A 53,416-nucleotide genomic window follows, 5' to 3' on the forward strand; every position below is an offset into this window, starting at 1 on the left:
GCTGGATGGCGCGGATGACGCGGTCGCCCGGGTCCGCCGCGCCGGAAGCGGGGGCAGCCGGGGAGTCCGGAGAGCCCGGGGGGCCGGGGGAGCCGGGGGAGTCCGGGGAAGCCTCGGCGGTGCCGCGGGAACGACGTTCGACCATGGCTGAACCGTACCGGTCGATCGGCCATCTCCCCGCTCCCATGTGCTGCTTCGTCCCTTATACATGCCTAAGGCAACTCTTGCCTTGGGCATGTATCAGGGATACGTTGCGGCCGCGGCCCGGCAACGGCACGACCGGGCCGCGTCTGGAGGAGAGATGAGCGCGAACGACATCGCCGTACGCGGCGGCACGGTCGTCGACGGCACCGGCGGGCCCGCGCGCCGCGCCGACGTCGGCATCCGCGGCGGCCGCATCACCGAGATCGCCGAGCGCGTCGAAGGCGCCCGCGAGATCGACGCGACCGGGCAGCTGGTGGTCCCCGGATTCCTCGACATCCACACCCACTACGACCCGCAGGTCCTGTGGGACGGCCTGCTCACCCCGTCGTCCTGGCACGGCGTCACCGGCGTGGTGGCCGGCAACTGCGGCTACAGCCTGGCCCCGGCCCGCCCGCAGGACCGCCGCTCGCTGCTCGGCACCCTGGCCATGGTCGAGGACATGCGCGCCGAGACCCTCGCCGCGGGCGTGGCCTGGGACTTCGAGACCTACCCCGAGTACCTGGACGCGGTCGCCCGCCGCGGCACCGCGATCCACTTCGGCGGATTCGTCGGGCACACCGCGGTGCGCACCTACGTCATGGGGGAGGCGGCGTACGACCGGCCCGCCACCGGCGCCGAACTCGACCGCATGCGGGCCGTCGTCGCGGACTCGCTGCGCGGCGGCGCGCTCGGCTTCTCCAGCGACCGGGCCGGCTTCCACCTCGGCGACGGCGGCCGCCTCGTCCCCTCGATGGTCGCCGAGCAGGCCGAGGTCGAGGCGCTGGCGCAGGTCACCGCCGAGACCGGCCGGGGCATCGTGCACATCGCCACCGGCGAGAACTACGGCTGGGTCTACGACTTCCAGCGCCGCCTCGGCCGCCCGCTGACCTGGACGTCGATCCTCACCTACCCGGAAGGCACCGCGTCCCGGGCGCCGTACGCCGCCAAGCTCGCCGACCACCTCGCGGGCCGCCGGGCGGGCGCCGACGTGTGGGCGCAGGTCACCTGCCGGCCCATCACGCAGGAGTTCTCGGTCGCTGAACCGACCTCGTTCTACTCCCTGCCGGCCTTCGCCGAACTGGTCGCGGTGCCCGTCGCAGACCGCCACCGGGTGTACCGCGACACCGCCTGGCGGTCCCGGGCCTGGGCCGAATTCACCAGCGGGAAGTGGCTGAACCCGCGCTGGGAGACCATCACCGTCGCGCACTCGCCCGCCCGCCCCGACCTGGTCGGGCGCTCCGTCACCGCGATCGCCGCGGAGCGCGGCGGCGGCACCGCGTTCGACGTCGTGTGCGACCTGGCCCTGGAGGACCGGCTGGCCTGCCGGTTCACCGTCACCTTCGCGAACGACGACGTCGAAGGCGTGACCACCCTGCTGCGCGGCGAAGGCTGCCTGATGGGCCTGTCCGACGCGGGCGCGCATGTGAGCCAGATCTGCGACGCGGTCATGCCCACCGACTTCCTCTCCCGCTGGGTCCGGGACCGCGACGTGATGCCCGTCGAAGAAGGCGTGCACAAGCTCACCGGCCAGATCGCCGGCGTCCTCGGCCTGGACCGCGGACGCCTGCACCCCGGCGCGCACGCCGACCTGGCCGTCCTCGACTATGCGGCGCTGTCGCCCGGCCCGGTCCGCCGGGTGCGCGACCTCCCCGCGGACGGCGAGCGCCTGATCGCCGACGAGCCCGCCGGCCTGGACCACGTCCTGGTGGCCGGCGTCCCCATCCGCACGCACGGCCGCCCCGCCACCGCCGGGCTCGACCGCCTGCCCGGCACCATCCTGCGCAGCACCCCCACCCCGGAGGCACACCATGGCTGACCTGCTCGAACGCATTCTGGCCTATGCCGGACCGAAGGGCGAGCTGGTACGCCGAGGCGACGTCCCGCAGCGCGGCGGCCGCTACCGCATCATCTCCGTCGACGACCACCTCATCGAGACGCCCGACCTGTTCCGCGACCGCATGCCGGCCAGGCTGCGCGACCGCGCCCCGCACCTCGAACGCGACGGGCACGGCAACGACTGGTGGGTCTTCGAGGACGAACGCGTCCCGCTCCTCGGCTCCGACGCGCTCCGCGGCTGGGAGCAGGGCAAGGGCTACCTCGGGCCTGTCCACTTCGACGAACTGCACCCCGCGGTGTACGACGCCGACGAGCGCGTCCGGCACATGGACGCCGCCGGCATCGCCGCCCAGCTCAATTTCCCCTCCGCGCCGTTCGGCTTCGCGGGCCGCCGCTTCGCGGCCATGAAGGACCGCGACCTGGGCCTGGCGTCCGTACGCGCGTACAACGACTGGCTGCTGGACGCCTGGGTGCGGCCGTACCCCGAGCGGTTCATCGCCTGCCAGCTGCCCTGGCTAGGCGACCCGGACCTGGCCGCCGACGAGATCCGCCGCAACGCAGCGCGCGGCTTCACCGCGGTGTCGTTCACCGAGAATCCCGAGCGGCTCGGCCTCCCGTCCCTCTACAGCCAGGACTGGGACCCCTTCTTCCGGGCCTGCGAGGAGACCGGGACGGTCGTCAACCTGCACGTGGGGTCGTCCTCCGAGACCCTCGTGCCGTCCCGCGACTCCACCGCGGCCGTGCTCGGCGTGCTGTTCCCGGTCAATGCGATGGCGGCGGCCGCCGACTGGCTCTTCGCGCGCATCCCGGTGCGCTTCCCGGAGATCCGCATCGCGCTGTCGGAAGGCGGCATCGGCTGGGTGCCGATGTTCATCGACCGCATCGAGTTCATGGGCCGCGACCTGGACTACAGCGCCGACTTCGGCCCGCTCTCCCCGATCGACTGCCTGCGCCGCAACTTCTGGTTCACCGTCCTGTCCGACCCCGCGACCATGCAGCTCCGGCACCTCGTCGGCGTCGACCGCATCATGGTCGAGACCGACTACCCGCACCCCGACTCGACCTGGCCGGACAGCCAGGAGATCCTGGCCCGCCAATTCGCCGGCGTCCCGGACGACGAAGTCGAGTCCATGACCTTCCGCAACGCCGCCGCCCTGTACCGCCACCCGCTCCCCGAGGCCTGACCCGCCCGCCCGCGGGCCCGCGCCCGGCTTGCGTCCGGCCTGCGCCCGGGCCCGCGAGCGGTTACGGGGATGATCCGTCCGTGTGGTTCCCGGTACCCTCGGGGGGACATCCCCCAGGAAGCGAAGGGTCATCGACCGTGGAAACACGCACGCCGCTCGCGACGATCGTGGTCGCGGTCGACGGTCCGTCCGGCTCCGGCAAGTCCAGCGTCTCACGCGCCGTCGCGCAGCGGCTCGGGCTGCGCTACCTCGACACCGGCGCCATGTACCGCGCCGTGACGTGGTGGATGCTGCACAACCAGGTCGACGTGCACGACGCGGCAGCCGTCGCGGCCGCCGCCGACAAGCCGGAGCTGGTCTCCGGCACCGACCCGGCCGGGCCGACCATCACGGTCGACGGCATCGACGTCGCCGGGCCGATCCGCGGCGCCGAGGTCACCGGCGCGGTCAGCGCGGTCAGCGCGGTCCCCGAGATCCGCACCCGCCTGGTCGCGCTGCAGCGCGCGGCCATCGGGGCCGGCGGGATCGTCGTCGAGGGCCGCGACATCGGCACCGTCGTCGCGCCGGACGCCGCGCTCAAGGTCTACCTGACCGCCTCCGAGGCGGCCCGCGCCGCGCGCCGCAACGCGGAGAGCGACGACCCGGCGGCCAGCGTCACCGCGACCCAGGCCGACCTGGCCCGCCGCGACGCGCTCGACTCGGGCCGGGCCACCGCGCCGCTGAGCATGCCCGCCGACGGCGTGCTCGTGGACACCACCGAGATGGACCGCGACCAGGTCGTCGAGCACCTGCTCGCCCTGGTCGGGACCCGCGCCGAGGACGCGGTGCGGTGAGCCTGATCCCCGGACCGCGGCGCACCGGCGAGGGCGGCCGTACGCGCTGGCCCGTCCCCACCGACATCACCAAGCCGCCGCTGTCCGCCGCCGCGCACCGCATCGGCATCCCGCTGCTGCGCTCGTTCTGGCGGATCCGCTCGCTGGGCACCCACCACGTGCCGCTCGGCGGCCCGGTCATCCTGGCCGGCAACCACACCAACTTCGCGGACGGCCCGCTGCTGTACGCGTTCTGCCCGCGCCCGGTGCACTTCTGGGTCAAGCAGGAGATGTTCACCGGCATCATGGACCCGGTGCTGCGCGGCATCGGGCACATCCCGGTGCACCGCGGCAGCGCGGACCGCGGCATGATCATGGACTCGCTCACCGTGCTCCGGGCCGGCAACTGCCTGGGCGTCTTCCCCGAGGGGACGCGCGGCGCGGGCGACTTCGGCGAGGTGCACAACGGGCTGGCCTACCTGGCCATGCGCTCCGGGGCGCCGATCGTGCCGGTCGCGTGCCTGGGCACCGGGGAACGCGGCGCGTCCATCGCCGCGCTGCCGTCGTGGCGGGCGAAAATCGACGTCGTGTACGGCAAGCCGTTCCTGCCCGCGCCGGACACCGGAAAGCGCTCGCGGCGCGCGGTGACCGACGCGTCGGAACGCATCGTCGAGCGATTGACCGCACACTTGCACGAGGCCGAGCGTCTGACCGGCCGGAGCGCGGCACCCGCCGCCGTCCCGGCCTGAGCGACGCCCGGCCTGCAGAACACCACCGATCACGAGGACGCCACCCATGCAGCACGACGCCGGTTCCGGCGCATCCGCCGACGAGTACTCCGGGGTCATGGACCCCGAGGCGTGGGAGGCCGACTACGACCCCGACGAGTGGGTGGACGCCGGCGGCGACCTGCTCGGCGGCGGCGAGGAAGAGGCCGAGGCGCACACCGCCATGCCGGTCCTCGCCGTCGTGGGCCGCCCCAACGTCGGCAAGTCGACGCTCGTCAACCGCATCATCGGCCGCCGCCAGGCGGTCGTCGAGGACACCCCGGGCGTCACCCGCGACCGGGTGAAGTACGACGCCGACTGGAACGGGCGCCGCTTCACCGTGGTCGACACCGGCGGCTGGGAGAAGGACGTCGCGGGCATCGACCTGTCGGTCGCCCTGCAGGCCGAGTACGCCATCGACAACGCCGACGCGATCCTCTTCGTGGTCGACGCCACGGTCGGTTCGACCGACACCGACGAGGCCGTCGTCAAGCTGCTGCGCCGGGCCGGCAAGCCCGTCGTGCTGGCCGCCAACAAGGTCGACAACATGGCGCAGGAGGCCGACGCCGCCTCGCTGTGGTCGCTCGGCCTGGGCCAGCCGTACCCGGTCTCCGCGGTGCACGGCCGCGGCTCCGGCGACCTGCTCGACGCGGTCTTGGAGGCGCTGCCCGAGGCCCCCGCGCAGCGGTACGGCATCGGCATCGGCGGTCCCCGCCGCGTCGCGCTGCTCGGCCGGCCGAACGTCGGCAAGTCCTCGATGCTCAACAAGCTCGCGGGCGAGAACCGCGTGGTCGTCGACCCGCTGGCCGGCACCACCCGCGACCCGGTCGACGAGATGATCGAACTGGGCGGCAAGACCTGGAAGTTCGTGGACACCGCGGGTATCCGCCGGCGCGTCCACCTCACCCAGGGCGCGGACTTCTACGCCTCGCTGCGCACCACCGCGGCGCTGGAGAAGGCCGAGGTCGCGGTCATCCTGATCGACGCGAGCGAGCGGCTCGCCGAGCAGGACACCCGCATCATCTCGCTGGCCGTGGAGTCCGGCCGCGCGATCGTCATCGCGTACAACAAGTGGGACCTGCTGGACGAGGAGCGCCGCTACTACCTGGAGCGCGAGATCGAGCAGGACCTCGTGCAGGTGCAGTGGGCGCCGCGGGTGAACGTCTCGGCGAAGACCGGGCGGCACATGGAGAAGCTGGTGCCCGCCATCGAGACCGCGCTGGACAGCTGGGAGCAGCGCGTCCCGACCGGCCGGCTCAACGCGTTCCTCGGCCAGATCGTCGCGGCCCACCCGCACCCGGTCCGCGGCGGCAAGCAGCCGCGCATCCTGTTCGGCACCCAGGCCGGCACCAAGCCGCCGCGCTTCGTGCTGTTCACCTCGGGCTTCCTGGAGGCGGGCTACCGCCGGTTCGTCGAGCGCCGGCTGCGCGAGGAGTTCGGCTTCCCGGGCACCCCGATCGAGATCCGCATGAAGGTCCGCGAGAAGCGGTCCCGCAAGCCCGGCAAGAAGTAAGGCCGGCAGGCGAAGCCTGTACCCGCGGTCCTCGGTCCGCGGACGCGTGAGGCCCGGCACCCCGTCCAGGGGTCCCGGGCCTCACCCGTGTCCGCGCGGCAGCGCGGCGCCCGGCGCACGTGCCGGTCCGTCACAGCGGCATCTGCTGCGGCGCCTGGAAGCCGGCCACCGGCATGAGCGCCAACTCGGAGCGCACCGCTGCGGACTGCGCGTGCGCCTGCGGCTGCGCGTGGCGCGCGGTACGGGCGTACGGGTCGTAGCCGCCGAGCTGCTGCGGGTGGCTCTGCACGTTCCCGGGCGGCGGGGTGTCCATCTGGTAGTGCACGGGCGGCGGCGTGTGCGGCTGCGGCGCGGCCTGCGGGCCGGCGTGCGCGTAGCCGCCGGTGCCGCCCTGCGGCATTGCCTCGTAGCCGCCCGTGCCGCCGGGCGCACCCGGGGCCGGGTAACCGCTCGGACCTGCGTACGCCTGCGGGTATCCCGGATCGGGCCGGAAGGCCGGGACCGGCATCGGTGCGGACATCCCGTAGCCCCCCGGGGCGTACCCGGTCAGGCCGTTCGCCGCCGCGCCGAAGCCTTCCCCGTAGCGGTCCCCGGGCACCGCCCGGAACATCCGCTGCCACTCTTCCATCAGTTTGTCGAAGATCGGTGTGCCCGTTTGCGCCGCTGCCGCGGCGGCGAAGGGGCCGGAGGTGTTGGGGGAGACGGAATCGTCGAAGCTGTACACGAATGGTCCAACGACGGACGTCCCCTGGCGATGCGCTCGATTACCCGCGATTACCCGTCCAAGCCGGAAATTTGACCCGAATACCCCGGGCGGTGCCGCCCGGGGTATTCGCGGACTCAGGCCGTGTCCGCCGGTGCGCGGGGCGGGCGTCAGGCCGGGTGCTCGGCGGCGACGACGTCGACCATGGCGGCGGTGACCACGGCGAGGTCCTCGGCGGTCATGACGTACGGCGGCATGGCGTACACCAGTTTGCCGAACGGGCGGATCCAGACGCCGCGTTCGACGAATGCGGGCTGGACCGCGGACATGTCGACCGGGCGGTGCAGCTCGATGACGCCGATGCCGCCGAGTACGCGCACGTCGGCGACCTGCGGCAGGTCCGCGGCGGGCGCCAGGCCTTCGCGCAGGCCCGCCTCCAGTGCGGCGACGCGGTCCCGCCACGGCGAGGCGAGCAGCAGGTCGATGCTCGCGACCGCGACCGCGGCGGCCAGCGGGTTGCCCATGAAGGTCGGGCCGTGCATGAACGCGCCGTGCGCACGGCTGATCGCCTCGGCGATCTCGTCCGTGCACAGCGTCGCGGCGAGCGTGAGGTAGCCGCCGGTCAGCGCCTTGCCCAGGCACATGATGTCGGGCGAGATCCCGGCGTGGTCGCACGCGAACAGCTCGCCGGTGCGGCCGAATCCGGTGGCGATCTCGTCGGCGATCAGCAGCACGTCGAACTCGTCGCACAGTTCGCGCACCCGGCGCAGGTACGCGGGGGAGTGGAACCGCATGCCGCCCGCGCCCTGCACGACCGGCTCCAGGACCACCGCGGCGACCTCGTCGCGGTGCTTGGCGAGGAGGTCGGCGAGGTCCGCGGTGTCGGCGGCGGCGAGCGGCCGCGCGAAGCCGGCCGGCGGGATCGGCGCGAAGATCTGCTCGGGCAGCACGCCCGCCCAGAGGCTGTGCATGCCGCCTTCCGGGTCGCACACCGCCATGGGCGCGAACGTGTCGCCGTGGTAGCCGCCGCGCACTGTGATCATGCGCGTCCGGCCGGTGAGGCCGCGGGCGCGCTGGTACTGCAGGGCCATCTTGAGCGCGACCTCGACCGCGACCGAGCCGGAGTCGGCGAAGAAGACGCGCTGCAGCGGTGCGGGGGTGAGGTCGACGAGGCGGCGGGCCAGCTCGACGGCCGGCGGGTGGGTGAGGCCGCCGAACATCACGTGCGCCATCGAGTCGAGCTGGGTGCGCACCGCGGAGTTGAGCGCGGGGTGGTTGTAGCCGTGGATCGCGGCCCACCAGGAGGCCATGCCGTCGATCAGCTCGCGGCCGTCCGCAAGGCGCAGGCGCACCCCTTCGGCGGACACCACGGGGAAGAGCGGGGCGTCGCCCAGGGCACTCGCGTACGGGTGCCACATGTGCCGCCGGTCGTAGGCGACCAGTTCGTCGCCGTCGATGCGCCGGGCCGCTGCCGCCGGGTCGGGAACGGTGTCCTCGGCGGTCGCGGATGCCGCCGTCGCAGCGGGCGCCGCGGTCGCAGGGGGCAGGACGTCCGGGGCGTACAGGTGTTCCGGGTTCATCGCATCGACGCTAGCAGCCGGGTTCCGGACGCCGGTGCGCACGCCCCGGCCGGGGCCGGGACGTGCGCGAATCGGCCGATGTCCGGCGCATTGCGCGCCGGTCGGCTCAGGCGCCGGTCAGCGGGACCGAGCCGGCCACCAGCAGGCCGCGCCGGCCCGCCTCGCGCAGCGCCGCGCCCAGTTCGTCGTTGCCGGTGTGGATGCCGATGGTGCCGACCGGGGCCGCGTACAGCAGCACGACGCCGTTGCCGCGCGCCGCGCTCAGCCACGCCTCGGGCACCTCGGCCGGGATCTGCGCCTGCCACCAGGCCTCGGTGCGGCCGGACGCGCCCGGGAAGAGCACCGAGGTGAGGAAGCCGCCGTCGAGCACCACGGACCAGCCGCTCAGCAGCGGCGGCAGCGTCATGTCCGGAGTGGGGATGGCGCTGAAGCCGCGCTCGCTGAGCAGCGACAGGAACTCGTCGCGGGCACCCTGCGTGCCGGGCCGCGCGACCGCCGCGCCGGGCTCGACGACCAGGGCCGCGTAGGTGATGCCGTCGCAGACCATCATGCTGCCGGTGATCGAGATCGGCACCGGTCCGCCGGGCACCACGGTCGGGGTGGGGACGTTGGACGGGTCGCCCTGCTGGGCCGCGATGAGCGGCTCCACCGCGGCATCCGAGACCGGGATGACCTGCGACGGGATGCAGCGTGCGTGGGCGAAGGCGAGGACCGCGGTCTCCTGCGCGAGGTAGAGGAGCGCGCTGGTCTCCTCGACGGCGGTGTCGCCGCCGCCCCGGCACGATGCGCACGCGTACATCTGCGGTCCGGTCTCCCCGGACACGAGGCGGACCGCCTCGTCGTCGCCGATCTCGGCGCGTACTTCGGGGCTGACGTCCAGCAGTCGGGACACGGTTTGCTCCTCGTTGTGGCGGGTATCGCCGCCGGACGTTACCGTCCCGTCACGTTGGGTGACCTGCTGAAGGCGGGAACGTCACTCGTACGAGCGGACCGGTTTGGTTGGGGCCGTGCTCCGAACGGGGGAAACCGGTGCGGTCGGTCATGGTCTGCCGGCGCGCGGGTGCACCGCCGGCCGACTGGTTCCCGGCGGCGAAGGACGGCCCGCTGCGCACGGACTAGCGGGTGTTGCGGGTCTTGACCATCCAGCCGGTGAACGCGCCGGCCGCGAAGGTGCCGATGAGGACGATCCACATGGGCGCCTCGACCGTGGGGATCCAGAACCTGATGGACGCCGAGGCGGTGTTGGCGAGTACGAACCACACGCTCAGTACGGCGACCCCGAGCATCAGCCAGGTCTGGCTGCCGACCTGGGAGAAAAAGTTGCCGTCGCCCTTACCGCCTGCGCCGCTTTTGCTTACTTTTGCCATGTTTTCAGGCTAGGTGCGAAACCCCGATCACGCCGGAAGGCGCAACGCCCGCGCGGCACACGTCCCCCGAATGCCAAGGGATGGCAAAAGTTGCGGACTGCAACTAATGTGCCGTACAGTTCCGTGTATCGGGCAACGACCTCGTCGGCGCCCCGCAGGACTTTGAGGGGACCCCCGGCCCGGCGCGACCCGCCGGGCCGGGGGCCGAAGGGATGTCGTACGCATGGCGAGCTCCGCCGCAACCGCCGTACCCGGTGCCGCAGGCCCGGGCGAACCGATGAGCCACCGCCGCATCATGGAGGCCCTGTCCGGGCTGCTGCTCGGCATGTTCGTGGCCATCCTGTCCTCGACCATCGTCAGCACCGCGCTGCCGCGCATCATCGGGGACCTGGGCGGCGGGCAGTCCGCCTACACCTGGGTGGTCACCGCGACGCTGCTCGCGATGACCTGCACGACGCCGATCTGGGGCAAGCTCGCCGACCTGTTCAGCAAGAAGCTGCTGGTGCAGCTCTCGCTGGTGATCTACGTGTCCGGCTCGATGCTGGCCGGCCTCGCGCAGAGCTCCGGCATGCTGATCACCTTCCGGGTGGTCCAGGGCCTGGGCGTCGGCGGCCTGACCGCGCTGGCCCAGATCATCATGGCCGCGATGATCCCGCCCCGGGAGCGCGGCCGCTACAGCGGCTACCTGGGCGCCACCTTCGCCATCGCCACGGTCGGCGGCCCGCTCATCGGCGGCGTCATCGTCGACTCGGCGCTCGGCTGGCGCGGCTGCTTCTACGTCGGCGTGCCGTTCGCGGTTGCCGCGTTGGTCATCCTGCAGAAGACCCTCGACCTTCCGGTGGTCAAGCGCGAGGGTGTGCGCATCGACTACCTCGGCGCGACCCTCATCAGCGGCGGCGTCGCGCTCCTGCTGATCTGGGTGACGCTGGCCGGCGAGCAGTACGACTGGCTCTCCTGGCAGACCGCCGCGATGACCGGCGGCGCCCTCGCCCTGCTCTTCCTCGCCGTCCTGGTCGAGAACCGCGCGGCCGAACCGGTGATCCCCATGTGGCTGTTCAAGGACCGCACCATTGTGCTCGCGGTCCTCGGCTCGCTGTTCGTGGGTCTGGCCATGATGGGCGCCACGGTCTTCCTCAGCCAGTACTTCCAGATCGCCCGCGGCAAGTCGCCGACCGTCTCCGGCCTGATGACCATGCCGATGGTGCTCGGCCTCGCCGCCACCTCCACGGTGGTCGGCCGCCGCATCACCGCCACCGGCCGCTGGAAGCGCTACCTGGTGGGCGGCGGCGTCGCGCTCACCGCGGGCCTGGTCCTCATGGGCACCACCCGGTACGACACGAACCTGGTGCTCCTCGGCGCCTCCATGTTCCTGCTCGGCGCGGGCGTCGGAGCCCTGCAGCAGAACCTGGTCCTGGCCGTCCAGAACGCCGTGCCGGCCCGCGAACTGGGCGCGGCCAGCTCGACGGTGGCCTTCTTCCGCAGCCTCGGCGGCGCGATCGGCGTCTCGATCCTCGGCGCGGTCATGGCGCACCGGGTGGCCGGCTACCTTGCGGACGGCGGCCTCGGCACGGGCAGCGGCGGAGGCGGCATCCCGGACGTGCGGCACCTGCCGCCCGGCGTCCGCGAGACCGTGGAGAGCGCGTACGGCCACGCCATCGGCGACATCTTCCTGGTGGCCGCCCCGTTCGGCCTGATGACCCTGCTCGCGGTGATGCTCATCCGGGAGCAGCCCCTGCAGACCGCCAAGCAGGTCGCCCCGGCGCCCGCCGAGCAGACCGACGCGGTGGCCGCCCCGACGCGGGCGTGACTCCGGGACTCCGTGTCCGGGCCTGATCCCCGGCCCCCTTGTCCGGGCTTGAACCCCGGACCCCGAACCCGGGCGTGCACCCACCCCCCGTAGCACGCCCGCGGCGTGCCTCCGCCGAGCCTTCTCAGCTCCCGGGCGGGGGCACCGAGGCCCCGGCCGCCACCCCCTGGCGCTGGGGCCTCACCCCTATGCCGACCTCGGTCCGGACTTGATGCCGTCTTTCCCGACGTGTCCGACTCTGGAAACTCTTGACACTCTGGTGTCGACTCTCGGATTCTCACGAGGAGTTGGTCGGCGTTCGGACGAGGAGGTCGCATGGCCGGGACGATTGTGATCCGTCCGCCGGGCAGGGCGTACGCGACCGGCGGCAGCAGTACGCCGCAGGGCTGACCGCGGATGCGGCCTGCGGCGCTCCCGCTTCGGCAGGGTGACGGGTACGTCCTGGACGACTATCTGTGTGTCGATGAACTCCTCAAGCATGCAAGGGACTTGGCGGAAGACCGGCCGTCGCGGTGCCGGTGGCGCCGGATCGGGGCGTCGCGGGCCGGCGAGCCGATGGGGATGCTGTCGGTGGGGCGCGGCAGCCGCGCCGTCCTGGTCGTGGCAGGCGCGCATGCGAACGAGACGGCCGCGGGCGTAGCGGCCTTGGCGCTGGCGCGGTACGTCGCCGATGCCCCGGAGTGGACCGAAGGGCTCGATCTCACCTGGCACTTCGTCATGTGCCTGGATCCGGACAGCGCCCGTCTGCACACCGTTGCGCCGCACGCCGACGGGCAGTTCTTCGCGTACCACCGGGGGTTCTTCCGGCCGGTGGGGCACGAGCAGCCCGAACTGGCCCCGTCGATCCGCGCGCCCGGCGACGTGCTGCCGGAGTCGCAGGCGCTGATCTCGGTGATCGAGGAGCTGCGGCCGGTCGTGCAGATCTCGCTGCACGGGATCGACGTGGGCGGTACGTGGGTCCAGGTCACCCGGGAGATCCCGGGGCTGGCCGGGCCCTTGGCGGAATCGGCGGACGCGTGCGGGATACCCGTCGAGCGGGCGTCGTTCGACACCTTCTTCTGGCCGGAGGCCGAGCCGGGCGTCTTCGTCATGCCGCCGCCCGGCGAGAAGGAGCGCTTCGACTCGCATGCCGAGGATGCGGCGGCCTCGACCTGGTACCTCCCGAACCGGCTGGGCGGGGCGACCGCGCTGATCGAGGTCCCCATGTGGACGAGCGCGCTGGTCGCGGACCTCGGCGTCCACCCGGGTGCGGTCGATGCGGTGCGTACGTGCGTCGCACGCCTGCGGGAGAGGGGCGGCGCCACGGCGCGCCTGCTGGCCGGCGTCTCGCCGCGGGTGCCGCGGGGCCGTGTGCTGGAAGCCGCGCAGGTGATGTCGGACCTGTGCCCGGTGCTCGCGGACGACTGGTGCGCGCTTGCCGCGGACTGCGCGGCGGGGGCGCTGCCGCCGCTCACCCGGGCCCACATCACCGCGATCGAGGCGCACTCGCGGCGCTTGCCGCTGCGGGCGGCGGCGATGCTGCTGCACCACGTCGAGCGGGAAGGCACGGGTCGCGAGGGCGCGGGCCGTGGGGACGCGGGCGGGGGCGTCGGCGCGGGCGTGGCGCGTGGTGATGCGCGCGGTGCTGCGCTGCGGGAGCTCCATGCGGAGACGCTCGGGCTGGTGGCGCGCTGGTGCGACGAGCACCGGTCGGCGCTGCGCGGCCGGTGGCTCCCGGTCGCGCAGCAGGTGCAGCACCAGGCCAATACGGCGCTGGCGGTGGCGTCCCTGGTGGCCGGGGCGGCGTAGCCGGGGCCGGCGGTCGACGGGCAGCGGGACTTGTGATCCACGGGCGACGGGACTTGTCGAGTGCCGGGGGCTCGGTGCACGCTGTGGCATTGTTTGACTGAGACAATCACCTTGCATCGAGGGGTCGGTATGGGCGAGCACATGGGGCACGGCGTCAAGCAGCGCGACAAGGTCAAGATGACGCCGGAGGAGGTCGAGGCGTTCCTGAACGAGCGCCACTCGATGACCATGTCGACGGTCAACGCCGACGGCAGCATCCACTCCGTCGGCATGTGGTACGGCTTCCTCGAGGGCGAGATCGGCCTGGAGAGCAAGGCGAAGGCGCAGAAGGTGATGAACCTGCGCCGCAACCCGAACATCACGCTGCTGGTCGAGGCCGGCGACTACTACGAGGAACTGCGCGGCGTCTCGGTGGTCGGCAAGGCCGAGATCGTCGAGGACCCGGACCGCATCTGGGAACTGGGCGTCAGCGTGTTCAGCCGCTACTCGATGCCGTACACCGAGGCGCTGCGGCCCGCCGTGGAGATGATGCTGAACAAGCGCATCGTCATCAAGGTGACGCCGATCAAGGTCGTGACGTGGGACCACCGCAAGCTGGGGCTGCCGTCGACGCGTCCGCCGCAGTAGCGGGTCGCGGGAAGTGGAAGACGGGGTCTGCTGGAGGTAAAGCGGGTGGGCCCCCTGTGTGGCCTCAACGAATGGCGTGGGGGCCGGGTTCCGTGGCGGGCGGGTTCGCGGGCAGGCGGGCTGCGGGTCCGGTGGGCGGCCAGCCGGCAGGTGGGCTGCGCGGCCGGGGGTCGGGCGGTCGGCAGGCGGGCTGCGCGGCCGGGGGTCGGGCTGGGGTGGAAAAGCTAAGGTCCCCTGTCTTTTCCTTTGACCTTGACAAGGATATTGTCGGGTCATCAGGATCGGCGGGCCCGGCCCCTCACGCCCGGCGCCCGCACAGATAGGGGATACACGTGCCCATCGGATACACGCCCGAGCACCGGACCTTCGCCGAATCGGTGGCCGGATTCGCCCAGCGCCACGCCCCGGCCGAGGCCACGCGGCGCGATCTCGACGCGTTGTCCGCCGGGACCGTGCCGGAGTTCTGGGGCAAGCTCCTGGAGACCGGCGTCCCCGCCATCCACCTCCCCGAGGAGTACGACGGCATAGGCGCCGGGATCCTCGACCTCGCGGTCGCGCTCGAGGAGACCGGCCGCGCCCTCCTGCCCGGTCCGCTGCTGCCGACCGTGCTGGCCAGCGCGCTGCTCACCCGCTACGCCGGCCCCGACGCGGCCAAGGCGCTGCTGCCCAGGTTCGCCGAGGGCGCCACCGGTGCGGTCGCCGTCACCGCGGGGCTGACCGCCCGTCAGACCGAGGTCGGCTGGGAGGTCGACGGCAGCGTCGGCCCCGTGCCCGGTGCCGCGAACGCGCGCTACCTGCTCCTCGGCGCCCGCACCGACCAGGCCGACCAGGCCGAGATCTGGTTCGTGGTCGCCCCCGGCGGCCGCGACACCATCTCCGTCGAGCCGCTCACCGGCGTCGACCTGGCCCGCGGCGTCGCCCGCGTGGTCGCCCGCGGCCTGGAGGTCACCTCGTCGCAGGTGCTGGCCGGCGTCACCACCGAGCGCGTGCGCCGCGTCGCCGCCGTGCTCGCCTCCGCCGAGGCCGTCGGCGTGGCCCGCTGGTGCTTCGAGACCGCGGTCGACTACGTCAAGATCCGCGAGCAGTTCGGCCGCGCGGTCGGCTCGTTCCAGGCCGTCAAGCACAAGGCCGCCAACCTCTACACGCGCCTCCAGGTCGCCACCGCGGCCGCCTGGGACGCCGCCCGCGCCGCCGACGAGACCGGCCCGGACGCCGAGGAGCAGCTCGAACTCGCCGCCGCCGAAGCAGCCATCACGTGTCTGCCGGCCGCCCGCGAGATGGCCCTCGACTGCATCACCATGCTCGGCGGCATCGGCTTCACCTGGGAACACGACATCCACTTCTACTGGCGGCGCGGCGTGTTCCTCGCGCAGCTGCTCGGCCCCACCGGCGACTGGGCCGAACTCCTCGGCCGCCGCGCCCTCGCCACCCTCGAAGGCGGCCCCGCGCGCCGCTTCGAGCTCGAACTCGACGGCGGCGTCGACGAGTTCCGCGCCGAGGTGGCCGCCAACCTGGCACGCGCCAAGGAGCTGGACGAGCCCGCCCGCCGGCACTTCCTCGCCGACGAGTGCGGCTACGTCTCGCCGCACTACCCCAAGCCGTACGGCGTCGGCGCCAACCCGGCCCAGCAGATCGTCATCCAGCAGGAGTTCGCGGCCGCCGGCCTGGTCCAGCCGTCCACCATCATCGGCGAGTTCGCACTCCCGACGATCATGGCGCACGGCACCGAGCAGCAGAAGGACCGCTTCGTCCCCGCCACGCTGCGCGGCGACATCGTGTGGTGCCAGCTCTTCAGCGAGCCCGGCGCCGGCTCCGACCTCGCCTCGCTGGCCACCCGCGCCGAGAAGGTCGACGGCGGCTGGCGCATCAGCGGCCAGAAGGTCTGGAACTCCAAGGCCCACGAAGCCCACTGGGGCATCTGCCTGGCCCGCACCAACCACGACGTGCCCAAGCACAAGGGCATCACGTACTTCATCGTCGACATGAGCGAGCCGGGCATCGACGTGCGCCCGCTCAAGCAGTCCAACGGCCAGTCCGAATTCAACGAGGTCTTCCTCGAGAACGTCTTCGTACCGGACGCCATGGTGGTCGGCGAGGTCGACCAGGGCTGGCCCATCACCCGCACCACGCTCGCCAACGAGCGCGTCATGATCGCGGGCGGCCCCGGCATGGCGGCCTTCGGCAAGCTGCTCGACGACCTCGGCCCGGCCGGCGCCGCCGCCGCATCCCCGGCCACCGCTGCCAAGATCGGCGCGTTCGCCGCGGAGAACTGGGCGCTGCGCGCCCTCACCCTGCGCTCCACGCTGCAGCAGCTGTCCGGCCTCAACCCGGGCGCCGCGTCCAGCGTGCTCAAGCTCGCCGTCACCGAGCACCAGCGCGCGGTCATGACCGCCCGCCTGGAACGCGTCGCCGAGCAGGGCCTGGCCGCCGAAGGCGCCGGAGGCCTCGCCGAGGAACTGGTCACCGCCTACCTGTCGATCCCCGCCGTGCTGCTCGGCGGCGGCACCCGGGAGATCCAGCTCAACGTCGTCGCCGAGCGCATGCTCGGCCTGCCGCGCGGCTGACACCGTCCGTCTCCGCCCCGAAAACCGGTCACCGGAAAGGACGCTCCCTTGCCCGCTCCGCTCGACGAATTCCCGGTCCACCAGAGCCCGCTGTCCATCGCGCGCGTGGCCAGCAGCGACCGCAACTTCTACGACCGCTACTACTTCAACGCGCACGACCGCAGCGGCGAGATATTCCTCGTCACCGGCTACGGCGTCTACCCCAACCTCGGGGTCAAGGACGCCTTCGTCACCGTCGCGCGCGGCGGCCGGCACACCACCGTGCGGCTCTCCGACGCCTTCGAGGCCGAGACCGACGACCGGCTCAACCCGGCCGTCGGCGCGTACCGCATCGAGGTCAAGAAGCCGCTCGACGAACTGCGCGTGGTCTGCGACGCCGGCGCGCACGGCATCGCCATGGACCTCACCTGGCGCGGCAGCTTCCCGGCCGTCGACGAAGAACCGCACGTGCTGCGCCGCGACGGCCGCGTCATCCTCGACGCGCAGCGCTTCGCCCAACTCGGCACCTGGGAAGGCACCCTCAACGTCGAGGGCACCGACTACACCGTCACCCCCGACACCTGGGTCGGCTCGCGCGACCGCTCCTGGGGCATCCGCCCCAGCGGCGAGGCCGAGCCCGGCGGCCGCGCGGCCGCGGAACGCGACCCCAGCGGCGGCATGTGGTGGACGTACGTCCCGCTGCGCTTCGACGACTACGCGATCATCGTCATCGTGCAGGAGGAGCCGGACGGCACCCGCACCCTCAACCAGGCCACCCGGGTGTGGCCCGCGTCGACCGGCCGCCGCCCCGAGCAGCTCGGCTGGCCCGAGTTCGACATCGAGTACGCCCCGGGCACCCGCATGCCGGTCCGCGCCACGCTGCGCATGAAGGACCTCGCCGGAAAGCCCGTCGTCGTCGAGGTCGAGCCCAAGCACCACGTCGTCCTCAACTGCGGCCCCGGCTACGGCCTGGACCCCACCTGGACGCACGGCCAGTGGCGCGGCCGGGACTGGAGCGAGGGCGTCGTCGTGGACACCGCGACCGACGAAGCGGCCCAGGGCCGCGCCAAGTTCAGCATCCTCGACCACGTCGCCCGGGCCACCTGCGACGGCGCCGAAGGCTGGGGCCTGTTCGAGCACGGCGTGATGGGCCGTCACGACCCCTCCGGCTTCGCCGACTTCATGGCCGTGGCCCCCTAGCCGAACCCGGGGCCGGCCCCGGCCGGCCCCGGACCCGGCACCCGCGGACACCGCACCGCCCCTGGACACCGCACCGCCAGTTCTTCGCGTACAACCGTCCACTTCGTACGACGAACGTATCCACAAGGGACCCCGGGTCCCGGGAGGTAACCGTGCACATCGCCTACACGCCCGAGCAGGAAGAACTGCGTCGGGAACTCCGCGAGTACTTCGCCGGGATCATGACGCCCGAGGTCCGCGAGCAGCAGGCCTCCGGCGAGACCACCCTCCAGGGCCGCGACGGCGCCTACTGGAAGATCGCCAACCGGATGGGCAAGGACGGCTGGCTCGGCATCGGCTGGCCCAAGGAGTACGGCGGCCAGGACCGCTCCATGATGGAGCAGCTCATCTTCACCGACGAGGCCACCCTCGCCGGCGCGGCCGTGCCGTTCCTGACCATCAACACCGTCGGCCCCACGCTCATGGAGTACGGCACCCAGGAGCAGCGCGACTTCTTCCTGCCCAAGATCCTCTCGGGCGACATGCACTTCTCCATCGGCTACTCCGAGCCCGGCGCCGGCACCGACCTCGCCAACCTGCGCACCCGCGCGGTCCGCGACGGCGACGACTTCGTCATCAACGGCAGCAAGATGTGGATCTCGCTCATCCACGTCGCCGACTACGTCTGGCTCGCCGCCCGCACCGACCCGGACGTCAAGGCGCACAAGGGCCTGACGATCTTCCTGGTGCCCACCGACACCCCCGGGCTGTCCTGGAGCGAGGTCAAGACCCTCGGCGGGCAGACCGTCAGCGCGCTGACCTTCGAGGACATGCGCGTCCCGGCCTCCGCGGTGGTCGGCGAGGTCAACGGCGGCTGGGCGCTGATGACCGGCCAGCTCAACCGCGAGCGCGTCGCGCTGTGCTCGGCGGCCGGCGTCCAGCTCGCCCTGCACGAGACCCGCCGCTGGGCCGAGGAGACCCTGCTGCCGGACGGCAGCCGCGTCATCGACCAGGAGCAGGTCCAGCTCAACCTGGGCCGCGTGCACGCCAAGGTCGAGTACCTCAAGCTCATCAACTGGAAGATCGCCTGGGCGGTCGACCACGGCAAGAAGGTCGGCCCCTCGGACGCCTCGGCCACCAAGATCTTCGGCACCGAGTTCTCCACCGAGGCCTACCGCCTGCTCATGGAGTGCTTCGGCGAGGACGCGTACCTCACCGCCGACGCGCCCGGCGTGGTGCTGCGCGGCCGCATCGAGAAGATGTACCGCTCCGCACTCATCCTGACCTTCGGCGGCGGCACCAACGAGATCCAGCGCGACATGATCGCGATGTTCGGCCTCGGTATGCCGCGCCCGCCGCGCTGAGCCCGACCCACCACCGACGTCAACCACTGCGATAAGCAAGGGACTTGCGCCATGGATTTCGCATACACCGACGAACAGCAGGAACTGGTGGGTCTGGCCAAGCAGATCCTCACCGAGCGCGTCACCCACGAGTCGCTCACCGCACTCGAGGCCAAGGTCACCGGCGAAGGCGCCCCGCGCTTCGACCGCGACCTGTGGGCCGAACTGGCCAAGGCCAACCTCCTGGGCATCTCGCTGCCCGAGGAGTTCGGCGGCAGCGGCTTCGGCGTGCTGGAGCAGGTCCTGCTCCTGGAGCAGGTCGGCCGCACCCTCGCGCCCGTGCCGCTGTACGCGTCCATCGCGGTCGGCGCGGCCGCGATCGCCGAGCTCGGCACCGCCGCGCAGAAGGCCGCCTGGCTGCCCGGCGCCGCGTCCGGCGAGAAGATCCTCACCGCCGCGCTCGCCGAGCGCCTGGGCCGCGACGCCGCCGCCCCGGCCGCCAAGGCCGAGAAGGTGGACGGCGGCTGGCGCCTGTCCGGCGTCAAGACCGCCGTGCCGGCCGCCACCATCGCGGACGTCATCCTCGTCCCGGCCGCCACCGAGGACGGCGTCGGCATCTTCCTCGTCGACCCGGCCGGCGCGGGCGTCAGCATCGCCCCGCAGCTGACCACCGCCAAGGAGATCGCCGGCGAACTCACCCTCGACGGCGCCGTGGTGGCCGACGACGCGCTGCTCGGCGGCACCGTCGACACCGCCGCCGCGGTGTGGCTGCGCGACCGCGCCACGCTCGGCCTGTGCGCGCTGCAGCTCGGCGTCACCGAGCGCGCGATGCGCGAGGGCGCCGCGTACACCACCACGCGCGAGCAGTTCAAGCGCCCCATCGGCTCGTTCCAGGCGGTCGGCCACCGCCTCGCGGACTGCTACATCGACGTCGAGGCGATCCGCCTCACCACGTGGCAGGCGGCCTGGCAGGTCGGCGAGGGTCTGGATGCGTCCGAGGCGGTCGCCACCGCGAAGTTCTGGGCCGCCGAGGCGGGCCACCGCGTCGCGCACGCCGTCGTCCACGTGCACGGTGGCATGGGCATCGCCGAAGAGCACTTCGTGCACCGCTACTTCGTGCACGCCAAGCAGAACGAGTTCTCCCTCGGCGGCGCGAACGAGCAGGCCCTGCGCATCGGCGCCGGCTTCGCGGCCACCCCGGCCGGCGAATACGTCTGACCGGACGCCTGACGCCTGACGCCTTTTGCCCGAAGGCGGACGGCGGACGGCGACGCACGGCAGCAAGGCACGACGGCGCCCCCGGACCGCGGTACGAGCGGTCCGGGGGCGCCCGCTGTCGTCCACAGGGCCTCGTGAAGATCCGCACGTGCTCTCCACGCACCCTGCTATAGCCGCTGGCGTGGGAGTTCAATTCGCAGTCCGACAACCGCACTTGCCCACATCGGGAAGCGCGGCCCCGCGGGCGGCCCGGGACGCGGCCGCAGAGGAGGCACCAATCATGGGCGGTCCCACGGAGCCCGGCAGCGTCGCCGACGTCATCGTCGTCGGCGGCGGCACCAGCGGTGCGGTCCTCGCCGCGCGGCTCTCCGAGGACCCGGACCGCCGCGTCCTGCTCCTCGAACAAGGCCCGGACGACCGCCACTACGACGCGAGCGTGCTGCGCCCGGCCGCCGCCGGAGACGTGTGGGCAGGCACGCCGTTCGCCCGCCCGTACCCCATGAGCGCCGGCGCCGACCGCACCGTGCAGATGGTGCGCGGCCGCGTCCTCGGCGGCACGTCCGCGGTCAACTACCTGGCCACCATGCGCGGCCAGCCCGCCGACTACGACGCCTGGGCCGCCCGCGGCCTGGATGGCTGGGGCTGGCCCGACATCCTGGCCACCTTCCGCGCCATGGAACGCGACCTCGACTTCGGCGCCGGCGAACTCCACGGCAGCGACGGCCCCTTGGTCGTCCGCCGCTCGCCCGAGACCGAGCAGACCGAGTCCCACCGCGCCTTCCAGGCCGGCCTGCGCGCCCTCGACGTGCCGTGGACGGACGACGTCAACGACCCGCGCACCCTCCCCGGCGTCGGCATCTTCCCGCTCACCACGAGCGAGGACGGCACCGAACGCCTCACCGTGAGCCGGGCGTACCTCACCGACGAAGCCCGCGCCCGCCCCAACCTCACCATCACCACCGGCGTCACCGCGGCCCGCATCGACGTCGAAGACGGCCGCGCGACACGTGTCATCACCACGTCCGGCGCGTCCTACACCGCCGCTGAGATCATCGTCAGCTGCGGCGCCACCGGCTCACCCGCACTCCTGCAGCGCTCCGGCATCGGCCCCAAGGCCCTCCTCGACGGCCTCGGCATCCCCGTCGCCCTCGACCTGCCCGGCGTCGGCGAGAACCTCCAGGACCACCTCGGCATCGCCCTGCTGTACGTCCACCCCGACGGCACCCCGCTCCGCGGCGGCCCCGTGCAGCCCGTCTGGGTCGGCCGCACCCCGCAGTCCGACACCATCGACTTCCACGTCCTGAACCTCCCGATCGGCGAACCCGGCGAGCACGGAACGCACTTCTCGGTCGTCCCGTTCCTCCTCGACGTCACCGGCCGCGGCCGCGTCGCCATCGCCGGCCCGGATCCCGACGCCGAGCCGTCCGTGACCATGCCCGCCCTCACCGACCACGACCTGGCCCGCATGGACTGGCTCCTGAACCGCATCGCCGAACTGGAGACCACCGCTCCCTTCACCACCCTCGGCGCGCAACGCATCCACCCCACCGCGGACTTGGCGGCCCCAAACCCCGCCGCCGACCTCGTCGGCACGGGCTTGATCAGCTACGGCCACCTCGGCGGCACCTGCGCCATGGGTCCGGACGGCGACCCCCGGGCCGTCCTGGACGCCCGCTGCCGAGTCCGAGGAATCCCCAACCTCCGCGTAGTCGACGCCTCCGCCATGCCGGTCCTGCCCGCGGGCAACACCTACTTGGGCTGCGTCATGATGGCCGAACGAGCCGCCGCCCTCATCGCCAAGTAGTCGTACGGAGAAAGTGGTTGCGCCGCTCCGAAGCCCGGGGCGGCGCAACAAGCAGTTCTCCTATGTCTCGGCGCGGGCAGCGACCACTGCGGCGAAGCCGGACGCGCGCACCGTCCATTCGATGCCCCCGCGCTCAGGCCGCAGCCACACGGTCGTCTCGCCGTCTGCGGCACCCGTGACGTCCATGATCTGCTGCCGCCCATAGATCGTGTCCACCATGCTCCCCACGTTGGGAACTTCCATGGTCTGCGGCGGGAGTTCGTCCTGCATCCGGCTGCCTCCTTGTGCAGTGGCTCCGAAGTGCCTGCGGGCGCAGGCGCTCGGTTTCGGCCATTCGGTGATAGGGCAACCAGCCAACGGCACAGCCGTTACCGTGGGCTACGGGTGCGTATTCCTCAGTGAGGAATCGGCAACTGGACGGTCGGCTTTGTAGCAATGCCACAGGGGAGCGCGATGGCAGCCCGGCGAGAGATCGAGCCACCACCACAGTCGTGGATCTTGGGATTCCTCGGCCGTGAGATTCAGATCCGTCGAGAGGCAGCCGGACTCACTCAACAGGAGCTGGGGCGCCAGACCTTGACGTCTCGGCAGTTGCTCGCCGCGATCGAGGCGGGAACGCGCATTCCCAAGCAATCGTTCATCGAACGCGCGGAGATCGTCCTCAGGGCGGGCGGAACGCTGCGGCGGCTGTACGACGACATGATGGATGGCTTGTACGGACCGTGGTTCGGCCACTTCGTCAAGCTCGAGAAGACGGCAAAGGAGATCCGCGTCTTCTCCGCGCAGCTTGTGCCTGGTCTGCTTCAGACCGAGGAGTACGCGCGTGCGCTGTACGAGACGCATGAACCGCCCAGGTCTGCAAAGGAGATCGAAGAGCAGGTCGCGGCGCGCATGGCGCGCCAGCAGATCCTCGTGCGTGCGGACCCTCCGCCGCCAAGGGCGTGGTTCATCCTCGATGAGGCCGTGCTCCGGCGATGGCCGAACGCTCCCGACGTCGCGCGCCCCCAGCTGCGGAAGCTGTTGGAGGTCGGGAAGCTGCCGCACGTGACCATCCTGGTCGTACCGTTTGCGCAGGGGACGCACGCCGGGCGCGATGGTTCGCAGATCGTCCTGTCGTTCGAGGACAGCGAGGACATTGGTTACGTCGAGCCGGTGGGTGGGGGCCTCGTCGTCACCGACTTTCTACGGGTTGCCGAAATGCGTGCTCGCCACGATGTGTTGCTCTCGGAAGCACTGTCAGCCGACCAGTCGGCGAAGCTGATCCGCGAGATCGAGGAGAGCCTGTGAACGATGGACGCGACGCGCTCAAGTGGCGTAAGTCCAGCTACAGCAGTAGCCAGGGAGGCGAGTGCGTGGAGGTGGCCGGCAGCAGTGGGCGCACGATTCCTGTGCGCGACAGCAAGGACGCCACACGCGGCACTGTGGACGTCGCGACGGCAGCCTGGGCGTCGTTTACGAACGCTCTGAAGCGTTGACGGTAGGCGGTCTCCGGCACCCCATGTGGTCCGCGTGAACGCGCGCCGACCGTATCGCCAAGCAGGCGTATACAACCCGCAGATGCGCCGCCCCGGTTCGGGACGGCGCATGCAGGGGTCTCCGATGCGCGGCTTGCGCCGTGCCGGTCAGCCCTGGCGCCAGTTGGGGCCGGAGGTCAGCGTCCACCCGTCCACGGTGACGGACTGGCCATCCGGGAGCAGCGGGGCGTTCAACTCCGGTATGTCGACGGTGTCCCACTCGACGCGTACGCCGACCTCGTCGTAGTGGTCCAGCATTGCCTCGACGCGCATGTCAGCGAGGAGGTCCGGGTCGTCGATGCCGTCCGCGTCGCTGTCCGGTTCGGGGGCGCCGCCGGTGTGCTCGTAGTCGTCGTCGAAGCCCATCTCGGCGAACCCGGGGATCCGCAGGCGCAGCGCCTGCATCAGGTCGTGCTCCGCCACGAGCACGCCCTGCTGGTAGACCCGCAGGGACAACTCCTGGCCCGCCGATGCGGTCAGCTCGAAACCACCGCCTGAGCGGACGTAGTCCCGGATGCCGGACTCCGCCGCTGCCGTACTCCGGTGGACCTCCGCGTACTCCGTCAGCACGCTGCCCGACATGTTCGAGCCTTGGACGAGAAGGAAACTGTGCATGGGGCACAGACTGCCAGGCGCTCATCTCCCCCAGACGCAGGGCTGTTGCGGCCCGCTTGCTCGCCTATTCCATGCCGGTCTTGCCGGGGGTCCAGAAGGGCTTGGTCAGCACCGAGCGGCGCGGCCAGCCGCGTTCGCGGACGAGGTGCTCGCGGACGAGCTGGATGGTGCGGGCCTCGCCGGCGACGTAGGCGATGCCGGGCTCGGCGGGCAGGTCGAGGGCGCGGACTGCGTCCACGAGTAGCGCCGAGGCCGCTGCGGACGCGTCGCCGCGCAGTACGAACGAGAGTTCGCCGGCGCGCGGCAGCGGCAGGCGGGCTTCCTCGGTCGCGGTCTCGATCGCGCCGTACACGGGAGTGCCGGCCGGGACTGCGGCGAGCATGGCACCCAGGGCCACCGAAGCCGTCTCTTCTCCGACGAACAGGTGGTACGCGGCGTCCGGCCGCAGCGTGAACGAGCCCTCGGGGCCGCGGAACCGCACGAGCTGACCCGGGCGCGCGGCCAGTGCCCAGCGTGCCCCGGGACCCGCGTTCTGATGGGCCATCACGCACAGGTCGAGCACGCCCGCGTCCGCATCGAAGTGCCAGACGGAGTACGTCCGCAGGTCGCCGAGGCGGCCACGCATCGACGACGCGTCGGGATCGCCGGTGAAGACGCGCAGCTGCTGGCCCGGCGTGCAGGTCAGCTTCCGCAGCCCGTCGCCGGACAGGCGGACCCGGGTCATGCCCGCGGCGATCTGCTCCGTCTCGGTGATCTCGGCCTCGACCGACAGCCGATCCAGGATCATCTTGCCGACGCCGCGGCTGCGGCCGGGCCGGGCAGGGGAGTCGTGCTCGGTGGTGCCCTCAGTGCTGTGCGCCTGTGCCATGGGTGCGTCCCTTTCGCGGTACGTCGCCAGGTGAACTCTGCGGGGCGGTACGGATGTCAGTCGTGCGGTCGGCCGCGGCGGTGATGGTGGCGACGGGCGCGGTGGAGCGTCCGGGTCTCCGCCTTGATCTCCTTCATCTCGCGGCGCGCGTTGTCGAGCACCTCGCGGACGCGCTCCACCACCACCGGGTCGCCGTGCGCCCGCACGATGCAGCTCACCGCGGCCTTGAACAGCCGCAGTGCCGGAGTCACGATCTCTGCGGCATGCGGGTCGCGCAGCATGCCCCACTCACCGCGCTGCGTGGCCCGGGCCCAGATCCGGTCCGCCTCACGGGCCCGCCCGCGGACCTCCGCGCGGCCCTCCGGCGTGATGTGGAAGACCTTGCGGCCGCCGTCCGGCTCGATGCGCACCAGGCCTTCGTCGTCGACTTGCTGGAGCGTCGGATAGATCGCCCCGGCACTTGCTTTGTAGGCACCGGCGAACCGGTCCTCCAGACGAGACATCAACTCGTATCCGTGGCCGGGCTGTTCGTCGATCAGGCAAAGCAGTGCGAGACGCAGCTCGCCCGGACCGAAGAAGCGCCCGGTAGGCCCGGCCCCACCACCGGGGCCGCCCGCGCGTCGTGGATTCATGATCGGAAGATATGTCGTACGACATATCTCAAGCAAGAAGCAAGCCACGGAACTCCGGCTCCGCATGGGGGATATCGCGTTCTATGACTGCTATGCCCCACCGCAAGATTCGCAGTCCCGCTCTGATTCCGGCGGCGCCGGGGAGCCGAAAGCCGGTTCCCATCGGCCGGAGCGGCTGCGACGATGCGGCCATGCAGCCCACCGCAGGAGAAACGAGCCACGAACTCCCGGTCCGCTGGACCAGGACCGACGCCACGCTCACCGTCCTCGGCGCCGTCATCGTGTGCGGTGCGATCGCGGCTGCGGTCGCCGGTGCGCTGAGCACCGGGGGAGGCGTGGCCGCAGTTGTCCTGGCCGCGCTCGTCGGGCTGCTGCTTGTGTTCTCCGGCACCACCGCGTTCCACGGTCCGCCCACCCGCCACCGCTTCGACGCTGCGGGCGTCACCCTTGTCCGGGGACGGTGGCGCGGCCGCACGCGCGACGACCTGATTCCCTGGGCCGACATCGAAGCCGTCGTGGTCTGGAAGCAGCGCGGCAGCAACTGGGTCGGCGTCGTCGCCACCGAGGACTACCGCCGCCGCACCGGCCGCGGACAGGGCCGCCTCGACCAGCACATCGACGGCCTGCTCGGCCACGCCGTCTCCGGTACCACCCTCCCGTGGGACGGCCCCGACCACGAACTCCGCTCCCTGTACGCCGCAGTGGCCGCCTTGGCACCGGACGTCCCCTGCCTCGATCCCACCGACGGCACCCACTGGTCGCCGCGGCCGCCCAAGCCCTGATCCCGCGCCGACCAGCCAAGGAGTGCCCTGCGCTTGTTCATGCCCGACCTTGCTCCGTACTGCTACCGCACCGACGGACGCGAACTGCTGCAATTTCAGCACCATCCGCACGGATATCTGACGTGGGCTCCGCCCCATCCGCTCGTGGCGGTGGGGTGGCTCGATGCGGACGTGCCGCAGCACGCCGACGCAGTCCCCGAGGACGTCGTCGAAAAGCTGCGACTTCTCGTCCTGACGCAGCGGATCAACGGCACCTGCGGGCTGCACTTCTGCGGCTTCTGCCCCCCGGACGTCGACGAGGTCGCTCGAGAGGACCTGGGCAGGGTGCCCTCCGGGAGCGCCGAGATCCGGGTGGCGTCACCCTGTGGGAGCTTCGCCTACGCGGCACCGAGCCTGATCGGGCACTACGTCGAGGACCACGGGTACGTGCCACCGGCAGAGTTCGTCGATGCCGTCCGCGCGCTCCAGCCGGGAGACATGGACCGGTTCTTGCGCGCGCGGATCCCCGACGACGCCGAGTATCTCGATGTGGACACCATGGAAACCGTCCCGTTCGCCCTCTGCACGCTGCCTCCCGACGCGTCTGCGAGCTGGTAGGCGCAACTCCGCAGGGGCCGCCGCACGTCATTCCTCGCGACGCGCGCCATCGGCGGCACGGGCCGCCGTCTTGGGGGGAACGCGCGGGCAGGGGATACCTATGCGTAGCGGGCGCTATGACGAGCCCGGGATGTTCGAGGACGGGCGCTGGTGGCTCATGGTCGCGGCGGGGGCCGTGACCGCGGGCGTCATCGCCGTCGGGTTCGTGCCGGGTACCGGGCTCACCAGTGACGCGCGGGCCACGGCCGTCCTCGGGGGGATCGTCTTCGGCGGGTGGGCGGTCCAGGACACCTGGGCGTGGTGGCGCCGACGGAGCGGCACCCTGGTGGAGTTCGTCCTCGACGGGTGGATCGCGTTCGCCCGGCCCGGCCATCGGAAGCCGCTCGATCGCGAGGCCGCGCACCGGGTTGTGGGCATGACCGCCGACCGGCTGGCCGCGCATGTGGCCTGGCTGTGCGAACGCGACGGGCTGGCCGATGTCCGCACCGAACTCTCGGCCGACAATCCGCGTCTGGCGGAGGTGTCCGCGACAGCGCCCGACGGGACGCGGCTGGTCGTTCGCGTCCACGGGCGGCGCGTGGACAAGGGCGGAACCGCCGTACGCTCCGCCCTGATGCGCGCCTTCATCGCGCGGGCAGGCCGGGACGAGCCCGGCAAAGCCGTCTATGCGTTCGCCTCGGCGGCGTGGCGGGAGCAAGGTGCCGCCTTCACCCACGAGGCGCGGGTGCAGGCGAGGCGCCACGGAATCGTCATGCTCCCCGCCGACGACCTCGGCCTCTGGGAGATCGGCCTCCCTCCGCGCGCGCTCGTCGTCGTGCCCCGGACGCGGGAGTGACCGCGGGCTTCGACGCGACCCACCCGAGTCCGCATCGAAGCCCGCGGCAGCTGCTCGGCCTCCTCGGCGGCGCAAGGGCCTCCGCGCCCTCCGCGCCCGCCAAGCCGAGCAGCTTCGCCGTGGGAGCCCGCCGTACCCAGTCGGCGGGCTCCCACGGTGGTCGGGAGTGGCTAGGTGAGCGTCAGGGTGAGGGTTCCCGTGTACGCGCCTGCCGCAGTGAATCCCGGTGTCCTAAGCGATAGTTGGGCATCCGCGGTGAACCGGCCGCCGGTGGTCGAGCCGTCCGGTGTCACCCCGCACAGCAGTGCGGCGGTCGGGCCCAGCGGACCCGCGGTGCCGCCGACCGCCTGGTCGAGGCTGCTCGGAGCCGCCGCGCACGAAGGCGTCCACGACAGGTTGCCCGCCGGGATCTTGTCCTGGCCATTGGCTGCCGTGAGGTCGGTCATCGTGCCGGTGAGCGACCAACCCAGGTCCGAGCCGCGCGAATCGGTCACGGTGACCTGGTTCAACGCCGCGGGCAGGGTGTGTTCCTCGCCGTCCAGGGTGGCCGTGCCGAAGTCGATTCCGGTGCCGTCCTGGGTCATCGACAGCGAACCGGGGACGAGCGTGACCGTGGCGTCCTGGGCGATCGGCGCGACCGTGAGCAGCGTGAACGGGATGAACACGCGCTTGACCGACGAGAGGCCCTCACGTACCCGGATCTGAGTGGTGAGCGGGCTGCTGACGGTGAACGGCGTGCTGAAGGCGCCGGTGTGGTCGGTGATCAGGGAGATCGTGCCCCCGCCGGCCGAGCCGCTCGCGTCCACTTGGGCGATGTTCACACCGGCGTTCGGGGTCCACCCCGTTCCGGTGAGGGTTGTCGTGGTCCCGACCGGGCCCGCCGCGGGCTCGGCCCGGACGGTCCGCGGACCCGGCGGCACGTAGGTAGTGACCGTGAGCGGGCGCTGCGCCTCGGCCACTCCGTCGACGACGCTGATCATGTAGTCGCCGTCCGGGAGTTGCCGGTCCGCCAGAGTTGCGGTGCCGGACAGCTTGCCGGCGCCGTCGATGACAAGAGCACTGGACTTGAAGCGTTCGGCGAGGCAGCCGGAGCCCGTCGCGTCGCACAACTTGAGCAGCGGCACGGCGTTCGGTGCGAAGCCGCTCCCGGTCAGACCCAGCGTCCAGCCCGGGTGCGCCTCACCGGTGGGCGCGTCCAGCACGGGCCGGACGGCCTGCCCCGGCTCCACGGTGATGGACGCGGATACGCCCGGCGTGGTGAGCGGTAGGCATTCGGTCTCCGCATCGATCCCGAAGACCAGCGAGAACGTCGAGTACTTGGCGGGGGAGAAGTCCACCGTCCCCGCGGCGGTCAGCGTCAGCGTCGCCTTCATGTCGGTGACGACCAGCTCTTCGCCCCGCGGTGTCAGCGGGTTCTTCCGCTCGCCCTCCACGACCACTTCACCGGTCTGGGCGCCGCCCACGGCGACCCGGCCGACCGGCTTCGTGGAGTCGGCGGGCAGCGCCTCGATCGGGCTGGAGATCGGGACCTTGCTGTACGAACCCCACAGCCAGTGCACCGTGATCAGGTCGCCGACCGCGTACTTCTCCTTCGCCGGGCTGACCTGGATGTCCACCTTCGTCTCCGAAGGCGGGATCTCCAGGCCCGGGGCGAGCTTGTTGGTGCACTGCGACGTGTAGGCGACCTGGTCCGCCTGGGCGGGCGGCGCGGTCAGCACCACCAGACCCGCCGCGGCGAGGGCGCCCGCCGCCAGCAGAGCCGTGCTCCGGTGTGGAACCAGTCTGCGCAAGAGAGTTCACCCCTATCGACGACGGAAACCCGGAGAGCACCCGGAAAGATGCCCTCCGGTTCCGTTCAAGTCAATAGCCGATGACTTGTCTTCGCGGGCGACACGTGTCGAATCTCCGTGTCGGCGAACTCCCTGTGCTCACAGGGGAGATACCGGTCAGTGCTCGGCGTCCTCGGTCGGGCGCAGGTCCTTGGGGATCTTTGTCCAGGCCAGCACCGCGGCGGCCAGCGGCAGCAGGGCGGCGATCAGGAACGTCGGGGTCATGCCCGCGGTGAACGCCTCCCCCGCGGTGGCCAGCAGCTTGGCGCCCGCGGCGCCGCCCAGTTCGCCTGCCACGTGGGCGGCTTCGCCGATCGAGTCGCGGACCGAGTCGGCCACCGGTCCGCTGCCCAGGTCCGGCAGCTCGGTGCGGTACAGCGCCGCGGCCAGGCTGCCCAGCATCGCCACGCCCATCGCGGCGCCCAGTTCGTAGCAGGTCTCCTCGATCGCGGCCGCACCGCCGACGTCCTTGGACGGCGTCGCGGCCATCAGCGTGACCGACGCGACCGTGGTCGCCACGCCCGCGCCCGCACCCAGGAAGCCGAGCGCGACGGCGATCTCCATGTAGCTGATCGAGCCGCTGTGGTCGATGAACCACGGCAGCGCGAGGCCGATCGCCATGAACAGCAGTCCGCTGCCCAGCACGTGCCGGATGGCGAACCTGTGCATGAGGTTCGGCGTCAGGATCGAGGTGAGGATCAGCGCGATCGGCGCGGGCAGCAGCCGTACGCCGGCCTCCAGCGGCGAGAAGCCCTCGGCGTACTGGAACCACTGGGTGATCAGGAACAGCACCGAGCCCATCGCGATCATCGCCAGGAAGATCGACGCGGCCGCGATGCTGAACGAGCGGTTCGCGAACAGCCTTACCTGCAGCAGCGGGTACGAGATGCGCAGCTGGCGCCGGATGAAGACGGTCAGCGAGACGACGGCGACGATGAGCAGCGTCCAGGCGACCGGGTCGGTCAGGCCGCCCTTGCCGAGCTGCTTGATGCCGCCGGCCAGCGCGAGCATGCCGACGATCGACTGCCCGACGCCCGGCCAGTCCCACTTCCCGGCCCGCGGCTTGCGCGACTCGGGGATCAGCCACGCACCGAAGCCGATGACGGCCAGTGCCACCGGGATGTTGACGAGGAACGCAGCTTCCCAGCCCTGGTTCTCGACGAGCACGCCGCCGATGATCGGGCCGACCGCCATGCCGCCACCGAAGACCGCGGCCCAGATCGCGTACGCGAGGGCCCGCTCCCGCGGGTCGGAGAAGACCGAGCGCAGGATCGACAGCGTGGACGGCATGATCGCCGCACCGCCGACGCCCAGCAGCGCGCGGGCCGCGATGACCTGCCACGCCTCGGTGGCGAAGGCCGCGCCGAGCGAGGCGAAGGCGAAGATGCCGAAGCCGACCAGCAGCAACTTCTTGCGCCCCCAGCGGTCGCCGAGCGCGCCCGCGGTGACCAGCAGGCCGGACAGCGCGAGGGCGTACGCGTCGATGATCCACAGCTGCTGCACGGAGCTCGGCTGCAGATCGGCGACCAGCGACGGGAACGCGACATTCAGGATCGTGGTGTCCATCGCGATGAGCAGCAGGCTGCCCGCGAGGATCGCCAGGACTACCCAGCGGCGCGGATCGAGCTGCTGGGTTCGGACATCGGAGGGGATACCTTGATTCTTCATATGAGACAACATCGTCTCATATGAACCAGAAATCGTCACGCGACGTGGCCCGACGCCTTGAGAGAGGGCCGAAAGCGGGGTGCCGCGAGGCCGAGGGCTGCGGGGCGGAGCGACGGCAAGGGCCCCGGGCAACTGCGAGACGGCAGGGCCACAGCGCGGTGGGGTGGCGCGGGAGCGCGGGGCGGGGACGGCGAGGTCCCCGGGCGGTGTGATGGGCGCACGGGGCCGGGCGGCCGCGGCGCAGTTTGGGCTGGTCGGGCCGCAGGGTGGCGCGCGGACGTGCGAGGTGGCAGGGCGCAGCGCGGTGGGGGGCGCGGGGCTGCTGCGCGCGGGGACGGCACGGGCCGCCGGGCGCGCGACGGCGCGGGACCGGCGAGCGGCGGTGCGGGCAGGCTGCAGGGGGGCGGGCCGCGAGGCAATGGTGCGGTCGCGCGGCAGTGCGGTGAGGGGTTAGGCCGTGTCTGCCGGATCTTGTACCGGGCCTAGCGGCCCTCCCAAGCACTCACGGCGCCCGGCACCGCATCCGGGCCTGCGCCGGGCCTGGCGGCCCTCCCCAGCCCTCCTCGGTTGCTGCGCTCCCTCCCGGCGTTGCAGGGCGACACGATCTGGGGGGTGGAGGGCGGTGCGTTGATGCCCCGGGGGGCAAGGGCGGCCTGGGGCGTGGTGGCGCGGGTGCGGCTACCCGGCGGTCTTCGAGGCGACCACCAAATCGAGGGGGAGTGCGCCCTCGGACAGCATTGCGGCCAGTTGCTTCGCGTCGGTTTTGGTGAACGCGCCGGTGATGACCGCGGATCCGCCGGGCAGGCTCTCGGAGACCGTCGGGGCCAGGATCACGCGGCCGTCGAGGGTGACGGCGAAGCGGTTCGTGGGGTACTTCCCGGACGCGAGGTCGCCGGTGACCGCGGCGAACTTGCCAGTGCCCTCGGTGTCGAACTTCAGCGCCACCTCCCACCCGCCGGCGTTCTCCGACATCTGAGCCTGAGCCTTGGTGAGGTCGCCGCCGTCCAGCAGGGCAGGGCCCAGGATGTAGCGCTCGAACACTCCGTCCTTGGCCTTCTGCGCGCAGGCGAGTGCGGGTCCGTCCAGCGTCGCGGCCGCATTCCCGGCGGTGCCGGTCGCAGCCGACGTGTCGGCGCAGTCCAGTGCGGCGAACGCAGCGGCCATGCCGGCGGGCAGGTCGGAGGGCGGTGCGCCGTTCGAGCTGGGTGTCATCGGCGCGGTGAGGTCGACGGGTGCCGGTGTCGAGCCGGTCGGCCCGGCGGGGAGCGTGCCGGCGCTGCCTGCCCCACCGGGTGCACCGGACGGGCTGGGTGCACCGGACGGGCCGGGGGTGCCGGACGGGCCCGGGCCGCCCGGGGCCGAGGTCTCCGCGGTCAGCACCGGCCGGAAGGCCAGGCGGCCGGGGCGCTCGATCCCGGCCAGCAGGTCGCCGGACGACGCGGGCACCGACAGCGTGATCCGGTCGCCGTCGACGGCCACCGACGCGTCGTCCTCGCCGGCCGCCTCCAGGCGCTTCTCCAAGAGGTCGCGCGTGCGGTCGAGTTGCTCGGCGGTCGCACCGGACCCGGCGGGCCGCAGCACCACGGTGGTACGCCCCGACCCGTCGTCGGAGTCGCTCTCGCCCTCGCCGCAGCCGACCGCCGCGAAGGCAACGGCCAGGACGGTGCCGGCGGTGGCAAGTGCGGTGCGGGGACGCCGAGGACGTATGCCGTGCCAACCAAGGAGATTCACGCGGCCATGATGGCAGGCGGTGCCTGCGCGGCTCTCGGGATTTCCGCGCAAAGCCCGAAATCCCTTGCCGCAGGGGGCGCCTGACGATCGGTCGGCACAGAGTCGCACCGCCACCGTCGTCGGCATCGCCCCTGCCGCATGCGCTGAACGCCAGCTGTCGCCGGGCTCGGGCTCGGGGGGCGAGCTGAGGCCGGGGTCGGGGCCGGGAGCGCTGCGCGTCCATCTCTGCGCGGTGCCGGCAACCAGCAGCAGTTACCGGCAGCGGCCAACCGGCCACCCGCAACCACCAAACGGCAACGGGCTACCAGCCACCCGCATCCACCAACCGGCAGTCAGCAAAGCCCACTTCGCCGAAACGCCGGGCGGCCCGGAGTCCGGAGACTTCGGGCCGCCCGAAACGAGGAAGCAGTGGCGCGGTCGACGAAAAGCCCAGCGGAGCCGCCGCCGCGCCGCAGGCGCTACGGCAGGACGACGGTCTTCAGCTCGACCAGCGCGTCCAGGCCCTCCGGGCCCAGCTCGCGGCCCAGGCCGGACTGCTTGTAGCCGCCGAACGGGGCGCCGAAGTCCATCGCCACCCACGAGTTGACGCTGACCGTGCCGGTCGCGATGCGGCGCGAGACCTCGGTGGCCGCCTCGACGTCGGTGCCCCACACGCCGCCGGACAGGCCGTACGGCGAGTCGTTGGCGATCCGGACCGCGTCGTCGACGTCGTCGTACGCGATGACCGCGAGCACCGGGCCGAAGATCTCCTCCTGCGCGATGGTCATGTCGTTCGTCACGTCCGCGAAGACGGTCGGCTCGATGAACCAGCCCTTGTCGAGGCCCTCGGGACGGCCGCCGCCGACCACCACGCGGGCGCCCTCGGCCTTGCCCTTCTCGATGTAGCCCAGCACGCGGTCGCGCTGCCGCTCGGAGACCAGCGGGCCGATCGCGTTGCCCTTCTCCAGCGAGTCGCCGACCGTCATCGCGCCGACGTGCTCGGCGAGCTTGGCGACGACCTCGTCGTAGCGGCTGCGCGGGGCCAGGATGCGGGTCTGCGCGACGCAGGCCTGGCCGTTGTTGTTGAGCGAACCGGGCAGCAGGCCCGGGACCGCGACGTCGAGGTCGGCGTCCTCGAGCAGGATGCACGCCGACTTGCCGCCCAGCTCCAGGGTGACCGGGCGCAGGCGCTCGCCGCACAGCGAGCCGATGCGGCGGCCGGCCGCGGTCGAGCCGGTGAAGGACACCTTGTCGACGTCCGGGTGCACCACGAGCTTCTCGCTGACCTCGCGGTCCGCGACGACGATGTTGAGCACACCGGCCGGCACGCCCGCCTCGATGGCGACCTCGGCCAGCAGGTAGGCGTCCAGCGCGGTCTCCGGGGACGGCTTCAGGACGACCGTGCAGCCCGCGGCCAGCGCCGGGGCGAGCTTGAGCACGGTGACGAACAGCGGGACGTTCCACGGCACGATGGCCGCGACCACGCCGACCGGCTCGCGGCGTACCAGCGTCTTGAAGATCGCGCCCTGGCGCTGCTCCTCGAACGGGTACTCGCGCACCAGCTTGGCGTAGTAGTCCAGCACCATCGTGGAGCTGTAGACCTGCACGCCGACCGAGTTGTCGATCGGGCAGCCGGTCTCCTGCGCGATGATCTCGGCGAACTCCATCAGGCGCGTCATGATGCCCGCGGACAGCGCCGCGATGATGTCGCCGCGCTCGTCCGGGGTGGTCGACGCCCACGGGCCCTCGATGGCCTTGCGGGCCGCGGCCACCGCGCGGTTCACGTCTTCCTCGGTGCCCGCCGGGACGCGCCCGATGACCTCTTCCGTCGAGGCGTTGTGCACGTCGAACGTGTCGGTGCCCGAGGGCTCCACCCACTCGCCGCCGATGAAGATCTTGTCGTGAACGCGCATCCCAGTTACTCCCGTGCTGGATAGCCGGACTTGCCGTAGGCCGTGCCGGGCTCCAGCCTCAGGCTATGTTTTTGACCTTGTCAAGGGTATGTTTCCGAAACCCGTTCCAGTTCTTGCCCGGGGAGAACCATGACCACCGACCCCACGTTCAATCTCGCCGACCTCTTCGAGGCCGTGGTGGACGCCGTCCCCGGCCGCCCGGCCCTCATCGCGGGCGACGTCCGGCTGACCTACCGGCAGCTCGACGAGCGGGCGAACCGGGTGGCCGCGCACCTGGCGGCGTCGGGCGTCCGCCCCGGCGACTTCGTCGGCATCCACGCCTGGAACCGGGCCGAGTGGATCGAGACCATGATCGGCGTGCACAAGGCGCGCGCCGTCCCGATCAACATCAACTACCGGTACGTCGAGGCCGAGCTGCGCTACCTGTTCGAGAACTCGGGCATGGTCGCCCTGGTCGTCGAACGCGCGTACGCGGACGTCGTGGCCCGCATCGTCCCGGACTTCCCCGCGCTCAAGCACGTGGTGCTCCTCGAGGACGGCACCGACACCGCGCAGACCGTGCCCGGTGCGGCCCGCTACGAGGACGCCCTCGCCGCGGCGTCCCCCGAGCGCGGCTTCCAGCCGCGCAGCGGCGACGACCTGTACGGCCTCTACACGGGCGGCACCACCGGCATGCCCAAGTGCGTGCTGTGGCGCAGCGAGGACATCTTCTTCGCCGCCCTGCAGGCGGGCCGGGCCGGCAAGCCCAAGGCCGCCTCGCACGAGGACGTCGCCGGCGACGCGGCGGCTGCCGCCGGGCACGTGATGATGGGCCTCGCGCCGATGATGCACGGCGGCGGCCAGTGGTCGATGTGGAACACGTTCTACATGGGCAACACGTACCTGCTGTGGACCGGGCGCCGCTTCGAGCCGGACACCGTCATGGCGCTGGTCGAGCAGGAGAAGGTGCTGTCCCTCTCGGTGGTCGGCGACGGCATGGCCCGCCCGCTGGCCGACTGGTACGAGGAGAACAAGGGCAAGTACGACCTCTCCTCCCTGATGGCGGTCAGCAACGGCGGCGCCCCGATGAGCGCCCCGGTCCGCAACCAGCTGGAGAAGGTCGCCGGCCTCTTCGTCATCGACAGCTTCGGCGCCTCGGAGACCGGCGCCGCGGCCCGCCAGGCCGGCGCGCCCGGCGGGGCCACCCGCTTCGCGTCCTCCAAGACCACCACCGTCCTGGACGACGACCTGAAGCCCGTCGAGCCCGGCTCCGGCCAGGTCGGCCGCCTCGCGGTCAGCGGCCACATCCCGCTCGGCTACCACGGCGACGACGAGAAGACGCGGGCCACCTTCCTGATCGACGGCGACGGCAACCGCTGGGTGCTGCCCGGCGACTTCGCGCAGATCGAGGAGGACGGCACCCTCACGCTGCTCGGCCGCGGCAGCGCGACCATCAACACCGGCGGCGAGAAGGTCTTCCCGGACGAGGTCGAGGCCGCGCTCAAGGCCCACCCGGACGTCTTCGACGCGGTCGTGGTCGGTGTCCCCGACCCGCGCTTCGGCCAGCGCGTCACTGCGCTCGTCGTGCCGCGCGAGGGCACCGCGCCGACCTTCGAGGAGATCTCCGCGCACGCCCGCACCCTCATCGCCGGCTACAAGGCGCCCAAGGAGATCCACTTCGTGGACGCCATCGAGCGCACCGCGGCCGGCAAGGTCGACCTGCGCGCCGCGAAGCACCGCGCCGAGGAACTCTCCGGCAGCTGACCGCGACTGATCGCGACTGACTGCAGCTGACCGAAGTCGGCCGCGACACGGCAGTACGGGGGCGGCAACCGGGCATGACCCGGCTGCCGCCCCGCCGCCTTTTCCGGCTCACACCCCGGTGAGGAACTCCACCAGCGCCTCGGCCGTCTCCTTCGGATGCGTGAGGAGGCCGCCGTGCGCGGCGCCGTCGATCTGCCGGAAGCGGCCGGCGGGCAGCAGATCCGCGGCGATCCGGCCGCCCTGCGGCGGCAGATACAGATCGTGCTCGAACGCGAGCACCAGCGCCGGGACCGCGATCCCGGCCAGCGCTGCCATCCGGTCCGGATCGTGCAGCCACCCGGCCGCCGCCGCGGCCTGCCCGGCCTCACCCGCCGCTGACGCCCACACCGACTCCTGGCCGCCCAAGAGTTCGAGCCACACCCGCACTTGGTCCTGGTCCTCCAGGAGCACGCGCGGAGGCAAGGTGCTGATCAGCGTGAGCAGCTTCGAATACGCGGCGGGCAGGTGGCCGAGCGCGGCGATGAGCTCCGCCTCCGTCTCGACCACGGCCTGCACGACCCCCGACAGCGGACCCGCGCCGGCCATCAGCACCAGCGACCCGACCAGGTCCGGACGCGCGTGCGCGAGCGCTTCCGCGGTGAAGCTGCCGAGCGAATATCCCACGACGGCCGCATCGCGGATCCCCAAGTGGTCCAGCAGGCCGGCCAGATCGGCCGTCAGGTCGTCGATCGAGTACGGCGGCTCCGGCGCATCGGACGGCGCGACGCCGCGAGCCGCATAGGCCACCACCTCGAACCCCGCCTCGACCAGCGCGTCGCGCACGCCGGAGAACTCCCACGCCACCGGCGGCATCCCCGTGCCGCCCGCCAGCACCACCGGCCGTCCCGCGCCGACCCGTTCGTACGCGATGCGCACCCCGCCGACCGCAACCATGTCCATGCCGCGACCTCCCCGTCTGCAACCGCACCCCGCAGCGCGGCATCCGCGCACACAGAACGACCCACCCCCTCCGCCGGTTCCACCCGCCCGCGCCCGCCGCACCGACCGCGGCGCAGCGGTGGAGGCGAAGGCGCCCGTGACCGCGGCTGCGGACGCAGCAGGGGAGAGCCGGGGCAGGGCGGCCGCGGCTGCCGCTATCAGCCCAGCAGTTGTCCGGCCGTGTAGATGGCCGGCCCGACCAGCGCACCCACCACCGTGCCGTTGATGCGGCCGCGGCTGCCGCCGTCAGCCCAGCAGTTGCCCGGCCGTATAGATGGCCAGCCCGACCAGCGCGCCCACCACCGTGCCGTTGATGCGGATGAACTGCAGGTCGCGGCCCACGTGCAGTTCGATCTTCCGGGAGGTCTCCGCCGGGTCCCAGGCCCGCACGGTGTCGGTGATCAGCGCGGTGATCTCCTCCTGGTACGTGGTCACCACGTACGCCGTGCCGTCCGCCAGCCACGTGTCGACCTTCGCGCGCATCCGCGGGTCGTCCGCCAGCCGCACGCCGAACGACCGGACCGCTGCCGTGGCCCGCGCCCGCAGTTCGCTCTCCGGGTCCTCGGTGGCCTCCACGAGCATCGTCCGGGCCGCCGCCCACACCGAGGTGATCAGCTCCTGGATCTGCGGATGCGCGAGCGTGCGGTCCCGCAGCGACTCGACCTGCGCGATCATGCGCGGGTCGTGCTGCATGTCGGACGCCGTGTCGGCCAGGAACGCGTCGACCGCCTGCCGCGCCGGATGCCCGGGGTCGTCGCGCACCGCCTCGGCGAACCGGACCAGTTCGCGGTGCACCTTGTTCGCGACCGTGCGGTCCAGGAACCGCGGCGACCAGCCCGGCGACTCCTCGGCGACCACGCTGAGCACCGCCTCGCGGTTGTCCACCAGCCAGCCGTGCGCCTTGTCCACCACCAGGTCGACGAGCCCGCGGTGGCCGCCGTCCGCGACCACCCGCTCCAGCAGCGCGCCTATCGGCTGGGCGACCTGGCGGGCCGACACCCGCCGCGTGATGGCCTGGCCGAACACGGTCTGCACGTCCTCGTCGCGCAGGATCGTCAGCGCCGCGCGGGCCAGCGCCGACAACTCCTCGGTCACCCGCTCGGCATGCCGCGGCTCCGCGAGCCAGCCGCCGAAGCGCCGGGCCACGTCCATCTGGGCCAGCCGCCGCCGCACCACCGCATCGGAGAGGAAGTTGTCGCCGACGAACTCGCCCAGGCTGTCGCCCAGGGCGTCCTTGCGGGTCGGGATGATCGCGGTGTGCGGGATGGGCAGGCCCAGCGGACGCCGGAACAGCGCGGTCACCGCGAACCAGTCGGCCATCGCGCCGACCATGCCCGCCTCCGCGGCGGCCTGCACATAGCCCGACCACGCGCCCGCGCCGCGCGCCTCGGCCCACCGCGCGGCCACGAAGACCACGGTCGCCAGCACCAGGAACCCGGTGGCGATCGCCTTCATCCGGCGGACCCCGAGCGCCTTCTCGCGCTCCGCGGCCGTCGGGGGAGCGGCGGTGCCCGTCGCGAGATCGTCCATGGCGCCCATTGTGGTCCGCAGGCCGTCTCACCCCCGGTAATGCGACTCCGGAGGCTTGCCCAGGCCTTGCTTCCGATCCTCGGCGAAGGGCTGCGCGAGCCACTGGTCGTACAACTTCTGCCACGTCCCGTCCTGCAGCATCCGCACCAGCAGCGCGTTCAGGAACCGCACGAAGTCGCCGCGGTCCTTGCGCACCGCCATGCCGTGCGGCTCGTCGGTGAACCGCGGGCCGGTGATCCGCACGTCCTGGTCCTGCGCGGCCAGCCCGGCCAGCAGCGCGCCGGTCGTGGAGACCGCGTCGACCTCGCCGCGCTGCAGCGCGACCAGGCAGTCCGTCCAGTTGTCCACCGCGTACGGCTGCACGCCCCGGTCGCGCAGCGTGCGGATCGACGTGGTCATCCGCGCTGTGCACACCCGCTTCCCGGCCAGGTCGGCGATGTCGGCCGCGGTGGAGTCGAACGGCACCAGGACCTTCTGCCCGTCGTCGTAGTAGTTGCCGCTGAACGCCACCCGCTCCTTGCGGTCGCACGTGATCGTCATGGTGTTCACCACCAGGTCCACGGTGCCCGCCTCCAGGAACGGGATGCGCTGCGCCTGCGTGATCACCTGGTACGAGACATGCCCCGGCTCGCCGAACAAGGCCAGGCCGACCGCCTCGGCCATCTCGATGTCGAAGCCCGCGAGTTTCTGCGAGTGCCGCTGCAGCGACGCGAAGTACGTGGTGTTCTGGTCCACCCCCACCACCAGTTTGCGGCGCTCCACGATGGCCGCCATCGTCGAGCCCGCCGGCATCCGCCCCGGCGCCGGTAGTTGCGCCATCGGCGTCAGGCTCTCCCGCGGATCGCAACTGCTGTCGGCCGCGGGCGGCGGGTAGTCGGTGTCGCGCGCCGGCCACGCCGCCGGGACCACGGTCGGCGCCGGGCCCTCTGCGGACGGCACCCTGCCGACCCCCGCCGCACACCCTGCCAGCAGCGCAAGTGCCGGAACCAGCACGGCGATGCCCCGCGTCCGCCCGCTCCAGGAACGCATGTGCCCCCCACCTCCGCGCCGCCCGTGTCCGGGAGGCGGCCGACGTGCCGAACGCTTCCCGCATCTTCATGGTCGTCGGGATGCGGGACGCCTGACCACCGACCCGCGGCGAATCGAGGGGCTTCCCCCAGTTCCCGCACAGGAATTACCGGACAGAACATCTCAGGAAGCCCCGAAACGCCTGTGCGACACGGAAGTTGGATCACCACGAAAAAGGCGTACCCGGTAGGCTCGCGACGACGTACGGCCGAGTACGTACGGGCGGGAGAGATAGCCGTGACGCAGCGGGGACCCGAGCCGTGGCGCTTGCCGCGAGGGGATGAAGTCGAGACCCAGGTGCCGCAGGGCATCGACACCTCCATTGCGCATCCCGCGAGAATGTACGACTACTTCCTGGGCGGCAAGAACAACTTCGCGGCCGACCGCGCGGCCGCCGAACTCATCCTCCAGGCCGTGCCCGAGACCCGCTACGTGGCCCGCATCAACCGCGACTTCCTGGTCCGCGCGGTGCGCACCGTCACCGCCGAGTACGGCATCCGCCAGTTCCTCGACCTCGGCACCGGCATCCCGGCGGACGGCAACATCCACGAGGTCGCCCAGGCCGTGGCACCCGAGACGCGCGTCGCCTACGTCGACAACGACCCCATCGTGCTCGCCCACGCGCGCGCCCTGGTCAGCGGCGACCCGCGCGGCCGCACCACCTTCTTCCAGGCCGACCTGCGCGACCCGGAGAAGATCCTCGCGGCCCCCGAGGTCCGCGACGTCATCGACTTCGACCAGCCGGTCGCCGTGGTCATGGCGATGGTGCTGCACTTCGTGCGGGACGCCGAGGACCCGGCCGGCATCGTGGCCCGGCTGCGCGCCGGCCTGGCGCCCGGCAGCATGCTGATCCTCACGCACGCGTCGTTCAAGACCGAGGCGCTGAAGCGCTACGCGGAAGAGGTCTACGACCGCGCCAGCGCTCCCGTGGTGCCCCGCAGCGCGGACGAGATCGCCCCGCTCCTGGCCGGCTTCGACCCGATCGAGCCCGGCCTGGTCCGCGCCCCGCTGTGGCGCCCGGACCCCGGCACGCCCGAACCCACCCCGCAGGAACTCGAAGAGGCCGTGGTCTACACGGCGGTGGCGGTCAAGACCTGACCCGGCACCGCCTGCGTGCGCGACGGCGCCCGAGCGGGCTCGACCGAGCTCAACGGCGCCGACGGACCCGACAAGGGGGAGACGAACATGGCGGCATCCGCGCAGCAAGGCGGTCCCGACCGGCCCGGAGGGGCAGCCGGGGAACACCGCGGTGACGACTCCGAGGCGTACGCCGACGGAGCCTGGTGGCAACTGCCGCGCGGCGCCGAGATCGAGACGCACGTGCCCACCGGCATCGACGTCGCCACCCCGCACACCGCACGCATGTACGACTACTTCCTCGGCGGCAAGACGAACTTCGCCGCGGACCGCGACGCCGCCGAACGCGTGATCGCCAGCATCCCCGGCGTCGTCGAGACCGCCCGCGCCAACCGCGCCTTCCTGGGCCGGGCCGTGCGGCACGCCGCGGAGCAGGGCATGCGGCAGTTCCTCGACATCGGCACCGGCATCCCCGCCCCCGGCAACACGCACGAGATCGCGCAGTCCGTGGCCCCGGAGACGCGCGTCGCCTACGTCGACAACGACCCGATCGTGCTCGCGCACGCCCGGGCGCTCATGGCCCCCGACGGCCGCGGCCGCACCACCTACGTGCAGGCCGACCTGCGCGAGCCGGAGAAGATCCTGGCCTCGCCCGAGGTCCGCGACGTCATCGACTTCGGCCGCCCGGTCTGCGTCGCCCTGATCTCGATCATGCACTTCATCTCGGCCGCCGACGACCCGCAGCGCATCGTCGGCACGCTCCGCGAGGCCCTGGCGCCGGGCAGCATGCTGATCGTCGCGCAGGCCACCCGGGACCGCGTGGACCGCGAGAAGGCCCGCGAAGCGGTCGAGATCTACGCCACCACCTCGGCCGGCGTGACGCCCCGCTCGCACGCCGAAATCCTCGCCTTCTTCGACGGGTTCGAGCTCGTCGACCCCGGCCTGGTACGGGTCGCGCACTGGCGTCCGGACGGCGCCCCGCCCACCCCCGCGCAGACCGCGCTCATCCACAGCTACGGCGGAGTCGGGGTCCTGCCCTGACCGGCGAGGCAGACCCGGCCTCCGCGCAGACGGGCGGCGGGGCGCTCGCCGGACTCCGCGTCCTCGACCTCTCCACCCTCCTCGCCGCCCCGCAAATAGCCGCCGTGCTCGGCGATTTCGGTGCCGACGTGGTCAAGTGGGAGCCGCCCGGCGGCGACCCGCTGCGGGCCATCGGCGCGCAGCGCGAGGGCCGCTCGCTGCTGTGGCCGTACATCAACCGCAACAAGCGGTCCGTCGTCCTCGACCTGGAGACGGCCGAAGGGCGCGGCGCGCTTCGGCACTTGGCCGCGCGCAGCGACGTCCTCGTGGCGAACCACCCCGAACCGGTGCTGCGCCGCTGGGGTGCCGACCGCGCGACCCTGCACGCCCTCAACCCGGACCTCATCGTGGTCGGCGTCAGCTGCTACGGCGCCGACGGCCCGTACCGCGACCGCTTCGGCAACGGCTCGCTCGCCGAAGGCTTCGCGGGCCTCACCCACCTGACCGGCGACGCCGACGGGCCGCCCATGCTGCCCTCCGTCCCGCTCGGCGACACCCTCACCGCGATGTCCGGCGTCATCGGCGTCCTGCTGGCCTGCCGGGCCCGCGAAGTACGCGGCGCAGGCGGCCAGTACGTGGACGTGAGCATGTACGAACCGGTCCTCGGGCTGCTGGGCCCGGCCATCGCCGGATGGGACGCCGCCTCGGGCGCGCCCGCCCCGGCGCGCACCGGCAGCCGTGTCGCGGGCGGCGTGCCGCGCAACGTCTACCGCACCCGGGACGGGCACTGGGCCGTCGTCTCCGGCACCACCGACCGGCAGGTCGCCCGCGTCCTCGCCGTCATCGGCCGTGACACCGCGGACGACCACGCCAGATACGGAACTTCCGCCGCCCGGCTGGCCCACGCCGACGAACTGGACGCGCTCGTCGCCGCCTGGGTCGCGGCGCACGACCGCGACCACGTCGTCGCCGCGCTCGTGCAGGCCCGCATCCCGGTCGCCCCGGTCAACGACTTCGCCGCCCTGCTCGCCGACCCGCACATCGCCGCCCGCGGCAACCTGAGCGCGGTCTCCGGCGGCGACGCGGGGGAGTCGGGGCCGGTCCTCATGCCCGCGCCCGCACCCCGGCTGTCCGCGACGCCCGGCCGGATCGCCGCACCCGGGCCCGGCGCGGGCGAGCACACCGCCGAAGTCCTCGCCGAATACGACTACCGGGCCGATCCGCGCGACACCGCGAAGTCCCCGCCCGCACCGCCTGATTGATCACCAAGCGCAGCAAGTGGATCACCGTCCGGCAGCGCCGCAGCCGGTACGCAGCCGCCGCGCGCGGGTATTTTCCGGACCTCGCCCGGAGTGGTCGACGCACCGTCAGTTTCCGTGCTAACCATGGCGTGCAGGGAGGCGAACGGAGGACTGATGGACGAAGTCAGCGTCGCGGCCGCGGTCGAGGAACTCCGCCGCCCCCTCCGCGCGGACGGCGCCGACCTGGTGCTCGTCCGCGCCGACCCGCGCACCGCACTCGTCGAACTGCGGCTGGAACTCGACGGCGTCGGATGCGCCGAGTGCATCCTGCCGCCCGAGCGCCTGGCCGAGGTCGTGGCGGACGTCCTGCGCCGCGGCATCCCCCAGGAGTTCGAACTCGTGCTGCACGACCCGCGCATCCCCCCGGCCTGACCCTCCCCGCCGTCCCGACTGCCGCCGCCGAGCCCTTCCCGAGGGGGGAACCATGGGCAGTTCCACGACTCCACGGCCCAGAATCCGCGTCCGCTTGCCCGTCGCCCGCCCGCCGGCCGACGTAGGCGCCCCGTCGTTCACCGTGGACGGCCCGCTCCGCGGCCGGACCGTCGGACTCCGCCACGAAGGCTCGTGGCGCTCCTGGCTGCTGATCGTCGACGAATGGCAGCGCTACCTGCGCGACGACGGCGCCGAACCCGAAGTCCTGCTCGCCAAGGGCCGCGTCGGCGACGAAGGCGAACGCACCCGCAAGGACGTCGCCTCCTGGGCCGGACGGGTCGACTGCGGCGTCACCGGCCTGGGCACCTGCGGCTCGTGCACCTCCAACAGCGTCAGCGACGCCGTCGCCCTGGAACGCCTGCGCCGCCCCGCGGTGGTCGCGGTGTGCAAGGAATTCGAGACGCACGCCCGCAACATGGCGTCCTTCCTCGGCCACCCCAGCCTCAAGGTCCTCGTGCTGCCCTATCCGCTGGAAGGCCTGCCCGCCGGCGAACTGCGGGACATCGCCTCCGCGTACTACCCGAGGTTCCTCGAACTCCTGGGAGCGACACGGTGAGCGGCAAGAACCAGGTCGACGGCAGAAGCGAGCGCGACGCCCGCCCGGGCAAGAGCCTGAAGCCCGGCAAGGCCAAGCGCGACAAGCGCGACAAGAACGCCGCGGGCACATCCGGCGGCCCGGACGGCCGGAGCGCACCGCGGGCGGCCGGCTCCGCGAACGGCGCGTACGAGCTGACCGCCGAGGTCCTGGAAGTCGACGACGACGGCGGGATGTCGCTGTACGAAGCCTCGCTGCACGGCGGCTGGGGCGACGGCGCGCCGGTGCTGGCCGCCACCGACGACCGCGTGCACGCCCTGCTCGCCGCCACCCCGTACCCCGGCGACCACGTGCTCGGCGCGCTGCCGCCCCGGTTCGGCGTGGCCACCGTCGAACTGGTCGCCATCAACGCGGCGTTGGCCGGCGTGGAGCCGCAGGCGTTCTCGTACGTGCTGGCCGCGGTCGAGGCGCTCCTGGTGCCCGAGTGGAACGCGGTCGGGCTCACCACCACGACCTCCAGCGTCTCCCCGATGCTCATCGTCAACGGCCCGGCCCGCGACGACCTGCGCATCGACTACCGGGCCGGCTGCCTGGGCGGTGCGGCCGGCCGCGGCTCGATGACCATCGGCCGGGCCGTCGCCCTGTGCCTGCGCAACATCGGCGGCCAGCGGGCCGGCGAGACCTCCCGCACGGTCTTCGGGCAGCCCGCGCGGTTCGGGCTGTGCTTCGGCGAGTGGGAGGAGCGCTCGCCGTGGCCCTCCCTCGCCGAACGCCGCGGCTTCGGCGCCGCCGACGAAGTGGTCACCGTGCACGGCGGCAAGGGCGTGTTCCCCTTCGCCGACGTCAACAACGACGACCCCCGCGACCTCGCCTACGCGATCGCCCGGACCGTGGCGTTCCCGCTCAACAACTGGTTCCTGGAACTCACCGGCGACAGCGGCCAGATCGTGCTCCTGCTCAACCCCATGTGGGCGCGGCGGCTGGGCGAGGCCTTCCCCGAAGCCGCCGATTTCCAGGAGTACATCCACGAACACGCCTGGCAGCCGGTCGACGCCTTCCGCCCCGCCAACGCCGAGATCCTGGCTGCCAAGGGCCGCGTCGACGACAAGGGCCGGGTCGCCCTGGCCGCCCGGCCGGACCAGTTCGTCCCGGTGGTGTGCGGGGGATTGGGAGGGTTGCATGGTGCGGCGCTGACGACGTTCGTCCAGAGCGAGATGCAGAGCGCAATGGCGCTGCGCTAGCCCGCCGCCTGCTGACTGCCCGACCGCCGACCACCCACCGACCACCCGCCCGCCGCCCGCCGCCCACCATCGCCAACCGCGCTGTGCGAGATGCGGAGCGCGGAGGTGCTGGGCTCGGCTGGGTGTGCACCGCTGGGCTCGGGCCTTTGGCCTCGACTCCGATCCTGCTCTCGGGCCTTCTCCCAAGACCGAAGGCGCGCCCACTGCGGACTGAAAGTCCGCGGCGGGCGCGCCTTTTCGTGTGCGGAAGCCTGGGGTCAGGGGCCGCTTGGGCCGCCGAGGCCCTGCGCTGCTTGTGCGGCGGCGGCCTTCTTGCGGTCCGATACGGCCAGGGCCAGCACCGCGATGCCGGCCAGGCCGCACACCAGCGCGATGCCGGGCAGCACCATGCCCATCACCGGGTTCTGCAGGTCGCGCCAGGCGCTGTCGGCCAGCCGGTAGACGGCCAGCCCCACCGACGTCAGGCCGACCAGCACGATCACCGCGTACCAGACCGCGTTGCTCGCCTCGCGCTTGCGCGGCGCCTGCACCGGTACCGCGACCGGGAGTTCGACGGGCACCGCGGCCGGGGCCGCGACCGGCGACACCGCCGGAGCGGCGGCCGGGAGCGCGGTGGTGGCGGCTGCAGCCGCTGCGGCGGGCTTCGGGTCGGCGATGACCGTGGCGGCGGCATCGGTACGCGGTGCCGGGACCGTGGGCGCAGGCGGCGCGGCCACCACCACGGTCGGGGCGGTCGCGGCGGTCGCGGCGGCTTTCTTGGCCGGCGCCTTCTTGGTCGGCTGGTCCGCTTCGGGAACCGGAGCCGCAGGCTCTGCCGCACGCGGCTTCACGAGCTGCGGCTGGTCCAGCGGCTTCGGCACCACGACCGTGGGCTCCGCGGCTTCCGCGGCAGCGGCGGGCTCCGGCGCCGCCTTCGCCGCCGTCTTGGCGGCGGTCTTGGCCGCGGGACGCGGCGCCGGCACGGCCGACTTGGCCGCGGCGGGCTTCGCCAGGTCCGGCTTGGCATCCGGCGACGCCTCATCGGCATCCTTGCCGCCGGACTCGTCCTCGGTCGCGTCCTTGGGCTCGCCATCGGTCTTGTCCGCGGCCTTGCCGCCGGCCTTCGCCACGACGACGTTCACCTGGACCTCGACGGTCTCCGGCTCGGCCGCCTCCACGGCGTCCTTGCCCTTGCCCGTGGGTTCGGCCTTGTCGTCGTCCTTGCTCTTGGCAGGCTCCGGCGCGGGCTTGGCCGTCTCCACAGGCTTCGCGGCCGCGGCCGCGGGCGCAGCCGAAGCAGCAGCCTTGGCCGGCGTCGTCGCCTTCTTCGCGCTGCTGCTCTTCTTCTTCGCGGGAGTCCCGGCCTTCACCGCTTCCGCGACCGCGGCCCGCAGCGGCGTAGGCAGCCACCCCGTCCCCGTCGCGTCCTCGCCGTCGAACAACTCGACCAGTTCCGCCGCCGTCGGCCTCGCGTCCGGGCGGCGCGCCAGGCAGCGGGCCACGATCGGGGCCAGGTCGTCCGGCAGTTCGTCCAGCTCGGGGCCGGCCCGCAGCACCTTCTGGGCCAACTCCGCGGCGCTGCCCTTGCCGTACGGCGCCACCCGGGCCGCCTGGCACAGCACCGCGGCCAGCGCGAAGACGTCGGTCGGCGCGCCGACCGTGCCGCCGGTGGCCTGTTCGGGAGCCGGCAGCCCGCCGGTCGCGTCCGCGCCGAGCAGGGCCGGGATCCCCAGGTCGGTGATCTGCGGCCCGTCCGCGGTGAGCATCACGGTGCCCGCCGCCAGGCCCTGGTGCACCACCTTCGCGGCGTGCACCGCCACGAGCGCGCGGGCCAGCGCGGAGCCGAGCGCGCGCAGCGACTCCTCGGGCAGCGCGCCGTGTTGCGCGACCGCGGCCTCCAGCGTCAGGCCGGGCGCGTACTCGGTGACCAGCCACGGCGGCGTGCCGTCCGCATCGGCGTCCAGGATGTGCGCCAGGTGCAGTCCGTCGACCTCGCGGACCGCCGCGACGGTCTTGCGGAAGCGCTCCACGAACTTCTTGTCGGTGGCCAGGTCCGGGCGGACCAGCCGCACCGCGACCGGGCAGCCGTCCTTGGCCTTGCCCACGAAAACCGCACCCAGGCGTCCTTGGGCGAGCCGCCCGGAGAGCCGGTATCCGCCCACGACCCCCGGGTCGCCCGGCTTCAGCGCTTCCATTGCCGCCCGCCCTCCGCACATTGCCGACAGACCGTCACGCGACCTGCCCGGGCGCCCCGATGGCCGGGAAACGCGCAGGTGGGGTCTCGTGAATGAGCGGCAGCCTACCGCCGCGCGCAACCCCCGGATGGGGTGTGCGCGGTGCTGCCGCGTCCCGTTCGCAGGATGTGACGCGGCAGCAGGGCATTCCGGTTCGCGCACCGCGCAGGGTCAGTCCGCGAGGCCTTGCATGTCGAGGGAGATCCGGCGGTGCGCGGCGAGCATGTCGGGCAGCGCGCCGAGGGTGAGCCGTCCGTCGTCGACCAGGACCCGGCCGTTCACCACCGTGGTCCCGGCCCGTGCGGGGCCGCAGCGCAGCCACGCCTCGACCGGGTCGCTGTGCGCGCCCGCCAGGGCGACCTCGTCGGCCTGCCACACCACCAGGTCGGCGGGCGAGCCCGCGCGCAGCACGCCGAGGTCGGCGCGGCCCAAGCAGGCCGCCGAACCGCGGGTGGCGATGTCGAGGACGTCGCGCGCGGTGAGGCCGGCGCCCGGGCCGTTGCGGTAGCGGCTGAGGGCGAGCGCGGTACGGGCCTCCAGCCACAGCGAGGCGTGGTCGGTGGACGCCGATCCGTCGCAGCCCAGGCCGACCGGCAGGCCGAGTTCGCGCATCCGGGTCACCGGCGCGGTGCCGTGCCCGATGAGCATGTTCGAGCTCGGGCAGTGCGCGACGCCGGTGCCCCACTGCGCGAGCCGGGCCATCTCGGCCTCGTTCGGGTAGATGCAGTGCGCGACCCACGAGCGGTCCGATCCCCAGCCGACGCGCTCGAAGTACTCCACCGGGCGGCAGCCGTACACCTCCAGGCAGTAGGAGTCCTCGTCGTGGTCCTCGGCGAGATGGGTGTGCAGGCGTACGCCGTGCCGCTCGGCCATCTCGGCGGTGTCGCGCATGACTTCCTCGGTCACCGAGAACGGCGAGCAGGGCGCGAGGGCGATCTGCAGCATCGCCCCGGGGGAGGGGTCGTGGTAGGCGGCGATGAGGCGCTCGCTGTCCTCCAGGACCTGCTCGTGGGACTGCACGACGATGTCCGGCGGCAGCCCGCCGTCCTTCTTGCCGCGGGTCATGGAGCCGCGGGTGGGGTGGAAGCGGAAGCCGATGGCCTGCGCGGCGCGGATCTGCGCGTCGATCAGCCGGGGGCGCGGGTGCACGTACAGGTGGTCGGTGCTCGTCGTGCAGCCGCCGAGCAGGAGTTCGGCCAGCCCGATGTACGTGGAGACCTCCACGGCTTCCTCGTCCAGGCGCGACCAGACCGGGTAGAGCCCGGTCAGCCACTCGAACAGGGTGCCGTGGACGACGGGCGCGAACGAGCGCGTGAGGTTCTGGTAGATGTGGTGGTGCGTGTTGATCAGGCCGGGCGTGACGAGCCGCCCGCCCGCGGAGATCACGCGTGCGGCGGCGGGCCGCGGGTCGGCGGGGCCGCCGAGTGCGGCGACCGCGGTGCCGCGCACCGCGATCCAGCCACCGGGGATCTCCACGCCGGTCTCGGCGACGAGGACGCCGGCGTCCTCGACGAGCAGGTCCACAGGGCCGTCCGCGCGAAGTCCGGTGGGCAGGTCCGCGGGGTGGGGTCGGTTCATGTGGCGGCTCTTCCCGCGGCGCGCCCGGTCGGAAACCGGACAGTGCGTCGGCGACCTGCCGGTGCGGGTCTTTGACCGTGCCGGTGCGGGCGGTTAGCTTCGCAGCGACACGACGCAGGGAGTGCGGATGGGCATCGTCCTGGGGCCGAACCGGTACGGCAAGGCCGAGGTGCGCCTGGTCCGCGTGGCGCGCGACGACGCCGTGCACCACCGCATCACCGACCTGAACGTGTCGATCGCGCTGTCCGGCGACCTCGCCGCCACGCACCTGTCCGGGGACAACTCCGCGGTGCTGCCCACCGACACCATGCGCGGCATCGTGTACTCCTTCGCCCGCGACCGGCCGGTCGGCGAGATCGAGGAGTTCGCACTGCGGCTGGCCCGGCACTTCCCGGCCGCGTACGAGCCGGTGCACACCGCGCGGGTGCGCATCCAGGCGTACCCGTGGGACCGCATCGACGCGGCCGAGGGCCCGCATCCGCACGCATGGTCGCGCGGCGCGGGCACGCGCTACGCGGGCGCGGTGTGCGGCCCGGACGGCACCCAGGTGGTGTCGGGCATCGAGGACGTGACGGTGCTGAAGTCCACCGGCTCGGAGTTCCACGGCTTCCTGCAGGACCGCTACACGACGCTGCAGCCCACCTCCGACCGGGTGCTGGCGACATCGGTGCAGGCCCGCTGGCGGCACACCGGGACCGAGGCCGACTGGGCGGATTCGTACGCGCAGGCCAGGGCGACGCTCCTGCGGGCGTTCGCCGGCACGCACAGCCTCGCACTCCAGCAGACGCTGTACGCGATGGGCGAGGCGGTCCTCGCCGAGCAGGACGGGCTGGCCGAGGTGCGGCTCGCGCTGCCGAACAAGCACCATTTCCTCGTCGACCTGGCGCCGTACGGGCAGGACAACCCCGGCGAGGTCTACTACGCGGCGGACCGGCCGTACGGACTGATCGAGGGCACCGTGCTCCGCGACGACGCGCCCGCAGCGCTGCCCGAACTCCCTTGGTAGGCCCTGCCACCGGCACCTGACGGTACGTCACCCGAGCCTTACACGACGGTAGCGTCCGTGAAACCGGACGGTCGGACCATGGTCGGCGAAGCTGACCGCGGAATGCGCCGAACATCGGGGTGGGCCATGACCGAAGCCGCTCTGGCCATGCTCAACTACCGCGAGGTGCACGGGTACCGGCGGGCCTTCCGGATGGCCGGCGACGGGCCGCCGCTGCTGCTGATCCACGGCATCGGGGACAGCTCGGAGACCTGGGCGCCGGTGTTCGGCGAGCTCGCGCGGCACCACACCGTCATCGCCCCCGACCTGCTGGGGCACGGGAGTTCGGACCACCCGCGGGCGGACTACGCGGTCGCCGCGTACGCCTGCGGCATGCGGGACCTGCTCGGTGTGCTGGACATCGAGCGGGTGACCGTGGTCGGCCATTCGCTCGGCGGCGGGGTCGCCATGCAGTTCGCGTACCAGTTCCCCGAGCGCTGCGAACGCCTCGTGCTGGTCGGCACCGCGGGCATCGGGCGCGACGTGCACCCCCTGCTGCGGCTCGCCGCGGGACCGGGCGCCGAGATGGCCCTGCCGCTCGCCACCGCCGCTCCGGTCCGGGCCGCGGTACGAGCCGTCGCCCCGGTGCTGCGCACCGTCGGGCGCCTGGGCCGGCGCGGGCCGCTGGCCTGGGCGGGCCTGGGCCTCGGCACCGACTTCGACTACGTCCTCAAGCGCTACGAGTCCTTGGCCGACCGGACCGCCCGGCAGGCCTTCCTGCGCACCCTGCGCGCCGGCGTCGACGCGCGCGGCCAGGTCATCACCATGCTCGACCGCAGCTATCTGGCGGCCGGGCTGCCGACCCTGATCATGTGGGGCCAACTCGACCGCGTCATACCGGTGTCGCACGCGCATGCCGCGAAGGCGGCGATGCCCGGCAGCCTGCTGCAGGTGTTCCCGGACTCGGGCCACTTCCCGCACCACGACGACCCGGCGGGTTTCGTGAAGGCCATCGAGGAGTTCCTCGACGGCACCCGGGCCGCGGACCACGACCCGGTCCGCTGGCGCCGCCTCCTGCGCGAGGGCCACCCCGCCCCGCACACCCCGGAATCCAGCGGCGCCTGAACAGCCTGGACAGGCGGCCGGGGCTCAGACGTTCTCGTTGCCGGCCAGGCCCTTTTCGGTGTCGAGGATCTCGATGTAGGTGACCTTCACCTGGGTGTGGTCCTGCACGTACTGCAGGGCCTCCTTGGCCAGTTCCTCGGCCTTCTCCATACGGGCGAGGTCGGCGTCCACGTCGCCGTTCTCGGCGGCGATCGCCGTGTCCACCACGAGCTTGGCGCCCACCGGGCCGGCGAAGACGAACACTTCCTCGACCTGCGCGCCGTTGGCGGTGGCCTTGAGCGCGGCCAGGACCTCGGCTGCGTATGCCTGGTTCGCGGCCTTGTCCTTGGGCTTGTTGTCGAGGTTCTCGTTGCCGACCGTGCCCTTGTTCTTGTCGAGCACCTCGATGTAGACGACCTTCAGGTCGCCGTGCGCCTGGATCCACTCCTCGGCGGCGTTGGTCAGCTTCTCGCCGGCGTCCATCGACGCGGCGGCCTGCTCGAGTGCGGCGCCGTCGGCCGGGTCGAGGGAGGTGTTGATGGTCACCGTGTAGTCGGTGCCCATCTGCTTCTCGGCGCGGACCTCGAGGACGTGCGCGGCCTGCGACGTGGTCTTGAGGTACGTGTTCAGCTCGGCGGCGTACTTGCCCTTGTCGCCGCCCTTGCTGCCCGCATCGCCCTTGTCCTCGGGCTTGGCGGTGCCGTCGGCCTTGCCGCCCGCAGGGGTCTCGCCGCCGGTTCCCGGCGCCGCGGCCGTGGTGCTCGTGCTGCCCGAGCTCTTCGCGTCCGCGTCCTTGCTTTCGCAGGCGGTGGCCAGGACGGCCACGGCGCCGGCCGCGACCAGGACGCCTATGCGCTTGCCGAGGATGTGCTTCGTCATGGGGATCGCTCTCCTTATGCGGGGCCCGTGTTCGTTCCGGACCTGTTGCTTTGTGGTGACACCATCACTATGGATGAGCGCTGTGAATAGTGTCAACAGGCAATCTGTTCGGAAGATCGCATGTCACGGTAGGGTCACTCTCGGCAGTTCACGATGGCCGCCACGGCCACCACACGGACCACACGAAAGGGGTGCCGCACGTGACTGGGCCCCAGGTCACCGCCGCCGAGATCGCCCGCATCGCCGGTGTCGGCCGCGCGGCGGTCAGCAACTGGCGCCGGCGGTTCACGGACTTCCCGCAGCCGGTAGGCGGCACCGACACCAGCCCGACGTTCGCCCTGGCCGACGTCGAGGGCTGGCTGCGCGACCAGGGCAAGATCGCCGCGGTCTCCCCGGACGAGCTGCTGTGGCGGGCCCTGGTGGCCGCCTCCGGGGACGCCGACCAGGCCGCCGTGCTCGCCGAGGTCGGCGAGCACCTGCTGCGCCTGGGCGCGGGCCGGCCCGCCAAGGCGACC

Annotated in this window: 45 protein-coding genes and 2 pseudogenes (1 of these 47 running past the window's edge); 28 read left to right on the forward strand and 19 right to left on the reverse strand. The window is 72.4% G+C overall.

The window, feature by feature from the left end; genetic code table 11:
• Nucleotides 1–145: the beginning of a MarR family winged helix-turn-helix transcriptional regulator gene (locus LZ495_RS32675; RefSeq protein ID WP_235056662.1), read on the reverse strand. 470 nt of this gene lie to the left of the window's left edge; 145 of the gene's 615 nt are visible here — the first part of the coding sequence; its start codon is at nucleotides 143–145; its stop codon lies off the left edge, out of view.
• 156 nt (nucleotides 146–301) lie between these two features.
• Here LZ495_RS32675 and LZ495_RS32680 point away from each other — a divergent pair, with 156 nt between their 5' ends.
• From LZ495_RS32680 to der, 5 genes are all read left to right on the forward strand, one after another.
• Nucleotides 302–1,999 carry an N-acyl-D-amino-acid deacylase family protein gene (locus LZ495_RS32680; protein WP_235056663.1) on the forward strand — a complete coding sequence of 566 codons (1,698 nt, stop codon included), beginning with the start codon at nucleotides 302–304 and terminating at the stop codon, nucleotides 1,997–1,999.
• Entirely contained in the window at nucleotides 1,992–3,203 is a 1,212-nt protein-coding gene (locus LZ495_RS32685) for an amidohydrolase family protein (RefSeq protein ID WP_235056664.1), read from the forward strand. Before LZ495_RS32680 ends, LZ495_RS32685 begins: the two co-directional genes overlap by 8 nt.
• A gap of 137 nt (nucleotides 3,204–3,340) precedes the next feature.
• Complete coding sequence (gene cmk / locus LZ495_RS32690) at nucleotides 3,341–4,036, forward strand: (d)CMP kinase (protein WP_235056665.1); 696 nt, start codon at nucleotides 3,341–3,343, stop codon at nucleotides 4,034–4,036.
• A 5-nt stretch (nucleotides 4,037–4,041) separates the two neighbouring features.
• Nucleotides 4,042–4,764 (forward strand): lysophospholipid acyltransferase family protein, encoded by a 723-nt coding sequence (locus LZ495_RS32695; RefSeq protein ID WP_372498675.1) that lies wholly within the window; start codon nucleotides 4,042–4,044, stop codon nucleotides 4,762–4,764.
• Between the two features lie 46 nt (nucleotides 4,765–4,810).
• Nucleotides 4,811–6,295: a ribosome biogenesis GTPase Der gene (der, locus tag LZ495_RS32700; protein WP_235056666.1), complete on the forward strand. Its 1,485-nt coding sequence runs from the start codon at nucleotides 4,811–4,813 to the stop codon at nucleotides 6,293–6,295.
• A 130-nt stretch (nucleotides 6,296–6,425) separates the two neighbouring features.
• Here the strand turns inward: der and LZ495_RS32705 are convergent, their stop codons facing one another.
• The 4 genes from LZ495_RS32705 to LZ495_RS32720 form a co-directional block, all read right to left on the reverse strand.
• Nucleotides 6,426–7,019: a hypothetical protein gene (locus LZ495_RS32705; RefSeq protein ID WP_235056667.1), complete on the reverse strand. Its 594-nt coding sequence runs from the start codon at nucleotides 7,017–7,019 to the stop codon at nucleotides 6,426–6,428.
• A gap of 149 nt (nucleotides 7,020–7,168) precedes the next feature.
• On the reverse strand, nucleotides 7,169–8,578 hold the full coding sequence (gene bioA / locus LZ495_RS32710; RefSeq protein WP_268823637.1) for an adenosylmethionine--8-amino-7-oxononanoate transaminase: 1,410 nt from the start codon (nucleotides 8,576–8,578) through the stop codon (nucleotides 7,169–7,171).
• 106 nt (nucleotides 8,579–8,684) lie between these two features.
• Nucleotides 8,685–9,470, reverse strand: a complete 786-nt coding sequence (locus LZ495_RS32715; protein ID WP_235056668.1) for a DUF8842 C-terminal domain-containing protein — start codon at nucleotides 9,468–9,470, stop codon at nucleotides 8,685–8,687.
• A 223-nt stretch (nucleotides 9,471–9,693) separates the two neighbouring features.
• A complete protein-coding gene (locus LZ495_RS32720; protein ID WP_235056669.1) occupies nucleotides 9,694–9,945 on the reverse strand; it encodes a lipopolysaccharide assembly protein LapA domain-containing protein in 252 nt (83 codons plus the stop codon).
• Nucleotides 9,946–10,222: 277 nt separating this feature from the next.
• On the opposite strand from LZ495_RS32720, the pseudogene LZ495_RS32725 reads away from it, so the two are divergent.
• The 8 genes and pseudogenes from LZ495_RS32725 to LZ495_RS32760 all read left to right on the forward strand — a co-directional run.
• Nucleotides 10,223–11,746, forward strand: a pseudogene (locus LZ495_RS32725) (MDR family MFS transporter); the annotation flags it as partial.
• Nucleotides 11,747–12,148: 402 nt separating this feature from the next.
• Nucleotides 12,149–13,540, forward strand: coding sequence for a M14 family zinc carboxypeptidase (locus LZ495_RS32730; protein ID WP_372498674.1), 1,392 nt, complete (start codon nucleotides 12,149–12,151; stop codon nucleotides 13,538–13,540).
• Nucleotides 13,541–13,669: 129 nt separating this feature from the next.
• The gene (locus LZ495_RS32735; RefSeq protein WP_235056671.1) at nucleotides 13,670–14,167 is read left to right on the forward strand and encodes a pyridoxamine 5'-phosphate oxidase family protein; all 498 of its coding nucleotides are present in this window, start codon (nucleotides 13,670–13,672) and stop codon (nucleotides 14,165–14,167) included.
• A gap of 332 nt (nucleotides 14,168–14,499) precedes the next feature.
• On the forward strand, nucleotides 14,500–16,731 hold the full coding sequence (locus tag LZ495_RS32740) for an acyl-CoA dehydrogenase family protein (protein WP_235056672.1): 2,232 nt from the start codon (nucleotides 14,500–14,502) through the stop codon (nucleotides 16,729–16,731).
• 48 nt (nucleotides 16,732–16,779) lie between these two features.
• Entirely contained in the window at nucleotides 16,780–17,910 is a 1,131-nt protein-coding gene (locus tag LZ495_RS32745) for an Rv3169 family protein (protein ID WP_235056673.1), read from the forward strand.
• A 152-nt stretch (nucleotides 17,911–18,062) separates the two neighbouring features.
• Nucleotides 18,063–19,253, forward strand: a complete 1,191-nt coding sequence (locus LZ495_RS32750) for an acyl-CoA dehydrogenase family protein (protein ID WP_235056674.1) — start codon at nucleotides 18,063–18,065, stop codon at nucleotides 19,251–19,253.
• 51 nt (nucleotides 19,254–19,304) lie between these two features.
• Nucleotides 19,305–20,450 carry an acyl-CoA dehydrogenase family protein gene (locus tag LZ495_RS32755; protein WP_235056675.1) on the forward strand — a complete coding sequence of 382 codons (1,146 nt, stop codon included), beginning with the start codon at nucleotides 19,305–19,307 and terminating at the stop codon, nucleotides 20,448–20,450.
• Nucleotides 20,451–20,730: 280 nt separating this feature from the next.
• Entirely contained in the window at nucleotides 20,731–22,254 is a 1,524-nt protein-coding gene (locus tag LZ495_RS32760) for a GMC family oxidoreductase (protein WP_235056676.1), read from the forward strand.
• 60 nt (nucleotides 22,255–22,314) lie between these two features.
• On the opposite strand, the gene LZ495_RS32765 is transcribed toward LZ495_RS32760, so the two are convergent.
• The gene (locus tag LZ495_RS32765) at nucleotides 22,315–22,524 is read right to left on the reverse strand and encodes a hypothetical protein (RefSeq protein ID WP_235056677.1); all 210 of its coding nucleotides are present in this window, start codon (nucleotides 22,522–22,524) and stop codon (nucleotides 22,315–22,317) included.
• Nucleotides 22,525–22,752: 228 nt separating this feature from the next.
• Between LZ495_RS32765 and LZ495_RS32770 the strand changes: the two genes are divergently transcribed.
• On the forward strand, nucleotides 22,753–23,541 hold the full coding sequence (locus LZ495_RS32770) for a helix-turn-helix domain-containing protein (RefSeq protein WP_235056678.1): 789 nt from the start codon (nucleotides 22,753–22,755) through the stop codon (nucleotides 23,539–23,541).
• Nucleotides 23,538–23,729: a DUF397 domain-containing protein gene (locus LZ495_RS32775; RefSeq protein WP_235056679.1), complete on the forward strand. Its 192-nt coding sequence runs from the start codon at nucleotides 23,538–23,540 to the stop codon at nucleotides 23,727–23,729. The genes LZ495_RS32770 and LZ495_RS32775 overlap by 4 nt, the downstream gene beginning before the upstream one ends.
• 147 nt (nucleotides 23,730–23,876) lie before the next feature.
• On the opposite strand, the gene LZ495_RS32780 is transcribed toward LZ495_RS32775, so the two are convergent.
• The 3 genes from LZ495_RS32780 to LZ495_RS32790 all read right to left on the reverse strand — a co-directional run bounded on the left by LZ495_RS32780 (nucleotide 23,877) and on the right by LZ495_RS32790 (nucleotide 25,883).
• Entirely contained in the window at nucleotides 23,877–24,383 is a 507-nt protein-coding gene (locus LZ495_RS32780) for a hypothetical protein (protein WP_235056680.1), read from the reverse strand.
• Nucleotides 24,384–24,447: 64 nt separating this feature from the next.
• Nucleotides 24,448–25,251 carry a siderophore-interacting protein gene (locus tag LZ495_RS32785; RefSeq protein ID WP_235056681.1) on the reverse strand — a complete coding sequence of 268 codons (804 nt, stop codon included), beginning with the start codon at nucleotides 25,249–25,251 and terminating at the stop codon, nucleotides 24,448–24,450.
• 56 nt (nucleotides 25,252–25,307) lie between these two features.
• The gene (locus LZ495_RS32790; RefSeq protein WP_235056682.1) at nucleotides 25,308–25,883 is read right to left on the reverse strand and encodes a PadR family transcriptional regulator; all 576 of its coding nucleotides are present in this window, start codon (nucleotides 25,881–25,883) and stop codon (nucleotides 25,308–25,310) included.
• A 191-nt stretch (nucleotides 25,884–26,074) separates the two neighbouring features.
• On the opposite strand from LZ495_RS32790, the gene LZ495_RS32795 reads away from it, so the two are divergent.
• From LZ495_RS32795 to LZ495_RS32805, 3 genes are all read left to right on the forward strand, one after another.
• Nucleotides 26,075–26,665, forward strand: a complete 591-nt coding sequence (locus tag LZ495_RS32795) for a hypothetical protein (RefSeq protein ID WP_235056683.1) — start codon at nucleotides 26,075–26,077, stop codon at nucleotides 26,663–26,665.
• A 39-nt stretch (nucleotides 26,666–26,704) separates the two neighbouring features.
• Entirely contained in the window at nucleotides 26,705–27,262 is a 558-nt protein-coding gene (locus LZ495_RS32800; protein ID WP_443732558.1) for a DUF7919 family protein, read from the forward strand.
• A gap of 100 nt (nucleotides 27,263–27,362) precedes the next feature.
• Complete coding sequence (locus LZ495_RS32805) at nucleotides 27,363–28,097, forward strand: hypothetical protein (protein ID WP_235056685.1); 735 nt, start codon at nucleotides 27,363–27,365, stop codon at nucleotides 28,095–28,097.
• A 170-nt stretch (nucleotides 28,098–28,267) separates the two neighbouring features.
• On the opposite strand, the gene LZ495_RS32810 is transcribed toward LZ495_RS32805, so the two are convergent.
• The 4 genes from LZ495_RS32810 to LZ495_RS32825 form a co-directional block, all read right to left on the reverse strand.
• Complete coding sequence (locus LZ495_RS32810) at nucleotides 28,268–29,887, reverse strand: WxL domain-containing protein (RefSeq protein WP_235056686.1); 1,620 nt, start codon at nucleotides 29,885–29,887, stop codon at nucleotides 28,268–28,270.
• Nucleotides 29,888–30,043: 156 nt separating this feature from the next.
• Nucleotides 30,044–31,633 carry an MFS transporter gene (locus tag LZ495_RS32815; RefSeq protein ID WP_308268675.1) on the reverse strand — a complete coding sequence of 530 codons (1,590 nt, stop codon included), beginning with the start codon at nucleotides 31,631–31,633 and terminating at the stop codon, nucleotides 30,044–30,046.
• Between the two features lie 639 nt (nucleotides 31,634–32,272).
• Nucleotides 32,273–33,325, reverse strand: coding sequence for a SecDF P1 head subdomain-containing protein (locus LZ495_RS32820; RefSeq protein WP_235056688.1), 1,053 nt, complete (start codon nucleotides 33,323–33,325; stop codon nucleotides 32,273–32,275).
• Between the two features lie 458 nt (nucleotides 33,326–33,783).
• Nucleotides 33,784–35,217 (reverse strand): aldehyde dehydrogenase, encoded by a 1,434-nt coding sequence (locus LZ495_RS32825; protein ID WP_235056689.1) that lies wholly within the window; start codon nucleotides 35,215–35,217, stop codon nucleotides 33,784–33,786.
• 129 nt (nucleotides 35,218–35,346) lie between these two features.
• On the opposite strand from LZ495_RS32825, the gene LZ495_RS32830 reads away from it, so the two are divergent.
• On the forward strand, nucleotides 35,347–36,960 hold the full coding sequence (locus LZ495_RS32830; RefSeq protein WP_235056690.1) for an acyl-CoA synthetase: 1,614 nt from the start codon (nucleotides 35,347–35,349) through the stop codon (nucleotides 36,958–36,960).
• Between the two features lie 108 nt (nucleotides 36,961–37,068).
• Here LZ495_RS32830 and LZ495_RS32835 read toward each other — a convergent pair whose 3' ends face one another.
• From LZ495_RS32835 to LZ495_RS32845, 3 genes are all read right to left on the reverse strand, one after another.
• The gene (locus LZ495_RS32835) at nucleotides 37,069–37,899 is read right to left on the reverse strand and encodes an alpha/beta fold hydrolase (protein ID WP_235056691.1); all 831 of its coding nucleotides are present in this window, start codon (nucleotides 37,897–37,899) and stop codon (nucleotides 37,069–37,071) included.
• 285 nt (nucleotides 37,900–38,184) lie between these two features.
• Nucleotides 38,185–39,468 (reverse strand): DUF445 domain-containing protein, encoded by a 1,284-nt coding sequence (locus LZ495_RS32840; RefSeq protein WP_235056692.1) that lies wholly within the window; start codon nucleotides 39,466–39,468, stop codon nucleotides 38,185–38,187.
• A 27-nt stretch (nucleotides 39,469–39,495) separates the two neighbouring features.
• Nucleotides 39,496–40,497, reverse strand: a complete 1,002-nt coding sequence (locus LZ495_RS32845) for a glutamate ABC transporter substrate-binding protein (RefSeq protein ID WP_235056693.1) — start codon at nucleotides 40,495–40,497, stop codon at nucleotides 39,496–39,498.
• Between the two features lie 276 nt (nucleotides 40,498–40,773).
• Between LZ495_RS32845 and LZ495_RS32850 the strand changes: the two genes are divergently transcribed.
• The 6 genes from LZ495_RS32850 to LZ495_RS32875 all read left to right on the forward strand — a co-directional run bounded on the left by LZ495_RS32850 (nucleotide 40,774) and on the right by LZ495_RS32875 (nucleotide 46,142).
• Nucleotides 40,774–41,634 (forward strand): SAM-dependent methyltransferase, encoded by an 861-nt coding sequence (locus tag LZ495_RS32850; protein WP_235056694.1) that lies wholly within the window; start codon nucleotides 40,774–40,776, stop codon nucleotides 41,632–41,634.
• Nucleotides 41,635–41,721: 87 nt separating this feature from the next.
• Nucleotides 41,722–42,654, forward strand: coding sequence for an SAM-dependent methyltransferase (locus tag LZ495_RS32855; RefSeq protein WP_235056695.1), 933 nt, complete (start codon nucleotides 41,722–41,724; stop codon nucleotides 42,652–42,654).
• Nucleotides 42,651–43,895, forward strand: coding sequence for a CaiB/BaiF CoA transferase family protein (locus tag LZ495_RS32860; protein ID WP_268823652.1), 1,245 nt, complete (start codon nucleotides 42,651–42,653; stop codon nucleotides 43,893–43,895). The genes LZ495_RS32855 and LZ495_RS32860 overlap by 4 nt, the downstream gene beginning before the upstream one ends.
• A gap of 153 nt (nucleotides 43,896–44,048) precedes the next feature.
• Nucleotides 44,049–44,306 carry a NifU family protein gene (locus LZ495_RS32865; protein ID WP_235056697.1) on the forward strand — a complete coding sequence of 86 codons (258 nt, stop codon included), beginning with the start codon at nucleotides 44,049–44,051 and terminating at the stop codon, nucleotides 44,304–44,306.
• A gap of 94 nt (nucleotides 44,307–44,400) precedes the next feature.
• A complete protein-coding gene (locus tag LZ495_RS32870; RefSeq protein WP_235056698.1) occupies nucleotides 44,401–44,922 on the forward strand; it encodes a UGSC family (seleno)protein in 522 nt (173 codons plus the stop codon).
• The gene (locus LZ495_RS32875) at nucleotides 44,919–46,142 is read left to right on the forward strand and encodes a hypothetical protein (protein ID WP_235056699.1); all 1,224 of its coding nucleotides are present in this window, start codon (nucleotides 44,919–44,921) and stop codon (nucleotides 46,140–46,142) included. The genes LZ495_RS32870 and LZ495_RS32875 overlap by 4 nt, the downstream gene beginning before the upstream one ends.
• Nucleotides 46,143–46,399: 257 nt before the next feature.
• Here LZ495_RS32875 and LZ495_RS32880 read toward each other — a convergent pair whose 3' ends face one another.
• Together LZ495_RS32880 and LZ495_RS32885 are read right to left on the reverse strand one after the other, a co-directional pair.
• Nucleotides 46,400–48,316, reverse strand: a complete 1,917-nt coding sequence (locus LZ495_RS32880) for a serine/threonine-protein kinase (RefSeq protein ID WP_235056700.1) — start codon at nucleotides 48,314–48,316, stop codon at nucleotides 46,400–46,402.
• A 210-nt stretch (nucleotides 48,317–48,526) separates the two neighbouring features.
• Nucleotides 48,527–49,933 carry an 8-oxoguanine deaminase gene (locus tag LZ495_RS32885; protein WP_235056701.1) on the reverse strand — a complete coding sequence of 469 codons (1,407 nt, stop codon included), beginning with the start codon at nucleotides 49,931–49,933 and terminating at the stop codon, nucleotides 48,527–48,529.
• Nucleotides 49,934–50,060: 127 nt separating this feature from the next.
• Here LZ495_RS32885 and pucL point away from each other — a divergent pair, with 127 nt between their 5' ends.
• Entirely contained in the window at nucleotides 50,061–50,939 is an 879-nt protein-coding gene (gene pucL / locus LZ495_RS32890; protein ID WP_235056702.1) for a factor-independent urate hydroxylase, read from the forward strand.
• A gap of 126 nt (nucleotides 50,940–51,065) precedes the next feature.
• Complete coding sequence (locus LZ495_RS32895; protein WP_308268676.1) at nucleotides 51,066–52,043, forward strand: alpha/beta fold hydrolase; 978 nt, start codon at nucleotides 51,066–51,068, stop codon at nucleotides 52,041–52,043.
• A 24-nt stretch (nucleotides 52,044–52,067) separates the two neighbouring features.
• Here LZ495_RS32895 and LZ495_RS32900 read toward each other — a convergent pair whose 3' ends face one another.
• Nucleotides 52,068–52,901, reverse strand: coding sequence for a hypothetical protein (locus tag LZ495_RS32900; RefSeq protein WP_235056703.1), 834 nt, complete (start codon nucleotides 52,899–52,901; stop codon nucleotides 52,068–52,070).
• A gap of 200 nt (nucleotides 52,902–53,101) precedes the next feature.
• On the opposite strand from LZ495_RS32900, the pseudogene LZ495_RS32905 reads away from it, so the two are divergent.
• A pseudogene (locus LZ495_RS32905) lies at nucleotides 53,102–53,416 on the forward strand (SAM-dependent methyltransferase); the annotation flags it as partial.

The organism is Yinghuangia soli (assembly GCF_021502675.1).
GTDB classification, from domain to species: domain Bacteria; phylum Actinomycetota; class Actinomycetes; order Streptomycetales; family Streptomycetaceae; genus Yinghuangia; species Yinghuangia soli.

Bases quoted from the DNA above. Each gene is read 5' to 3' on its own strand.
- LZ495_RS32680 (WP_235056663.1), top strand. From the start codon at position 302: ATGAGCGCGAACGACATCGCCGTACGCGGCGGCACGGTCGTCGACGGC.
- LZ495_RS32685 (WP_235056664.1), top strand. From the start codon at position 1,992: ATGGCTGACCTGCTCGAACGCATTCTGGCCTATGCCGGACCGAAGGGC.
- der (WP_235056666.1), top strand. From the start codon at position 4,811: ATGCAGCACGACGCCGGTTCCGGCGCATCCGCCGACGAGTACTCCGGG.
- bioA (WP_268823637.1), bottom strand. From the start codon at position 8,578: ATGAACCCGGAACACCTGTACGCCCCGGACGTCCTGCCCCCTGCGACC.
- LZ495_RS32720 (WP_235056669.1), bottom strand. From the start codon at position 9,945: ATGGCAAAAGTAAGCAAAAGCGGCGCAGGCGGTAAGGGCGACGGCAAC.
- LZ495_RS32730 (WP_372498674.1), top strand. From the start codon at position 12,149: ATGCGGCCTGCGGCGCTCCCGCTTCGGCAGGGTGACGGGTACGTCCTG.
- LZ495_RS32735 (WP_235056671.1), top strand. From the start codon at position 13,670: ATGGGCGAGCACATGGGGCACGGCGTCAAGCAGCGCGACAAGGTCAAG.
- LZ495_RS32755 (WP_235056675.1), top strand. From the start codon at position 19,305: ATGGATTTCGCATACACCGACGAACAGCAGGAACTGGTGGGTCTGGCC.
- LZ495_RS32760 (WP_235056676.1), top strand. From the start codon at position 20,731: ATGGGCGGTCCCACGGAGCCCGGCAGCGTCGCCGACGTCATCGTCGTC.
- LZ495_RS32765 (WP_235056677.1), bottom strand. From the start codon at position 22,524: ATGCAGGACGAACTCCCGCCGCAGACCATGGAAGTTCCCAACGTGGGG.
- LZ495_RS32780 (WP_235056680.1), bottom strand. From the start codon at position 24,383: ATGCACAGTTTCCTTCTCGTCCAAGGCTCGAACATGTCGGGCAGCGTG.
- LZ495_RS32785 (WP_235056681.1), bottom strand. From the start codon at position 25,251: ATGGCACAGGCGCACAGCACTGAGGGCACCACCGAGCACGACTCCCCT.
- LZ495_RS32790 (WP_235056682.1), bottom strand. From the start codon at position 25,883: ATGAATCCACGACGCGCGGGCGGCCCCGGTGGTGGGGCCGGGCCTACC.
- LZ495_RS32795 (WP_235056683.1), top strand. From the start codon at position 26,075: ATGCAGCCCACCGCAGGAGAAACGAGCCACGAACTCCCGGTCCGCTGG.
- LZ495_RS32800 (WP_443732558.1), top strand. From the start codon at position 26,705: ATGCCCGACCTTGCTCCGTACTGCTACCGCACCGACGGACGCGAACTG.
- LZ495_RS32805 (WP_235056685.1), top strand. From the start codon at position 27,363: ATGCGTAGCGGGCGCTATGACGAGCCCGGGATGTTCGAGGACGGGCGC.
- LZ495_RS32825 (WP_235056689.1), bottom strand. From the start codon at position 35,217: ATGCGCGTTCACGACAAGATCTTCATCGGCGGCGAGTGGGTGGAGCCC.
- LZ495_RS32830 (WP_235056690.1), top strand. From the start codon at position 35,347: ATGACCACCGACCCCACGTTCAATCTCGCCGACCTCTTCGAGGCCGTG.
- LZ495_RS32835 (WP_235056691.1), bottom strand. From the start codon at position 37,899: ATGGACATGGTTGCGGTCGGCGGGGTGCGCATCGCGTACGAACGGGTC.
- LZ495_RS32840 (WP_235056692.1), bottom strand. From the start codon at position 39,468: ATGGACGATCTCGCGACGGGCACCGCCGCTCCCCCGACGGCCGCGGAG.
- LZ495_RS32845 (WP_235056693.1), bottom strand. From the start codon at position 40,497: ATGCGTTCCTGGAGCGGGCGGACGCGGGGCATCGCCGTGCTGGTTCCG.
- LZ495_RS32855 (WP_235056695.1), top strand. From the start codon at position 41,722: ATGGCGGCATCCGCGCAGCAAGGCGGTCCCGACCGGCCCGGAGGGGCA.
- LZ495_RS32865 (WP_235056697.1), top strand. From the start codon at position 44,049: ATGGACGAAGTCAGCGTCGCGGCCGCGGTCGAGGAACTCCGCCGCCCC.
- LZ495_RS32880 (WP_235056700.1), bottom strand. From the start codon at position 48,316: ATGGAAGCGCTGAAGCCGGGCGACCCGGGGGTCGTGGGCGGATACCGG.
- LZ495_RS32885 (WP_235056701.1), bottom strand. From the start codon at position 49,933: ATGAACCGACCCCACCCCGCGGACCTGCCCACCGGACTTCGCGCGGAC.
- pucL (WP_235056702.1), top strand. From the start codon at position 50,061: ATGGGCATCGTCCTGGGGCCGAACCGGTACGGCAAGGCCGAGGTGCGC.
- LZ495_RS32895 (WP_308268676.1), top strand. From the start codon at position 51,066: ATGACCGAAGCCGCTCTGGCCATGCTCAACTACCGCGAGGTGCACGGG.
- LZ495_RS32900 (WP_235056703.1), bottom strand. From the start codon at position 52,901: ATGACGAAGCACATCCTCGGCAAGCGCATAGGCGTCCTGGTCGCGGCC.